The 51,987-nt window shown below is 72.8% G+C and carries 68 protein-coding genes and 1 tRNA gene (2 of these 69 cut by a window edge); 21 read left to right on the top strand and 48 right to left on the bottom strand.

Going from position 1 to position 51,987, the window contains the following annotated elements:
* The 4 genes in view from AC1UE5_RS08505 to AC1UE5_RS08490 are tightly spaced (at most 36 nt apart) and all read right to left on the bottom strand, a layout consistent with a single transcriptional unit that may run on beyond the window.
* A protein-coding gene (locus tag AC1UE5_RS08505; RefSeq protein WP_482922107.1) for a Calx-beta domain-containing protein crosses the window boundary here: on the bottom strand, window positions 1-333 show its start. It extends 570 nt beyond the left edge of the window; 333 of the gene's 903 nt are visible here — the first part of the coding sequence; the start codon lies at window positions 331-333; the stop codon falls past the left edge of the window.
* A gap of 36 nt (window positions 334-369) precedes the next feature.
* Entirely contained in the window at window positions 370-990 is a 621-nt protein-coding gene (locus tag AC1UE5_RS08500; protein WP_482922105.1) for a TetR/AcrR family transcriptional regulator, read from the bottom strand.
* 7 nt (window positions 991-997) lie between these two features.
* A complete protein-coding gene (locus tag AC1UE5_RS08495; RefSeq protein ID WP_482922103.1) occupies window positions 998-1,552 on the bottom strand; it encodes an NADPH-dependent FMN reductase in 555 nt (184 codons plus the stop codon).
* Between the two features lie 4 nt (window positions 1,553-1,556).
* The gene (locus AC1UE5_RS08490; RefSeq protein WP_482922101.1) at window positions 1,557-2,084 is read right to left on the bottom strand and encodes a YceI family protein; all 528 of its coding nucleotides are present in this window, start codon (window positions 2,082-2,084) and stop codon (window positions 1,557-1,559) included.
* Window positions 2,085-2,272: 188 nt separating this feature from the next.
* On the opposite strand from AC1UE5_RS08490, the gene AC1UE5_RS08485 reads away from it, so the two are divergent.
* Window positions 2,273-2,545 (top strand): hypothetical protein, encoded by a 273-nt coding sequence (locus AC1UE5_RS08485; protein ID WP_482922099.1) that lies wholly within the window; start codon window positions 2,273-2,275, stop codon window positions 2,543-2,545.
* Between the two features lie 27 nt (window positions 2,546-2,572).
* Window positions 2,573-2,899 carry a DUF1330 domain-containing protein gene (locus AC1UE5_RS08480; protein WP_482922097.1) on the top strand — a complete coding sequence of 109 codons (327 nt, stop codon included), beginning with the start codon at window positions 2,573-2,575 and terminating at the stop codon, window positions 2,897-2,899.
* 736 nt (window positions 2,900-3,635) lie between these two features.
* Here AC1UE5_RS08480 and AC1UE5_RS08475 read toward each other — a convergent pair.
* The 3 genes from AC1UE5_RS08475 to AC1UE5_RS08465 all read right to left on the bottom strand — a co-directional run bounded on the left by AC1UE5_RS08475 (window position 3,636) and on the right by AC1UE5_RS08465 (window position 5,485).
* On the bottom strand, window positions 3,636-3,989 hold the full coding sequence (locus AC1UE5_RS08475; protein WP_482922095.1) for a hypothetical protein: 354 nt from the start codon (window positions 3,987-3,989) through the stop codon (window positions 3,636-3,638).
* A 66-nt stretch (window positions 3,990-4,055) separates the two neighbouring features.
* Window positions 4,056-4,901 carry a deoxycytidylate deaminase gene (locus tag AC1UE5_RS08470; RefSeq protein WP_482922093.1) on the bottom strand — a complete coding sequence of 282 codons (846 nt, stop codon included), beginning with the start codon at window positions 4,899-4,901 and terminating at the stop codon, window positions 4,056-4,058.
* On the bottom strand, window positions 4,898-5,485 hold the full coding sequence (locus AC1UE5_RS08465; protein ID WP_482922091.1) for an adenylyltransferase/cytidyltransferase family protein: 588 nt from the start codon (window positions 5,483-5,485) through the stop codon (window positions 4,898-4,900). The genes AC1UE5_RS08470 and AC1UE5_RS08465 overlap by 4 nt, the downstream gene beginning before the upstream one ends.
* Window positions 5,486-5,540: 55 nt before the next feature.
* Between AC1UE5_RS08465 and thyA the strand changes: the two genes are divergently transcribed.
* Together thyA and AC1UE5_RS08455 are read left to right on the top strand one after the other, a co-directional pair.
* On the top strand, window positions 5,541-6,452 hold the full coding sequence (thyA, locus tag AC1UE5_RS08460; RefSeq protein ID WP_482922089.1) for a thymidylate synthase: 912 nt from the start codon (window positions 5,541-5,543) through the stop codon (window positions 6,450-6,452).
* A 1-nt stretch (window position 6,453) separates the two neighbouring features.
* Window positions 6,454-7,377, top strand: coding sequence for a dihydrofolate reductase (locus AC1UE5_RS08455; RefSeq protein ID WP_482922087.1), 924 nt, complete (start codon window positions 6,454-6,456; stop codon window positions 7,375-7,377).
* Here AC1UE5_RS08455 and AC1UE5_RS08450 read toward each other — a convergent pair.
* The 7 genes from AC1UE5_RS08450 to AC1UE5_RS08420 form a co-directional block, all read right to left on the bottom strand.
* Window positions 7,374-8,150: a hypothetical protein gene (locus tag AC1UE5_RS08450; protein ID WP_482922085.1), complete on the bottom strand. Its 777-nt coding sequence runs from the start codon at window positions 8,148-8,150 to the stop codon at window positions 7,374-7,376. The two genes, AC1UE5_RS08455 and AC1UE5_RS08450, sit on opposite strands and share 4 nt — an antisense overlap.
* A 45-nt stretch (window positions 8,151-8,195) precedes the next feature.
* Entirely contained in the window at window positions 8,196-9,197 is a 1,002-nt protein-coding gene (locus AC1UE5_RS08445; RefSeq protein ID WP_482922083.1) for an LLM class flavin-dependent oxidoreductase, read from the bottom strand.
* 40 nt (window positions 9,198-9,237) lie between these two features.
* On the bottom strand, window positions 9,238-9,780 hold the full coding sequence (locus AC1UE5_RS08440) for an aminoacyl-tRNA deacylase (RefSeq protein ID WP_482922081.1): 543 nt from the start codon (window positions 9,778-9,780) through the stop codon (window positions 9,238-9,240).
* Between the two features lie 49 nt (window positions 9,781-9,829).
* A complete protein-coding gene (locus AC1UE5_RS08435; RefSeq protein ID WP_482922079.1) occupies window positions 9,830-10,216 on the bottom strand; it encodes a hypothetical protein in 387 nt (128 codons plus the stop codon).
* 87 nt (window positions 10,217-10,303) lie between these two features.
* A tRNA-Pro gene (locus AC1UE5_RS08430) sits at window positions 10,304-10,377 on the bottom strand.
* Window positions 10,378-10,452: 75 nt separating this feature from the next.
* Window positions 10,453-10,689 (bottom strand): hypothetical protein, encoded by a 237-nt coding sequence (locus AC1UE5_RS08425; RefSeq protein ID WP_482922077.1) that lies wholly within the window; start codon window positions 10,687-10,689, stop codon window positions 10,453-10,455.
* Window positions 10,686-12,401 carry an RNA polymerase sigma factor gene (locus AC1UE5_RS08420; protein ID WP_482922075.1) on the bottom strand — a complete coding sequence of 572 codons (1,716 nt, stop codon included), beginning with the start codon at window positions 12,399-12,401 and terminating at the stop codon, window positions 10,686-10,688. Before AC1UE5_RS08420 ends, AC1UE5_RS08425 begins: the two co-directional genes overlap by 4 nt.
* A gap of 105 nt (window positions 12,402-12,506) precedes the next feature.
* Here AC1UE5_RS08420 and AC1UE5_RS08415 point away from each other — a divergent pair, with 105 nt between their 5' ends.
* The 3 genes from AC1UE5_RS08415 to AC1UE5_RS08405 all read left to right on the top strand — a co-directional run bounded on the left by AC1UE5_RS08415 (window position 12,507) and on the right by AC1UE5_RS08405 (window position 15,580).
* Window positions 12,507-13,256: a Nif3-like dinuclear metal center hexameric protein gene (locus AC1UE5_RS08415; RefSeq protein WP_482922073.1), complete on the top strand. Its 750-nt coding sequence runs from the start codon at window positions 12,507-12,509 to the stop codon at window positions 13,254-13,256.
* A gap of 88 nt (window positions 13,257-13,344) precedes the next feature.
* The gene (locus tag AC1UE5_RS08410; RefSeq protein ID WP_482922071.1) at window positions 13,345-13,530 is read left to right on the top strand and encodes a hypothetical protein; all 186 of its coding nucleotides are present in this window, start codon (window positions 13,345-13,347) and stop codon (window positions 13,528-13,530) included.
* A 235-nt stretch (window positions 13,531-13,765) separates the two neighbouring features.
* Window positions 13,766-15,580, top strand: coding sequence for an AMP-dependent synthetase/ligase (locus tag AC1UE5_RS08405; protein ID WP_482922069.1), 1,815 nt, complete (start codon window positions 13,766-13,768; stop codon window positions 15,578-15,580).
* Here AC1UE5_RS08405 and AC1UE5_RS08400 read toward each other — a convergent pair.
* Together AC1UE5_RS08400 and AC1UE5_RS08395 are read right to left on the bottom strand one after the other, a co-directional pair.
* On the bottom strand, window positions 15,565-17,262 hold the full coding sequence (locus AC1UE5_RS08400; RefSeq protein ID WP_482922067.1) for an FAD-binding oxidoreductase: 1,698 nt from the start codon (window positions 17,260-17,262) through the stop codon (window positions 15,565-15,567). The genes AC1UE5_RS08405 and AC1UE5_RS08400 overlap by 16 nt on opposite strands.
* Complete coding sequence (locus AC1UE5_RS08395; RefSeq protein WP_482922065.1) at window positions 17,259-18,752, bottom strand: glycerol-3-phosphate dehydrogenase/oxidase; 1,494 nt, start codon at window positions 18,750-18,752, stop codon at window positions 17,259-17,261. Before AC1UE5_RS08395 ends, AC1UE5_RS08400 begins: the two co-directional genes overlap by 4 nt.
* A 99-nt stretch (window positions 18,753-18,851) precedes the next feature.
* Here AC1UE5_RS08395 and AC1UE5_RS08390 point away from each other — a divergent pair, with 99 nt between their 5' ends.
* From AC1UE5_RS08390 to AC1UE5_RS08355, 8 genes are read left to right on the top strand one after another with little or no spacing between them, the layout of a single operon-like run.
* Window positions 18,852-19,427 carry a TetR/AcrR family transcriptional regulator gene (locus tag AC1UE5_RS08390; RefSeq protein ID WP_482922063.1) on the top strand — a complete coding sequence of 192 codons (576 nt, stop codon included), beginning with the start codon at window positions 18,852-18,854 and terminating at the stop codon, window positions 19,425-19,427.
* Window positions 19,428-19,461: 34 nt separating this feature from the next.
* Entirely contained in the window at window positions 19,462-20,778 is a 1,317-nt protein-coding gene (locus AC1UE5_RS08385; RefSeq protein ID WP_482922061.1) for an NAD(P)/FAD-dependent oxidoreductase, read from the top strand.
* A complete protein-coding gene (locus AC1UE5_RS08380) occupies window positions 20,775-21,455 on the top strand; it encodes a DUF1365 domain-containing protein (RefSeq protein WP_482922059.1) in 681 nt (226 codons plus the stop codon). Before AC1UE5_RS08385 ends, AC1UE5_RS08380 begins: the two co-directional genes overlap by 4 nt.
* Window positions 21,452-22,708, top strand: a complete 1,257-nt coding sequence (locus tag AC1UE5_RS08375; protein WP_482922057.1) for a class I SAM-dependent methyltransferase — start codon at window positions 21,452-21,454, stop codon at window positions 22,706-22,708. The genes AC1UE5_RS08380 and AC1UE5_RS08375 overlap by 4 nt, the downstream gene beginning before the upstream one ends.
* Window positions 22,689-23,165 (top strand): hypothetical protein, encoded by a 477-nt coding sequence (locus AC1UE5_RS08370; RefSeq protein ID WP_482922055.1) that lies wholly within the window; start codon window positions 22,689-22,691, stop codon window positions 23,163-23,165. The genes AC1UE5_RS08375 and AC1UE5_RS08370 overlap by 20 nt, the downstream gene beginning before the upstream one ends.
* 3 nt (window positions 23,166-23,168) lie before the next feature.
* Window positions 23,169-24,299 (top strand): pyridoxal phosphate-dependent aminotransferase, encoded by a 1,131-nt coding sequence (locus AC1UE5_RS08365; protein WP_482922053.1) that lies wholly within the window; start codon window positions 23,169-23,171, stop codon window positions 24,297-24,299.
* Complete coding sequence (locus AC1UE5_RS08360) at window positions 24,283-25,464, top strand: S1 family peptidase (protein ID WP_482922051.1); 1,182 nt, start codon at window positions 24,283-24,285, stop codon at window positions 25,462-25,464. Before AC1UE5_RS08365 ends, AC1UE5_RS08360 begins: the two co-directional genes overlap by 17 nt.
* A gap of 42 nt (window positions 25,465-25,506) precedes the next feature.
* Window positions 25,507-26,931 (top strand): carotenoid oxygenase family protein, encoded by a 1,425-nt coding sequence (locus AC1UE5_RS08355; protein WP_482922049.1) that lies wholly within the window; start codon window positions 25,507-25,509, stop codon window positions 26,929-26,931.
* An 18-nt stretch (window positions 26,932-26,949) separates the two neighbouring features.
* Here the strand turns inward: AC1UE5_RS08355 and AC1UE5_RS08350 are convergent, their stop codons facing one another.
* The 3 genes from AC1UE5_RS08350 to AC1UE5_RS08340 form a co-directional block, all read right to left on the bottom strand.
* Window positions 26,950-28,239, bottom strand: a complete 1,290-nt coding sequence (locus AC1UE5_RS08350) for a patatin-like phospholipase family protein (RefSeq protein ID WP_482922047.1) — start codon at window positions 28,237-28,239, stop codon at window positions 26,950-26,952.
* Between the two features lie 62 nt (window positions 28,240-28,301).
* A complete protein-coding gene (locus tag AC1UE5_RS08345) occupies window positions 28,302-29,744 on the bottom strand; it encodes an MFS transporter (RefSeq protein ID WP_482922045.1) in 1,443 nt (480 codons plus the stop codon).
* 34 nt (window positions 29,745-29,778) lie between these two features.
* Window positions 29,779-30,690, bottom strand: coding sequence for an NAD-dependent epimerase/dehydratase family protein (locus AC1UE5_RS08340; protein ID WP_482922043.1), 912 nt, complete (start codon window positions 30,688-30,690; stop codon window positions 29,779-29,781).
* 81 nt (window positions 30,691-30,771) lie between these two features.
* Between AC1UE5_RS08340 and dacB the strand changes: the two genes are divergently transcribed.
* Complete coding sequence (gene dacB / locus AC1UE5_RS08335) at window positions 30,772-31,965, top strand: D-alanyl-D-alanine carboxypeptidase/D-alanyl-D-alanine endopeptidase (protein ID WP_482922041.1); 1,194 nt, start codon at window positions 30,772-30,774, stop codon at window positions 31,963-31,965.
* Here dacB and AC1UE5_RS08330 read toward each other — a convergent pair.
* A complete protein-coding gene (locus tag AC1UE5_RS08330) occupies window positions 31,953-32,438 on the bottom strand; it encodes a MarR family transcriptional regulator (RefSeq protein WP_482922039.1) in 486 nt (161 codons plus the stop codon). The genes dacB and AC1UE5_RS08330 overlap by 13 nt on opposite strands.
* 86 nt (window positions 32,439-32,524) lie before the next feature.
* On the opposite strand from AC1UE5_RS08330, the gene AC1UE5_RS08325 reads away from it, so the two are divergent.
* The gene (locus tag AC1UE5_RS08325) at window positions 32,525-33,418 is read left to right on the top strand and encodes an alpha/beta fold hydrolase (RefSeq protein WP_482922037.1); all 894 of its coding nucleotides are present in this window, start codon (window positions 32,525-32,527) and stop codon (window positions 33,416-33,418) included.
* Between the two features lie 3 nt (window positions 33,419-33,421).
* Here AC1UE5_RS08325 and ligA read toward each other — a convergent pair whose 3' ends face one another.
* Both ligA and surE read right to left on the bottom strand, forming a co-directional pair.
* Complete coding sequence (gene ligA / locus AC1UE5_RS08320) at window positions 33,422-35,518, bottom strand: NAD-dependent DNA ligase LigA (RefSeq protein ID WP_482922035.1); 2,097 nt, start codon at window positions 35,516-35,518, stop codon at window positions 33,422-33,424.
* Window positions 35,515-36,336, bottom strand: a complete 822-nt coding sequence (gene surE / locus AC1UE5_RS08315) for a 5'/3'-nucleotidase SurE (RefSeq protein WP_482922033.1) — start codon at window positions 36,334-36,336, stop codon at window positions 35,515-35,517. The genes ligA and surE overlap by 4 nt, the downstream gene beginning before the upstream one ends.
* A gap of 30 nt (window positions 36,337-36,366) precedes the next feature.
* Here surE and AC1UE5_RS08310 point away from each other — a divergent pair, with 30 nt between their 5' ends.
* Window positions 36,367-36,807 carry an STAS domain-containing protein gene (locus AC1UE5_RS08310; protein ID WP_482922031.1) on the top strand — a complete coding sequence of 147 codons (441 nt, stop codon included), beginning with the start codon at window positions 36,367-36,369 and terminating at the stop codon, window positions 36,805-36,807.
* Here the strand turns inward: AC1UE5_RS08310 and truA are convergent.
* A complete protein-coding gene (gene truA / locus AC1UE5_RS08305; RefSeq protein ID WP_482922029.1) occupies window positions 36,771-37,517 on the bottom strand; it encodes a tRNA pseudouridine(38-40) synthase TruA in 747 nt (248 codons plus the stop codon). The two genes, AC1UE5_RS08310 and truA, sit on opposite strands and share 37 nt — an antisense overlap.
* 23 nt (window positions 37,518-37,540) lie before the next feature.
* On the opposite strand from truA, the gene AC1UE5_RS08300 reads away from it, so the two are divergent.
* On the top strand, window positions 37,541-38,209 hold the full coding sequence (locus AC1UE5_RS08300) for a GNAT family N-acetyltransferase (protein WP_482922027.1): 669 nt from the start codon (window positions 37,541-37,543) through the stop codon (window positions 38,207-38,209).
* On the opposite strand, the gene AC1UE5_RS08295 is transcribed toward AC1UE5_RS08300, so the two are convergent.
* Window positions 38,157-38,690 carry a GNAT family N-acetyltransferase gene (locus AC1UE5_RS08295; RefSeq protein WP_482922025.1) on the bottom strand — a complete coding sequence of 178 codons (534 nt, stop codon included), beginning with the start codon at window positions 38,688-38,690 and terminating at the stop codon, window positions 38,157-38,159. The genes AC1UE5_RS08300 and AC1UE5_RS08295 overlap by 53 nt on opposite strands.
* Window positions 38,687-39,106 (bottom strand): DUF1707 domain-containing protein, encoded by a 420-nt coding sequence (locus tag AC1UE5_RS08290; RefSeq protein WP_482922023.1) that lies wholly within the window; start codon window positions 39,104-39,106, stop codon window positions 38,687-38,689. The genes AC1UE5_RS08295 and AC1UE5_RS08290 overlap by 4 nt, the downstream gene beginning before the upstream one ends.
* Before the next feature lie 88 nt (window positions 39,107-39,194).
* On the opposite strand from AC1UE5_RS08290, the gene AC1UE5_RS08285 reads away from it, so the two are divergent.
* Both AC1UE5_RS08285 and AC1UE5_RS08280 read left to right on the top strand, forming a co-directional pair.
* On the top strand, window positions 39,195-40,133 hold the full coding sequence (locus tag AC1UE5_RS08285) for a LysR family transcriptional regulator (protein ID WP_482922021.1): 939 nt from the start codon (window positions 39,195-39,197) through the stop codon (window positions 40,131-40,133).
* 9 nt (window positions 40,134-40,142) lie between these two features.
* Entirely contained in the window at window positions 40,143-40,667 is a 525-nt protein-coding gene (locus tag AC1UE5_RS08280; protein WP_482922019.1) for a VOC family protein, read from the top strand.
* 81 nt (window positions 40,668-40,748) lie between these two features.
* On the opposite strand, the gene rplQ is transcribed toward AC1UE5_RS08280, so the two are convergent.
* The 23 genes from rplQ to rpsC all read right to left on the bottom strand — a co-directional run.
* Window positions 40,749-41,102 (bottom strand): 50S ribosomal protein L17, encoded by a 354-nt coding sequence (gene rplQ, locus AC1UE5_RS08275; protein WP_482922017.1) that lies wholly within the window; start codon window positions 41,100-41,102, stop codon window positions 40,749-40,751.
* A gap of 6 nt (window positions 41,103-41,108) precedes the next feature.
* Complete coding sequence (locus tag AC1UE5_RS08270; RefSeq protein ID WP_482922015.1) at window positions 41,109-42,086, bottom strand: DNA-directed RNA polymerase subunit alpha; 978 nt, start codon at window positions 42,084-42,086, stop codon at window positions 41,109-41,111.
* Between the two features lie 55 nt (window positions 42,087-42,141).
* Window positions 42,142-42,762 carry a 30S ribosomal protein S4 gene (gene rpsD / locus AC1UE5_RS08265; protein WP_482922013.1) on the bottom strand — a complete coding sequence of 207 codons (621 nt, stop codon included), beginning with the start codon at window positions 42,760-42,762 and terminating at the stop codon, window positions 42,142-42,144.
* Window positions 42,762-43,160, bottom strand: coding sequence for a 30S ribosomal protein S11 (gene rpsK / locus AC1UE5_RS08260; protein ID WP_482922011.1), 399 nt, complete (start codon window positions 43,158-43,160; stop codon window positions 42,762-42,764). Before rpsK ends, rpsD begins: the two co-directional genes overlap by 1 nt.
* Entirely contained in the window at window positions 43,157-43,540 is a 384-nt protein-coding gene (gene rpsM, locus AC1UE5_RS08255) for a 30S ribosomal protein S13 (protein WP_482922009.1), read from the bottom strand. Before rpsM ends, rpsK begins: the two co-directional genes overlap by 4 nt.
* Window positions 43,541-43,547: 7 nt before the next feature.
* Window positions 43,548-43,661 (bottom strand): 50S ribosomal protein L36, encoded by a 114-nt coding sequence (rpmJ, locus tag AC1UE5_RS08250; RefSeq protein ID WP_482917594.1) that lies wholly within the window; start codon window positions 43,659-43,661, stop codon window positions 43,548-43,550.
* Between the two features lie 89 nt (window positions 43,662-43,750).
* On the bottom strand, window positions 43,751-44,524 hold the full coding sequence (map, locus tag AC1UE5_RS08245) for a type I methionyl aminopeptidase (protein ID WP_482922007.1): 774 nt from the start codon (window positions 44,522-44,524) through the stop codon (window positions 43,751-43,753).
* 51 nt (window positions 44,525-44,575) lie between these two features.
* Window positions 44,576-45,241, bottom strand: coding sequence for an adenylate kinase (locus AC1UE5_RS08240; RefSeq protein ID WP_482922442.1), 666 nt, complete (start codon window positions 45,239-45,241; stop codon window positions 44,576-44,578).
* 22 nt (window positions 45,242-45,263) lie between these two features.
* Window positions 45,264-46,535: a preprotein translocase subunit SecY gene (gene secY, locus AC1UE5_RS08235; protein ID WP_482922005.1), complete on the bottom strand. Its 1,272-nt coding sequence runs from the start codon at window positions 46,533-46,535 to the stop codon at window positions 45,264-45,266.
* 47 nt (window positions 46,536-46,582) lie between these two features.
* A complete protein-coding gene (gene rplO / locus AC1UE5_RS08230; protein WP_482922003.1) occupies window positions 46,583-47,110 on the bottom strand; it encodes a 50S ribosomal protein L15 in 528 nt (175 codons plus the stop codon).
* Window positions 47,103-47,276 (bottom strand): 50S ribosomal protein L30, encoded by a 174-nt coding sequence (gene rpmD / locus AC1UE5_RS08225; protein ID WP_482922001.1) that lies wholly within the window; start codon window positions 47,274-47,276, stop codon window positions 47,103-47,105. Before rpmD ends, rplO begins: the two co-directional genes overlap by 8 nt.
* Entirely contained in the window at window positions 47,273-47,881 is a 609-nt protein-coding gene (gene rpsE, locus AC1UE5_RS08220) for a 30S ribosomal protein S5 (RefSeq protein ID WP_482921999.1), read from the bottom strand. The genes rpmD and rpsE overlap by 4 nt, the downstream gene beginning before the upstream one ends.
* On the bottom strand, window positions 47,878-48,231 hold the full coding sequence (gene rplR / locus AC1UE5_RS08215) for a 50S ribosomal protein L18 (protein WP_482921997.1): 354 nt from the start codon (window positions 48,229-48,231) through the stop codon (window positions 47,878-47,880). The genes rpsE and rplR overlap by 4 nt, the downstream gene beginning before the upstream one ends.
* The gene (rplF, locus tag AC1UE5_RS08210; RefSeq protein ID WP_482921995.1) at window positions 48,228-48,761 is read right to left on the bottom strand and encodes a 50S ribosomal protein L6; all 534 of its coding nucleotides are present in this window, start codon (window positions 48,759-48,761) and stop codon (window positions 48,228-48,230) included. The genes rplR and rplF overlap by 4 nt, the downstream gene beginning before the upstream one ends.
* Window positions 48,762-49,163, bottom strand: coding sequence for a 30S ribosomal protein S8 (gene rpsH / locus AC1UE5_RS08205; protein ID WP_482921993.1), 402 nt, complete (start codon window positions 49,161-49,163; stop codon window positions 48,762-48,764).
* 2 nt (window positions 49,164-49,165) lie between these two features.
* The gene (locus AC1UE5_RS08200) at window positions 49,166-49,351 is read right to left on the bottom strand and encodes a type Z 30S ribosomal protein S14 (protein ID WP_482917604.1); all 186 of its coding nucleotides are present in this window, start codon (window positions 49,349-49,351) and stop codon (window positions 49,166-49,168) included.
* 2 nt (window positions 49,352-49,353) lie between these two features.
* On the bottom strand, window positions 49,354-49,932 hold the full coding sequence (rplE, locus tag AC1UE5_RS08195; protein WP_482921991.1) for a 50S ribosomal protein L5: 579 nt from the start codon (window positions 49,930-49,932) through the stop codon (window positions 49,354-49,356).
* Window positions 49,932-50,255, bottom strand: coding sequence for a 50S ribosomal protein L24 (rplX, locus tag AC1UE5_RS08190; protein WP_482921989.1), 324 nt, complete (start codon window positions 50,253-50,255; stop codon window positions 49,932-49,934). Before rplX ends, rplE begins: the two co-directional genes overlap by 1 nt.
* Window positions 50,256-50,624: a 50S ribosomal protein L14 gene (gene rplN, locus AC1UE5_RS08185; protein ID WP_482921987.1), complete on the bottom strand. Its 369-nt coding sequence runs from the start codon at window positions 50,622-50,624 to the stop codon at window positions 50,256-50,258.
* Window positions 50,621-50,938, bottom strand: a complete 318-nt coding sequence (gene rpsQ, locus AC1UE5_RS08180; RefSeq protein WP_482922440.1) for a 30S ribosomal protein S17 — start codon at window positions 50,936-50,938, stop codon at window positions 50,621-50,623. Before rpsQ ends, rplN begins: the two co-directional genes overlap by 4 nt.
* Before the next feature lie 251 nt (window positions 50,939-51,189).
* Complete coding sequence (gene rpmC / locus AC1UE5_RS08175; RefSeq protein ID WP_482921985.1) at window positions 51,190-51,387, bottom strand: 50S ribosomal protein L29; 198 nt, start codon at window positions 51,385-51,387, stop codon at window positions 51,190-51,192.
* Entirely contained in the window at window positions 51,384-51,809 is a 426-nt protein-coding gene (gene rplP / locus AC1UE5_RS08170; RefSeq protein ID WP_482921983.1) for a 50S ribosomal protein L16, read from the bottom strand. The genes rpmC and rplP overlap by 4 nt, the downstream gene beginning before the upstream one ends.
* On the bottom strand, window positions 51,809-51,987 hold the 3' end of the coding sequence (gene rpsC / locus AC1UE5_RS08165; RefSeq protein ID WP_482921981.1) for a 30S ribosomal protein S3. 727 nt of this gene lie beyond the right edge of the window; 179 of the gene's 906 nt are visible here — the last part of the coding sequence; its start codon lies off the right edge, out of view; the stop codon is at window positions 51,809-51,811. The genes rplP and rpsC overlap by 1 nt, the downstream gene beginning before the upstream one ends.

Genomic DNA, 51,987 nt, shown 5'->3' with positions numbered 1-51,987 from the left:
CGCCGTCGACGCGCGCGAGGTCCTCCGGGCGGACAGGGCCCGCGCACGGCGGCCCGGGCCCAGGACGACGTCCTGCGCGCTCCGCTTGCGGTCGGCCGACAGGAGGAACGTCGTCTGGGACGCCGCGGCCCGGCGGCCGCCGCGATTGGCGGTGACGTCGGTGACGGTCAGTTGGCTGCCGACGGTGACTCGGTCGGCGCTGGCACGGACGGAGAGGACGCTCAGATCCGCGGTCCGGGCCGGAGCCGCCGCGGCGGCGGACGGCGCCGCACCTGCGGCAGCGAGGGCGAGGGCGAGGCCGGCGAGGAGTGGCCGGCGACGGGCGTGGGGCATGACCTTCCAACCGATCCTGCCCGCCGAGGTGGCGGACTAGATGCCTTCGCCGCAGAGCTGGGCGAGCAGCCCCCGCCAGCCGGCCTGCACGCGCTCCATCTCCCAGCCCCGCCCCTCGCGGAGCAGGAGGTGGAGCGTGGGGTCGAGCACCTGGTAGAGCGCCATCGCGGCGTACTCGTCGTCGAGCGCCGGCGCAGCCTCGCGCAGCAGCACCCGCAGGTGGGTGATGACGAACGCGCCGGCGCCGGTGTCGCGAACGCGCGGGTCGTTCGAGAGCGCCGCGACCATCAGCGGGCCGTGGCGGTCGAGGAGCTCGATGTACGCGTCCCCGAAGGCGAGGAGCCGGTCGAGGGCCGGGGCGCCGGGGCCGAGCGGGGGCGGCCCGAAGATGACGGCGTCCTGCAGCTCGCGCGTGTGCTCGTCGAGCAGCGCGATCGCCAGGCCGGCACGATCGCCGAAGCGGCGGTAGAGCGTTCCCATCCCCACCTGCGCCGCGTCCGCGACGTCGGCCATCGAGACGTGCTCGATGCCGCGCTCCTCGATCAGGGCGGTGGCGACGTCGAGGATGCGCTGGCGGTTGCGCGCCGCATCGGCGCGCTCCTTCAGCGGGAGGCCGGTTGCGGAAGCGGCGACAGGGAGGGATGGGAGGGACAGCACGGCACGATCATGCCGACTGCTCGACCGGGGCGCGAGCCTCGCGGACGAGGTCCTGCAGGAGGTCGCCCAGCTTCTCGGCGAGCTCCGGGCTGGTCAGCGAGCCGTCCTCCGCGAACGCGGTGTCGGCCAAGCCGACGGGCAGCTCGTCCTCGACGACGTGCGCGCCCGCGTACTTGACGCTCTTGCGCACCTCGGCCTGGGCCCAGACCGCGCCGAAGAGGCCGGTGCTCGCGCCGATGACCAGCGTGGGCTTGCCCTTCAGGACGTTGTCGGGGTACGGACGCGAGGTCCAGTCGATGAGGTTCTTCAGGCCCCCGGGGACGGAGGCGTTGTACTCCGGCGTGGCGATCAGGATCGCGTCGGCGCCCTCGATGGCGTCACGCAGCTCCTGGACGACCTCGGGCACGTCGGCCTCGAGGTCCTCGTCGAAGATGGGCAGGCCCGCGAGGCCGTCCCACTCCACCAGCTCGGTGCCGGACGGCAGCGACTGCGCCGCCGCCCGGAGGAGCTTGCGGTTGTGGGAGCCCCGGCGCAGCGAGCCCGCGATGCCGAGGATCCGCATCGGACTACGCCTGGACCAGCGAGATGTCGGCGGTGAGCGTGACCTCGTTGGCCAGCGCGTTGCCGCCGCTCGGGAGCGGGGCGTTCCAGTTCATCTCGTACTGGGAGCGGTCGACGACGGCCTCGAGCGTGAGGTGGCCGCGGGTGTTGCCGAAGGCGTCGGCGGCCGGGGCGGTGTAGGTGCCCGTGGCGGTGACCGGCTTCGTGATGCCCTTGATCGTCAGCTCGCCCTCGAGCGCGACGGTGCCGTCGGCGGCGATGTCGAGCTTGGTCGAGGAGAACTTCACCTCGGGATGGTTGGCGGCGTCGAAGAACTCCTCCGACAGGACGTGGGCGCGGAACTGCTCGGGCTGGCGGATCGAGATCGACTCGACCTTCGCGGCGCCCTCGAGCTTGCCGTCGGCGAGCGTCGCGGTGACCTCGTCGAGCGAGCCGCGGAAGACGCTGACGCCCTGGTACTGGACGGCGAAGCCGAACGACGAGTGGACGGGGTCGGCGTTGAAGGTGCCGGTGGTGGCGGTGTCGGCGGCCATGGGGGTCTCCTCGTGAAGTGCTTTGTGCTTTCCTACTGGCTAAGCGGAGTGCGTTCCGCTTACGGAGATCACTGTAGCGCATCTGATTGCAGATGCAACTACATGGGAGATTTGGCGCGCCGGCGCTCTCCCCCCAGGCGGGGGGAGCCGCTCGACAGGGGCACGCCGGTCGTGTTGGGTGATGGGGCATGGAACGAGCGACCTTCCTGCCCGACGACCCGCAGAGCCTGGTCGAGGCGTCGCTCTCGTGCCCGCTCTGCCTCCACGCCTGCGACTGGCGCGTGTCCGGCCTCGGCGCGGACGCCGTGGTCGAGTGCCGCTGCCGCGAGTGCGAGCACCGGCGCGCGGTGCACCTCACGGGCCCGCAGCTCCTGCGCCTGACCGTGCCGGACGACGAGGCCGACGGCCTCATCATCGGTCCGGGCGTCGAGGGCGCGTGGCGGCGGATGTTCTGGGACTAGACGTTCGCGTACGCGGCGGGCGCGATCATGCCCGCCGTGAAGCACTACGCCGTCGCCGAGATCGAGATCACCGACCCGAGCTGGGTCCCCGCCTACGTCGCCGAGACGACCCGCCTCGTGGAGCAGCACGGCGGGCGCTACCTCGCGCGCACGCCCCGCGTCGTGAAGCTGGAGGGCGAGCGGCCAGCGCCGCAGATCGCGCTCCTCATCGAGTGGCCGTCGCGCGAGGCCGCCGAGGCGTTCTACGCGTCACCCGAGTACGCGCCGCACCTCGCGGCGCGCAAGGCCGGCTCGCGCGGGGACTTCCTCCTCGTCGCGGGAGAGGACGTCAACGGCGTCGCGCAGGTGCCGTAGGGGCGCACGGCGCGCCGAAGGGGAGCGCGAGGATCCGCATACGCGCCCGCGGCCGGCGCGTGCGGACCTCCAGCCGCACGCACCGAGGACCGTCGAGGACCAGGCCGCCACGCAGGAACGACCGCGGACGGTCCGTGCAGGGGAGCAGACGCACCGCGGGCCGGGTCTCGGGAAGCGTGTCCGCGCGCAGGCGACCGTACGTCAGCCCGGCGCCGCTCCGGTCCCCCGGCGCGATGCGCAGCGTCGCACGCTCGCCACGGGCGAGGATCACGGGGACCTTCACTGACACGGCCCCGGTCGCGGGCCGCGGCGCGAACCACTCCGGTCCCTGCCGGGCCCACCACGCCAGCCGGATGAACGTCGCGTCACCCACACGGACGTCGTCCGCGCCGCGCGGCGTCGGAGGCACGTCGAGACGCGCATCGCACCGCACCGCCGGCGCCTGCGCGCCCGCCGCGTCCGCCGCGTCCGCGGGTGACGCGGCGGCGAGGACAGCCGCCGTCCCAGCCGCCGCCAGGACGCCCCCGCTCATCCGGCGGCGACCTCGCTCAGGACCAAGGCCGCGCGAGGAGCCCCGGGCGCGTCGGCTTCGCTGCACCTTCTGACTCCACCTGCTCGCTGACGCACACACGCGCCCTCTCCCTGTCCGGGTTGCGCAAGCAGACACGACCGCGCCATCGTCGGTCGTGAAGAAACGGTGTACCTGGAGCCTCGGGAGGTTCCTCGACCCGGCCGGTCAACGGGTGCCCGCGGCAGGGCTGACCAGCCAGAAGCACCAGCGCGCGGCGGAGCGCAGGCCGGCCGCGAGGGCCGGGTCGTCGGCGAGCTCGCGGGCCGCGCGGAGGGTCGTGACGCCGAGGGCGCCGAAGGCCGCGAGGTGCTCGCGCTCGGTGAGGATCGGGCCGTCGCCGTGGCGCAGGTCGTCGAGCCAGGGCGTGAGGACCTCCTCCCAGGCGTGGGCCTCGGCCGGCAGCGCCGCGAGCATGACGAGGTAGCCGCGCAGCGGGTCGTCCGGCGCGAGCAGGAAGGCCGCCGCGTGGATGTCGTCCGCCAGGCGCGTGAGGGGGTGGGTGTCGGCGGTGGTCCTCATCGGGGAGCCACAGCATCCCGGCGCGGCCGCCCCGAGGCATCGGGGATCCCCCGCTGTCCGGGAAGGTCAGGGGGTCGGCGCGAGCTGGAGCAGCTCCACGCCCGCCGCCTCCAGCACGTCGCGTCCGTCGAGGACCGCGTAGCCGGTGCGGAAGAAGAGCCGCGCGACGCCCGCGCCAGCGATGAGCTTCGCGCACGGCGGGCAGGGGAAGTCGGTCACGTACATCACCGCGCCCTCCGTCGCCCGGCCCTCGCGCGCCGCGCGGGCGACCAGGGCGGCCTCGGCGTGGACGGCGGTCGACAGCTCCAGGTGGACGCCCTGGAAGAAGTTCGAGCGCGGGTCGCCGACCGCGTACGGCGCGTGCGGGTGCGGGAGGTGCTCGTTCGCCGCGCTCCACACCTCGCCGTCGGCGAAGCGGATCGCCGCGCCGACCTGGCGCCACCAGTCGACCGACCGGGCCGCCGCGGCCTCGGCCTCCCCCACGAGGTCGCGCAGCGCCTCCGGCGCGTCGACCGCGCGGACGTCGCCGACCTCCAGCAGCCGCACGGTCTTCGTCTTGTCCCAGCGCAGGAACGCGCTCGCGTACGTGACCTCCGCACGCGGGAACCAGCGCTCGACGACCTGGTGCGAGACGTCCTCGTCGGGCAGCAGGAGCGAGGCGCCGCTCTCCGCCAGCTCCCGCGCGCCCGCCGCGTCGAGCACGTCCACGCTCGCCGCGATCCCCCACGCGTCCAGCGCCGCCGCGACCAGCGCGGGGTCGAGCCCGCGCACGTCCTTGGCCAGCGGCCGGTAGTCGCCGTGCAGCTCGGGTCCGATCAGCCACAGCGGAAGCCCACGCGCGTGCGCGTCGAGGAAGCGCCGGTAGCCCTCGTGGAGCACCGGGACGTACGCGACCACCGCGTCGGCGCTCACTGCCGGCGCAGGATGTCGTCGATGAGGTTCGGCAGGACCTCGGCGAGCTTGGGCCCGAGCCGATCGCCCATGTGCATGTGCATCTGGCGGATGCGCTCGGAGGTCGTCACCGACGCCTGGCGCTCCAGCACCTCGATGCGCCCGACGTGGTCGAGCAGCGCCCGCTGGTCGTCGTCGGTGTACGAGTGGTCCTCGCTCAGCACGAGCACGTCCGGCTCGACCGCCTTGATCAGGCCCCAGCGCGGCTCGCTCTCGTCCTTGAGGTAGATGAGGTCGACCGGACGCTGGTGCGCGAGCATCTCCAGCCGCTCCTGCTCGGGGACCATCGGGCGGTCCGGCCCCTTGCGCTTGCGGATCTTCGCGTCGCTGTCGACGCCGACGACCAGCACGCCGCCGAACTCCTTGGCCCGCTGGAGGTACTTGACGTGCCCGAGGTGGATGAGGTCGAACGACCCGGACGTGAGCACGATCTCGTACCCGAGGCCCCGCAGGTGGGTCACGGTGCGCGTCATCTCCTCGAGCGTCCCGATCAGGCGCTCGTCGAATCTGACGTCGGAGGTGAGGATGCCCGGGGTCGAGGCCATGGCGCGTCACCGGCGGACGATACCGTCGGATGCCGCCGTAACACTGTCGCGCCCGATGCCGAACTACCTCCCCTACGCCGAACGCCGCCCGAGCACGCAGTACCAGGACATGCTCCGGACCATCCGCGACAGCGGGGTCCGCGTGTCCTCCAAGCAGGGCGTCGACGCGATCGCGCTGGCGGGGGTGCAGATGCGGTTCGACCTGCGCCACGGCGCCGCGGTCATCACCGAGCGGTCGATCCAGGGGTTCGTCAACAAGGCGATCGGCGAGCTGTGCGCGTTCATCAACGGCGCACGGACGCTGGACGAGCTGCGGGAGTTCGGCTGCGACTGGTGGGACGCGTGGGCGACGCCGGAGAAGTCGGGCTCGCGCGGGCTGGAGGCGGGCGACCTGGGCCCGGGCTCGTACGGGCACGCGTTCCGGAACTTCACCACGAACCTCGACGACGCGGCGGATCAGGGGTTCGACCAGCTCCCCCACCTCATCAAGAAGCTGCAGGACCTGCCGCTGGACCGCACCGCGGTGATGAGCCCGTGGATCCCCAACGCCAACCACCGCGAGGCCGGCGTCAAGTCGCGCAACACGATCGCGCCGTGCCACGGCTGGATCCACGCGCTCGTGTACGGCGACAAGCTGCACGTGATCCACAACCAGCGGTCGGGCGACACGCCGATCGGGGTCCCGTCGAACATGGCCCAGTACACGGCGCTCGGGCTGATGATCGAGCACCTGACGGGCTACGAGCTCGTCGAGTACGTGCACTGGATCCAGCACGCGCACATCTACGCCAACCAGCTCGACGCGGTCGAGGAGATGCTGTCGCGCGAGCCCCGGCGCCTGCCGACGCTCCGGCTGACCGAGGCCGGCCGGCGGGTCGCCGACATCCACGACTTCCGCGCCGAGCACTTCGAGCTGACCGACTACGAGCCGCACCCGGCCATCCCGGGCATCCCGGTCCTCACCTGACGTGAGCGTCGAGCTGGTCGTCGCCTACGACGAGGGCGGCCTGATCGGCCGCGACGGCGACCTGCCGTGGCGGCTGCCGACCGACCTCGCGCGGTTCAAGGAGATCACGATGGGCGGCACGGTCGTGATGGGCCGGCGGACGTGGGAGTCGATCCCGCCGCGGTTCCGACCGCTGCCGGGGCGCCGCAACCTCGTCCTCTCGCGCGACGCGGCGTACGCGGCGGAGGGCGCCGAGGTCGTGCCCTCGCTGTCGCACGCGCTCGCGTTGTGCGGGGAGAGCGCGTGCTTCGTGATCGGGGGCGGGACGGTGTACGAGGAGGCGCTGCCGGTGGCCGACGTCGTGCACGCGACGGTCGTCGAGGGCCGGCACGAGGGCGACACGTTCTTCCCGCCGCTGCCCGACGACTTCGCGGCCACGGACGTCTCGGACGTCGTGGAGGAGAACGGCTTCCGCTACACGTTCCGCCGCTACGAGCGCCGCCGCGGCACGCTCTACGACCTGTCCGCGGCGCGCGAGGACGAGCAGCGCGAGCGGATGGAGCGGCTGGAGCGCGAGGGCGTCTGCATCTTCTGCCCCGAGCACGTCGAGCGCGAGCAGCCGACGCCGATCGAGCACCGCGGCGAGCACTGGTACGTCACGCGCAACGCGTTCCCCTACCCGGGCACGGCGGCGCACTTCCTGATCGTCCCGCTGCGCCACGTCACGTCGTTCGACGAGCTGCCGGACGAGGCGGGCGCGGAGCTGTGGGCGATCAAGCGGCGGCTGAAGGAGCGGCTCGCGCCGCGCGCCACGGCGACGGTCGAGCGCAGCGGCGACATGCGCCTCAACGGCGGCTCGATCGCCCACCTGCACGTGCACTTCGTCGCGCTCGACGAGGCGCCGAGCGCGACGGTGCGCTTCCGCGTGTCGGCCCGCGCGGACTAGCCGACGACGAACGGCGGGCTGACGACGTCGCCCGTCACCGTCGCGCGCGGGATGCGGACGCGGTACCGGCCCGCCGGCGCGCCGGGCGGGACGAAGACGGGGACGTTCACCGACGTGCCCGGCCGGACGGTGAGCAGCACCGCCGGCGCCGCCAGCCGATTGCCGGCGGCGTCGAGCTGCTGGACCTCCGCCCAGGCCCCGGGCGGGCTCTCACGCTCGAGCTTGGCGTCGAGGTGGTCGAGCGGGAAGCAGGTCTGGCCGGTGTTCGCGAGGACCAGCTGGAGCTGCGCGGGGGCCGCGAGCGGCGTCGGTGGCGGCGGGGTGAACGCGAGCGACGCGGACGTCAGCTGCCGGGCGACGACGTCGCAGTGCAGCGACGGCGGCTCGGGCACCGCGATCCAGGAGCGGTACGTGCGGCCGCCTACCGTCAGGCGCAGCGCGTACAGCGCCGGCGCGGCCTGCGGGAGCGTCGCGGTGAACGTGCCGCGGCGCAGCGTGCGCTTGGTCAGGACCCGCAGCGGGCGGCCGGCGGCGTCGACGGTGACGAGGCTCACCGCCACGCGCGCCGAGCCGCGCCGGACGCGGACGGTGAAGCGGTCGCCGGGCTGCGCCACGGTCTCCGGCTTGGTCAGCGGCCACGTGAGCTTGGCGCCGGCCGTGGCGAGGGCCTCCCGGGTCGGCGGCTCCGCGGCGGGCAGCGCCGCCGCGGCGGAGGCGGGCAGGGTCAACACCGCGGCCACCACGGCGAGGGCGAGGGTCAGGCGGCGGGGCATGCCCGTTCCAACCCCCGCCGCGCCGCGCGGTGGCGGACCTTCCTCCTAGCCCGGCTGGCCCTGGAGCGCCACGGACGCCGTCAGCTCGAGCGAGCGCAGGCGCCCCTCGATGGTGTCCGCCTGGTGGACGGTCATCAGCTCGTCGGCGCCCGTCTCCCGCTGGAAGTCCGCGAGGTACGCCGCGACCGCGTCGGGCGTGCCGAGGGCGGTGCGCGTGAGCATCTGCTCGACGTGCTGGGCCTGCGGCGACGCCAGCAGCGCCTCGACCTGCGCGTCGTCGAGGCGCTGGCCGGGGCGGCTGAAGATGCCGCGCGCGAACATCCGGCGGCGCACCTCGAACTGGCGCCGCGCCTCCTCCTCGGTGTCCGCCGCGAGGACGTTGACCGCCGCGATGAAGTACGGCTCCGCGAGCTGCTCGGACGGCTCGAAGCGCGAGCGGTACACCTCCGCCGCCTCCAGCAGCGCGGCGGGTGCGAAGTGCGACGCGAAGGCGTAGGGCAGGCCCAGCATCGCGGCGAGCTGCGCGCCGAACAGCGACGAGCCGAGGATGTACAGCGGTACGTTCGTCCCGTGGCCGGGGTTCGCGTGGATGTGCGGGATGCGCGTCTCGCCGGTCAGGTAGCCCTGCAGCTCCAGCACGTCCTGGGGGAACGCGTCGGCCGACGCCGGGTCGCGCCGCAGCGCGCGCAGCGTGTTCTGGTCGGTCCCCGGCGCGCGCCCGAGGCCGAGGTCGATCCGCCCCGGGTGCAGCTCGGCGAGCGTCCCGAACTGCTCGGCGATCACCAGCGGCGCGTGGTTGGGGAGCATCACGCCACCCGATCCCAGCCGGATCCGCTCGGTGTGCGCGGCCACGTGCGCGATGAGCACGGCCGGCGCGGACGACGCGATCGTCCGCATGTTGTGGTGCTCGGCGTACCAGACGCGCGTGAAGCCGAGCGCCTCGGCCTGCTGCGCGAAGCGCACGGAGTCGTGGAGCGCCTCGCCGACCGGCTGCCCGTCGCGGACGGCGGCGAGGTCGAGGAGCGAGAGGGGAACCGACAGGGGCATCCCCTCCGACGGTACGACGCCGATCGAACGACCCGCGGCGTCAGCGCAGGGAGACGTCGCGGAACCGCGTGCGGTGCCCCTCGTCGACCTGGACGGTGACGTCCGCGACCTCCGGCGCGCAGCACGTCGCGAACGCGGCCGCGGACATCCGGACGGCGTGCCCGTGGTCCCCAGCCGCGCACACGACGTGGTCGTGATCGAGCAGGCCCGTGTCCGCGACCACCGGCAGCCCGAGCAGCGGGCCGAACGGCGGGATCGCCCCGACGTCGAAGTCCCCGAACCGCGCGGCGATCTCGTCCTCGCTCGCGAGGCGCAGGTGCCGGCTGGCGCCGAGATGCTCGCGCAGCCGACGCAGGTCGAGCTGCCGCGCCGCGGAGATCGCGACGACCCACCAGCGCTCCCCGTCGGCGACCATCAGCGTCTTCGCGACGGCCGCCGGCGGCGCCCCGACGGCGCGCGCCTCCTCGAGCGCGCGGAACGTCGGGACGTGGTCCAGGACGTCGTGGTCGATCGCCCGATCGCTGAGGTACTGGTGGACGGCCGCGACGCCGTACCGCGGGTCGTCCTGGTCCTGCACGCGCATCACGGATCCTCCTCCTCGCCCGCGCCGTCCGGTGGCGCGGCCCTGTGGCTCAGTCGATCGGCACCTGCGCGAACGCGGGCTCGGAGCGGTGGACCTGGAAGTGCCCCGTGTTCGTGTTGCTGCACAGGAACATCCAGAACCGCGCGTCGTTGCGCAGCACCGCGATGACGTCGGCCGCGTCCGCGCCGTTCATGCCCTCGCGGAGCACGAACGGCTCCGCGTCGTTGAGCGGCCGGTCGAGCCACGCGGCCGACCCCGGCGGCAGGCGGTTGAACGTGCCCGGGTCGCCGGCGGCGCTGCGCGCCTTGCGGAACTGCACGGTGAGCGTGGTGCCGTCGTGCTTGGCGGTGACGCCTCGGCCACCGCGGACGATCAGCGGGAAGAACCCTGGAGGATCCATGTCCGCCTCCTTCGGCGGGTCGCGTCTCCGGGTCACCCCGACCCTACGCCCCCGGCTCCCCCGAACGCAAGAAGGCCCGCAGCGCGGGCCTTCGAACGTCGGGTGTACTGCGACTCTCTTCAGTCGGGGCGCCCGGATTTGAACCGGGGACCTCACCGACCCGAACGGTGCGCGCTACCAGGCTGCGCCACGCCCCGAAGAGGACCAGCAGCATAGCGAGCGCGTGGCCGCGCGCGGGAACGTGACGCGCGGGGGTGCGAGCGGTGCGGGCGTCAGCGTGCGACGGCGCGGTAGTAGCGCACCGCGAGGCCCGTGACGAGCGTCTGGAAGGTCGTCTCGAGCGAGATGCCCTCCTCCGCCGCGTAGCGCTCGATCCCCGCCTCCTCGATGTCGGCCGCCTGGGCGATCACGTCGTCGAGGAGATCGGGGTGCCGATCGGCGAAGTACGCGCCGATGGAGTAGAGGCTGGTGTCGGTGAGGCCCTCGAGGAACGCGTCGGCGGTGCTCACTGACCGCCCAGTATGCCGCCCAGCCCGTTCGTCACGCCCTCGACGGTCCTGTTGACCCCGTCGAGGACCCCGCCGACCGCGCCCGCGGCGCCCTCGACGACCTCGCCCACCGGGCCGGAGCCCGTGGTGCCGCCGCTGGGCGGCGGCGGGCTCGGCAGCTCGGGCAGGCGGATCGTCGGCTGCGTCTGCGTGGGCGTCTGCGTCGTCCCGCCGGTCGTGCCGCCGCCCGACGTCGTGCCCGAGCCGGACGTTCCCGTGGCGCCGGACACCGCGCCGGTCACGCCCGAGACGGCCTCGGTGACCGGGTCCTTCTTCGCGACCGTCTGCTCCTTCGTGCCGGAGCCCGAGCTCGACGTGCCCGAGTCCGACGAGGACGACTTGGGCGACGATGACGAGCCGTCGGCCGCCGGCGCGCCGCCCGGCGCGAGCGTGCCCGGCCCACGGGTGCCGCTGCCACCGCCGGACGTGCTCGACGCCGACCCGCCGCCGCCGGCGACGGCCTTGGTGCCGCTCGACCGGGTCGCGACGGTCCGCTTCCCGCCGCTCCCGCTCTTGCCGGACGAGGACGACGAGCCCGCGCCGCTCCCGCTCCCTGCGGCGGCCGGCAGCGTGATCGGCGCGGCCTGCACCGCGGCCGCGGAGGTGCCGCCGCCGTCGTCGGAGCCGCCGCGCACCCGCTCGATCAGCGAGCCGTGGTCGGCGCCCGCGCGCGCGGAGTCCGGCGGCGACGTCGCGACGCCCGCGCCGACCCCCGCCAACGCGATCGTCGCCGCGCCCATGGCAGCCTTGCCCCAGCCGGTGACGACGCCCGGGTCGACCTGCGACGCGTGCGCCGACCAGACGGCCATCGACGAGACGTCCGGCGCCGGCGCGCCCGGCCCGGACGCGGCCTCGACCCCGAAGAGCTTGCGCTTGAGGAACGCCGGCAGCGGCAGCAGCGCGGCGATCTTCGTGCGGACCGGCGTGTGCGTGAGGTCGCGCGCGTCGAGCCCGCTCAACCGCGCGTGGCGCAGGCACGGCTGGCAGTACGAGACGTGGCGCGCCAGCCGCTTGCGGTCGCGCGCGCCGAGCAGGCCGGCCTCGGAGGCGGCCATCGCGATGATGCCCTGCACCCGCTGGCAGCGCTCGCCGGTGACGAGGTCCTCGTACTCCTCGGTCAGGCGCCGCCGCGCGCGGAAGAGCGTCGACTCCACCGCCGGGCGCGTCATGCCGAGGCGCTCGCCGATCTCGCGGTACGACAGGCCCTCCAGCTCGCGCATGACGAGGATCTGGTGGTGGGTCTCCGACAGGCCCCCGAAGGCGCCGCGCAGGTGGTCGAGCTGCTGCTTGTTCTCGAACGCGCGCTCGGGCGCCGGGTCCTTCGTGACGAGCTTGCCGTAGTCGGCGCTCGCCAGCCCGTCCTCGGCGTCGTACGAGACCTCCTCGGCCCGCTTGGAGCGGCGGAACTGGTCGATGCACGCGTTCTTGGCGATCTCGTAGATCCACGGCTTGAAGGCGATCGGGCGGTCGGTCTCGCGCATCCGCCGCAGCGCGGACATGAACACGTCCTGGGTGACGTCCTCGGCGCGCGCGTGGTCGTGGACCATGCCCTGCACGTACGCGGCGATGCGCCGGTGGTAGCGCGTGTAGAGCAGCTCGAACGCACGGTCGTCTCCCGCGCGCACGCGGGCGACCAGCTCGTGGTCTGTGATCTCGTCTCCGTCCCGCCTCAATGGCGCGACAGCCGAAGCAGTGCTGATAGCCGTTCCCCCCTGAGCGCCGCTCGTCCGCCGGGCGCTGGCCCGTTGGCCACGGAACTGTAGCGTTCAAGCGAGAACATGGCCTCACTTGCAACGATCACTGGCGCGCTGGACGCTCTCCTCACTCCACAGTCCTTCCGTGACTACGGCCCCAACGGGCTTCAGGTACCCGGAAGTCGCGATGTCGACACCATCGTCACAGGCGTCTCGGCGTCCGCGCGCCTGTTCGAGGCGGCGGCGGAACGTGGCGCGCAGGCGGTGCTGGTGCACCACGGCCTCTTCTGGCGCGGGATGCCGCAGGAGATCACGCCCGCGCTGCACCGCCGCCTGGTCCCGCTCTACCGGCACGACCTCGCGCTGCTCGCCTACCACCTGCCGCTCGACGCGCACGAGACGCATGGCAACAACGCGCTGCTCGCCGACGCGCTGCAGGCCGACGAGAAGGAGCGGTTCGGGGAGATCGGCTTCACCGCGCACTTCTCGGGCGACGGCATCCCCGCGGCCGAGCTGCTCGACCGGGTCGGCACCGCGACCGGCGGCCGCGTCCCGCTCCACCTCGACTTCGGCCCCGAGCGCGTGCGCAAGCTCGCGATCGTGAGCGGCGGCGCGGCGGACTTCGTGGGCGACGCGATCGACACCGGCCACGACGCGTTCCTCACCGGCGAGCCTGCCGAGCGCGTCATGACGCTGTCCCGCGAGGGCGGCATCCACTTCATCGCCGCCGGCCACTACGCGACCGAGACGTTCGGCGTCCGCGCGCTGGGCGACCACCTCGCCGAGCACCTCGGGATCACGCACGTCTGGGTCGACGACCCGAATCCCATCTGACAATCGGCCGATCGGTCCCTTGTATCCGTCTGCGGCGTCCGCTACTAAGTGCGGTACGTCGCAAACGGACCCTTGGAGGTCAACACCGATGGCGAATCACCTCACCCCGACGGAGCTCGCTCGCGAGAACGGCATGGAGCGCCGGGACGTGATCGCGAAGTGCATGGAACTCGGGGTGCCGATCTTCCAGGGGAAGATCGACAAGACGCTCTTCCTCGCGAGCCTGCGGGAGCTCGAGTCCACCGAGGTCGAGCAGGAGGCGATCAAGGTCTGAGGGACCGTCAAGACGTGCGCCGCCTGCGAGGGACGCCTCGCGGCCGTGGATCGCCACCCGGTTCCTCACCGATCCAAGCAGGATCGGCTTCGAAACCGCGCGGCGCCCACGACCACGATGCGGGCCTCGCAGACGACACGCCGGTTCTTGACAGCCCCTCTCGCGGACGGCACGGCCTCCACTAAGCTCCGCCCAGGGAAGAGGGCGCGGGCCCTCTGAGGAGGAGAGGAGACTCATGGAGGCCACCACCGCACCGGCGTCCGAGCCACGGACGACCGGTTCGACGACCATCGCCGACCTGCTGCCGAAGGCCGCGGAGCTGTTCGCGGACCAGACGGCGGTCACGTTCAAGGACCGGTCGAGCGGGGAGTGGCAGGAAGTCACGTTCCGCCAGGTCGGCGACATCGTCAGCGAGATCGGCCGCGGGCTGATCGACCTGGGCATCGCGCCCGGCGACCGCGTGTCGCTGCTGTGCACCACGCGGCCGGAGTGGACGTACGCGGACTTCGCGATCTCGACGGCCGGCGGCGTCGTCGTGCCGATCTACCCGACCAACGCGCCCGAGGAGTGCGAGTGGGTCGCGGGCAACTCGGAGTCCGTCGCGATCGTGTGCGAGAACGCCGAGCAGCTCGCGAAGATCGTCCAGGTCCGCGGCAACCTGCCGCACCTGGAGCACCTCATCGTCATCGACGCCGACGGCGACGTGGCGGACGCCGTGACGCTCGACCAGCTGCGCGAGCGCGGCCGCGGGCGGTCCGAGGACGAGCTGCGCGCGCGGGCCGCAGCCGTCTCGCCGGAGGACCCGTACACCTTCATCTACACGTCTGGGACGACCGGGCCGCCGAAGGGCTGCGTCCTCAGCCACGCCAACTACCGCGCGATCATCGACGCGACGACGCAGAACGGCGCGCTGGGCCAGGGGCCGGACGAGGTCACGTACCTGTTCCTCCCGCTCGCCCACGCGTTCGCGCTGCTGATCCAGCTCGCGTCCGTCGACCTCGGCACGCCGATCGCGTACTGGGGCGGCGACCCGCAGAAGATCATCGTCGAGCTGAGCGAGGTCAAGCCGACCTACCTGCCGTCGGTCCCGCGCATCTTCGAGAAGCTCTACGCGCTGGTGGCGGCGAACGTCGACCCCGACACGCTCGCGAAGGCCAAGGAGGTCGGCGGCAAGGTCGAGGACCTGCGCATCGCCGGCCAGCCGGTCCCGGCCGAGCTGCAGGCCGCGTACGACCAGTTCGACGAGAAGCTGTTCAAGAACGTCCGCGCCGCGTTCGGCGGACGGCTCCGCGAGGCGGTCACGGGCGCGGCCCCGATCGCGCCCGAGATCCTCGAGTTCTTCTGGGCGTCCGGGGTGCCGGTGATGGAGGGCTACGGCATGACCGAGACCTCCACCGCCGCGACGTCGTCCCGGCCGGAGGCGCACCGGTTCGGCTCGGTCGGGCGAGCGCTGCCGGGCGTGGAGATCAAGATCGCCGAGGACGGCGAGGTCCTGCTCAAGGGCCCGAACATCTTCACGGGCTACTACAAGAACGCGGACGCGTCGTTCGGCTCGATCGTCGACGGTTGGCTCCACACGGGCGACCTCGGCTCGCTCGACGAGGACGGCTACCTGTTCATCACCGGCCGCAAGAAGGACATCATCATCACCGCGGGCGGCAAGAACCTGACGCCGGCGAACTTCGAGAACGACCTGCGCCAGTCGCCGCTCATCTCGCAGTGCGTGATGCACGGCGACCGCCGCCCCTACCCCGTCGCGCTGATCACGCTCGACGAGGAGGCGATCGTCCCGTGGGCGCAGGCGCAGGGCATCGAGGACACCTCGATCGCGGCGCTCGCGCAGGACGAGAAGGTCCACGCGATGGTGCAGGCCGAGGTCGACAAGGCCAACGAGCGCCTCGCGCAGGTCGAGCAGGTCAAGAAGTTCGTGATCCTCGACCACGACCTGTCGCAGGAGACCGGTGAGCTGACGCCGACGCTGAAGGTCAAGCGCAACGTCGTCAACGAGCTGTACCTGCCGCTGTTCGACGAGCTCTACGCCGGGAGCTGATCCCGCGCCGCTGACGACGGCGCGCTCGTGCCGGGCGCGCCGTCGAGCAGCTTGCCGGGGTTCATGATCCCGGCCGGGTCGAGGCTCGCCTTGGCCGCGCGCAGGGCCGCGAGGCCGAGCGGCCCGGCCTCCTGCGCCAGCCACGGCGCGTGGTCGCGGCCGACGCCGTGGTGGTGGGTGATCGTCCCGCCGCCGGCGATGATCGCGTCGCTGGCGGCGGTCTTGACCGCGCGCCACTGCTCCAGCTCGGCGTCCTGCTCCTGCCGGGCGGCGAAGGTGAAGTAGAGCGAGGCGCCGGTCTCGTAGACGTGCGAGACGTGGCAGGCGACGAACGCCGGCGTGCCGCGCGCCGCGAGGCTGGCGTGGATCGCATCGCCGACCGCCGCCTTGAGCGCCTCGAGGTTCGACCACGTCGTCGCGGTCTCCAGCGTGTCGACGAGGATGCGGCGGTCGAGCAGGACGTCGCGCAGGTACGGGCCGTGGAACCGACCGGCGCGCCACGCCTTGCCCGCCGGCGTGCCGAGCTGGAGCGCCTCGTGGCGGCGGAGGATCGCCTGGGCCGCGCGCCGGCGGCGCTTGATCTCCGCAGGCTCGCCCTCCCACCCGGCGATGATCACGCAGCCACCCGCGTGGCCGCGCGCGCGGAGGTAGCGCGCGAAGAGCGCCTGGGCGGGGCCGCTGCCGGCCATCGCGAGCGAGAGCTGCGTCTCGGCCTCGTCGGAGAGCCGCAGCACGTCCGGCGCGGCGTCGTGCTGGCGCAGCGCACGCAGCAGCTCGGCGCCGGCGTGGAACGAGCGGACGCTGTACGCCTCGTAGCGGCGCGCGGCCGGCGCGGGGCGCACCTGCAGCGTCGCCTCGGTGATCACGCCCATCGTGCCCTCGGAGCCGACGAGGAGCTGGCGCAGGTCCGGCCCGGCGGCGCTGGCGGGGAGCGTGCGCGCGACGACCTCGCCCTGCGGCGTCGCGGCGCGCAGCCCGAGGACGAGCTCGTCGATGCGGCCGGTGCCGGTCGACGCCTGGCCGGCGCTGCGCGTCGCGACCCAGCCGCCGACGGTGGAGAACTCGAACGACTGCGGGAAGTGGCCGAGCGTCAGGCCGTGCTTGCCCAGCTCGCGCTCGGCCTGCGGGCCTGTCAGGCCGGCCTGGAGGGTCGCGGTGAGCGAGCGCGGGTCGGCCGCGACGAGCGCGTCCAGCCGGCGCGTGTCGAGCGCGATGACGTGCTCGTGGCCGCCGCGCAGGGCCTCCACGCCGCCGACGACGCTCGTGCCCCCGCCGAACGGGACGACCGCGACGCCGTCGGCCGCGCACGCGGCGAGCACGTCCGCGACCTCCTCGGGCGTGGCGGGCAGGACGACGGCGTCAGGCGCGCCGCTGCCGTCGCCCGCGCGCAGGCGGACGAGGTCGGGGTACGACTTGCCGGCCGCGCGCGTGAGGCGCGTGGGGTGGTCGGTGCGGACGTGCTCGTCACCGACGATCGCGGCGAGGCGCGCGCGGGCACCGGGCGCGAGGTCGTGGTCGGGGAGCCGGACGTCCTGGGCCGCGACCGGCTTGCGCAGCCCGCCGCCGCGGCCCGGGCCGAGCGTGGCCTCCAGCATCGCCTCGACGCCGGGCGGCAGGACCGGGTCGTGGCCGTCGGTCCCCCACCCCCACCAGCGCATCTCGTTCGGGTCGGTGAAGGTCATGCGGGCACCTCCGTGTCGAGCAGCTCACGCCACCCGGGGATGAGATCGGCGCGCACACGGCGCGCGACGTCCTCGTCGGTGAGCGCGCCCTCGGCGGCGCGCGCCCACAGCAGCTCGACGCCGAGCACCGGGACGCCCGGCGCGATCGGCCGCAGGAGCGCGTCGTCGCCCTCCGCGAGCGCCGCGACCGCGGCGGCCTCCGCGCCGAAGCGGCGGACGAGGCGGGGCGGCAGGCCGGCGGCGCCCGCTCCCACGCCGACGAGCGCCAGCCGCGCGGTCCTCGCTCCCCCGACCGCCCCCTCCTCGCGCGCGGCGATCACGTCGACGGCGTCCTCCGCCATCCGGCGGTAGGTCGTCAGCTTGCCGCCGACGACGCTGATCACGCCGTCGTGTTCGAGCACCGCGTGGCGGCGCGACAGGTCGGCGGTGGCACCGTCGCCGCCGAGCAGCGGCCGCAGGCCGGCGAACCGCCCGACGACGTCCTCGGCGGTCAGGTCGCTCTCCAGCACGGTGTTGACCGTCTGCAGGAGGAACGCCTCCTCCTGCGCGTCGACCGGCGGGGCGTCGCTCGGCGCGCCGTCGTACGGGTCGTCGGTGAGGCCGATCAGGACGTGCCCGTCGTGGCGGGGGAGCGCGAAGACGAAGCGGCCGACGGTGCCGGGGACGGGCACGCTGATCGCGGCGCGCGGGTCGCCGAGCCGGGCGGCGTCGACGAGCAGGTGCGCGCCCTTGCTCGGCCGCAGCTCGATGTCGGGGACGAGCTGCGCCGCCCACACGCCGGTCGCGTTGACGACGTGCCGCGCGCGGACGCCGAACGTGGCGCCGGTGAGGTCGTCGCGCGCGGTCGCGCCCTCGGCGTGCAGCTCCGTGACGGGCGCGTGCGTGAGGACCTTCGCCCCGTGCGCGGCGGCGGTGCGGGCGAGCGCGACGACGAGCCGCGCGTCGTCCTCGAGCTGGCCGTCCCAGTGCAGCAGCGCGCCGCGCAGGCCGTCGTGGCTGAGCGCGGGCGCCCACCGGCGCGCCTCCTCGGCGCTGACGCGGCGGGCGGGCGGGAGCCTGCGAGCGCGCGTCCCGGACATGCGGCGCAGCACGTCGCCGCCGCGGATGCCGGTCGCCACCAGCCGGTCCGCCCCGCGGCCGACGCTCGGCCCGAACGGGACGAGGAACGGCAGGGCGCGGATGAGGTGCGGCGCGATGTGCCGCATGAGCAGCGCCCGCTCGCGCGCCGACTCCCACGCCATCGGCACGTCGCCCTTGGCGAGGTACCGCAGCCCGCCGTGCACGAGCTTCGAGCTCCACCGGCTCGTGCCCGTCGCGAGGTCCGCGCGCTCCAGCAGCGCGACCGACAGCCCGCGCGACGCGGCGTCCAGCGCCACCCCGGCACCGGTCACGCCACCTCCGACGACGAGCACGTCCACGACCTCCCCACCCGCCAGGGCGTCGAGATCGGCGGCGCGCCGGGCCGCGGTGAGATGGGACGAGGCGACCATGTGTGACACCCTAACAGCGAGTGTCACACCGTCGCAACCCCGTCGGTCGCGACCCGCGGCCGCCACGCGCCGCACGGGAGGAGTCACCATGTAGGCGACGTGTCCGCGATCACGACCGACGACCCGATCCTCGACGCCGCCCGGGCGACCGTGCTCGACTTCGGCATCAGCCGGATGACGGTGAGCGAGGTCGCGCGGCGGGCGGGCGTCTCGCGCATGACCGTGTACCGGCGGTACCCGGACGGCGAGGCGCTGCTGAAGGCGGTGATGGCGCGCGAGTTCACGCAGACCATCGCGCTCGGGCAGGAGGCCAGCGCGGCCGAGCCGAACGCGCGCCTGCGGCTCGTGGCGGAGGTGATGCAGGCGCTCGTGCTGCTGCTCGACCACCCGGTGATGCGGCGGCTGATCGAGGTCGACGTCGACCAGCTCGTGCCGTACTTCGCCGACCACATGGGGCGCTTCCAGCAGGCGGTCGTCGCGCAGCTCACGCACGAGATCGCCGCCGGGCAGCAGGCCGGGGAGATCCGCCCCGGCGACGCGGCGACGATGGCGCAGACGATCGAGCTGGCGCTGCGCGGGCCCGTGCTCGCCACGCGCACCCTCGAGGGCGAGGAGCGCGAGCGCGTCCTGCACGAGCTCGAGCAGCTCCTCACGCGCTTCCTGGCGCCCGAGTGATCCGCCCGCCCGCGTCGCCCGAACAGTCGGTGCGATGTCGGAAGCCAACCACCTGCCGCGGCGGATCGCGGTCGTCGGCGCCGGGGTCTCGGGCCTCGTCGCCGCCCATCTCCTCGCCCAGGACGGGCATGCGGTCGTCGTCTTCGAGGCGGCGCCGTACGCCGGGGGCCACACGAACACGATCGACGTCGCGACGCCCCGCGGCGGCACGCTCGCGGTGGACACCGGCTTCATCGTCTTCAACGACCGCAACTACCCGCAGTTCGAGGCGCTGCTGGCCGAGCTCGGCGTCGCGTCGCGACCGTCCGACATGTCGTTCGGCGTCAGCGACGCCGCCGGCACGTTCGCGTACGCCAGCTCCTCGCCGCGCGCGCTCTTCGCGACCCCGCGCCACCTCGCCGACCGCCGCTTCCACGCGATGCTGCGGGACGTCCGGCGCTTCCAGCGCGACGCCCGCGCGCTCCTCGCCACGCCGGCCGCCGACCACGACCCGCCGCTCCGCGCGTGGCTGGAGGAGCGCGGGTACGGCGAGTGGTTCGTCGAGCGCCTGATCGTCCCCCAGGCGACCGCCGTGTGGTCCGCCGACCCGGCGCAGATGTCGAGCTTCCCGGCGCGCTTCCTCGCGCAGTTCTTCGCCAACCACGGGATGCTCGAGCTTCGGAAGCGCCCGCAGTGGCGCACGATCGCCGGCGGCTCGCGGACCTACGTCGACGCGCTGCTGCGGCGGCTCGACGCGGACGTGCGACTCGCCACGCCGGTCGTGCGGGTCGAGCGCAGCCCCGGCCACGTGACGATCACGCCCGAGCGCGGCGCGCCAGAGCGCTTCGACGACGTCGTCCTCGCCACCCACGCCGACACGACCCTCGCGCTGCTCGGCCCGGACGCCACGCCGCTGGAGCGCGAGCTGCTCGGCGCCTTCCCGTACCAGCCGTCCGAGGCCGTGCTCCACACCGACACGCGCCTGCTCCCCCGGCGCCGCGCGGCGTGGGCGAGCTGGAACGCCCACCTGCTCGACCCCGCGCCCCCGCTCCCGACCGTCACGTACGACATGAACCGGCTCCAGGGCCTCGACGCACCCGAGCGGTACCTGGTCACGCTCAACCGCACCGATGCGATCGACCCGGCCACGGTCATCCGCCGCATCGCCTACGCGCACCCGGCCTTCACGCGCGCGGGCGTGCGCGCGCAGCAGCGCCACCACGAGATCAGCGGCCATCGCCGCACCCACTACGCCGGGGCGTACTGGGGCTGGGGGTTCCACGAGGACGGCGTCGCCAGCGCCCACCGCGCCGTCGCGACCCTGCGCGCGGCCACGGGCCACGCCGCGCCACGGGAGCGGCTCGCCGCATGACCCAGAGCGCCCTGTACCGCGGGACGATCCGCCACCGCCGCCACGCGGTGCGCGGGCACGCGTTCACCCACCGCATCGCGCTCGCCTACGTCGACCTCGACGAGATCGACGAGCTCCCGCCGCACCTGCAGCCCCGCCGCACCGACCACCTGGGCGGCGACCCCGCCACCCCGCTCGCGGACGCCGCCCGCGCGGTCGTGGAGGAGCACACCGGCGCGCCCTCCCCGCAGGGCCCCGTCCGGCTCCTCACCCAGCCGCGCGGCTTCACGCCGGTCTCGTTCTTCTACCTCTTCGACGGCCCGGACGAGACGCTGCGCGCGGTCGTCGCCGACGTCACGAGCACGCCGTGGAAGGAGCGCCGCCAGTACGTCGTGACCGGCGCCGGCGCGGTGCTGCGCGGCGCCCACGACAAGCAGATGCACGTCTCGCCGTTCCTCGGCATGGAGCACCGCTACCGCTGGCGCGCCACGGCGCCCGGCCCGACGCTCTCCGTCCACATCGCCGTCGACGACGCGTTCGACGCGACGCTGAACCTCACCCGCGCGCCGCTCACCGCCGCCGCGCGCGCCACCCCCAACGCCAGGACGCTCGCGCTCATCTACGGCCACGCGGCCGCGCTGAAGCTCCGCGGCGTTCCCGTCCACGCCCACCCCGGCCCGCAGCCCGCCGCCCGATGACCACGAGCCTCGCCCGCGCCATCGCCCTCCGCCTCCTCGCGCGCATGCGCGAGGGCCGCCTGATGATCGTCGAGGACGGCGAGTGCCGCCAGCTCGGCCCGGGAGGCGACCCGACCGCGGTCGTCGAGATCGCCGACGCCCGCACGTGGCCCGCGCTCCTGCTCCAGGGCAGCCGCGGCCTGGCGACCTCGTACGCCGCCGGCCACTGGACGACGCCCGACCTCGTCGACGTCGTCCGCCTCGCCGCCCGTAACGCCACGCTGCTCGACGACGTCCGGCGCCGCGCCACGCCGGTCCGCGAGCCCTACCAGCGCGCCCGCGCGGCGCTCACACGCAACACGCCGGCCCGCAGCCGCCGCGACATCGCCGCCCACTACGACCTGGGGAACGCGCTGTTCGAGCTGATGCTCGACCCGACGATGATGTACTCGGCGGCGCTCTTCACCGACGACGACCAGCCGCTGGAGCAGGCCCAGCGCACGAAGCTCGACGTGCTCACGGACAAGCTCGACCTGCGGCCCGAGCACCACCTGCTGGAGATCGGCACCGGCTGGGGCGCGCTCGCCGTCCACGTCGCGCAGCGCACGGGCTGCCGCGTCACGACCACCACGCTCTCGCGCGAGCAGTTCGACGTCGCGCAGGCGCGCGTCAAGGGCGCCGGCCTGGAGGACCGCGTCACCGTCCTCCTGCAGGACTACCGCCACCTCACCGGCACGTACGACCGCCTGGTCAGCGTCGAGATGATCGAGGCCGTCGGCTGGAAGGATCTCGGCACCTTCTTCCGCCGCTGCAGCGACCTGCTCGCCCCGGACGGCCGGATGGTCCTGCAGGCGATCACGATGGACGACCGCGCCTATGCGGTCGAGCGCGCGTCCAAGAGCTTCATCCGCACGCTCGTCTTCCCCAACGGCTGCCTGCCCTCGCAGCAGGTGATGGCGAACGCGATCGCCACCGAGACGGACCTGCGGCTCACCCAGCTCGAGGATCTCACGGGCGACTACGCGCGCACGCTGCGGCACTGGCGGGCGAACCTGGACGCCGCCACCGGGGAGCTCGATCAGCTCGGCTACGACCAGCGGTTCCGGCGCCTGTGGCGCCTGTACCTCGCCTACTGCGAGGCCGGGTTCGCCGAGCGCCGCATCGGCCTGGTCCAGTCCGTCTACGCCAAGCCACGGCACCACGCGCGTGTGCAGGGCTCGGCGGACGCGGCGCGCGCAGGTACGCTACGTGCCGGTGCGCACGGACCCCACTGACAACGGCGGGCTCTTCGTCGGCCGCCGCCCGGGGACGCGACCGGTCCGGTATCGCGAGATCCCCGAGGAGACGGTCGGCCGGCGGCGGCGCGTGGACGCGGCGATCGCCCACGCGATCCTCGTCGTGATGGTCGTGATCGCCGCCACGTTCTGGGGCCCGATCCCCATGGCGTGGCTGTGGATCGGCGCCCAGCTCCAGTACCACACGGACTCCGTGATGCTCGGCATCTGCGTCGCCTTCATCGGGATGCTGCTGACGATCATGGGCGGCCTCGTCCTGGTCAAGCGACTCGACGGCTTCTGGATCCTCGCCCGCCGCGCCGCCGGCCACGACCAGCGCAGCGGGATCATCGGCCCGGTCTTCGCCGTCGCCGCCATCATCGGCGTGACGCTGTTCACCATCTGGCTGATCTTCATCGCCGGACTCAGCCCGACGATGGCGCCATCCGATCAGTAACGAGTGGGTCTCCTCGATCACTACCGCCAGTTCCAGGGCCTCAGCGACGAGGAGGTGAGCGCCGACCTGCGCGCGAAGGCCGACGCGCGCAAGGCCGAGGCGCTCGAGCGGGTCGAGCCGATCGACCTCTCCCGCACGACCTGGCCGGGGCTGCCGCACCACCAGGTCGTCAACGCGATCACGTACGCCGCGCGCAAGGGCCTGAACCGCTACGTCGACCCGCGCGCCGGCACGCTGCGCTCCGAGATCGCCCACCACCACGGCATCGACGCGTCGCAGGTCGTGGTGGGGAACGGCGCGGCGCAGCTGCTCGCGTCGGCTGCCGCGGCGCTGCTGGAGCCGGGTGACGAGCTCGTCACGCCGTGGCCGTCGTACCCGCAGTACCCGCAGCTCGCGCGCCGCTCGCACGCGCGCGCCGTCCCGGTCCCCGGGTTCGCGGTCGACCAGCTCCTGGCCGCGGTCACCGACCGCACGCGCGTCATCACGATCTGCAACCCGAACGACCCGACCGGCGAGCTGCTCGACGCGGACGCGCTGGACGGGCTGCTCCGATCGCTCCCCGAGCGTGTTGTCACGTTCGTGGACGAAGCGCTCGTGGACTACGTGGACGCCCAGGCGGTCGACGCGAACCTGCCGCTCCTGGAGGCGCACCCGCGCCTGCTCGTCTTCCGCTCGTTCTCCAAGGCGTGGGGCCTGGCGGGCCTGCGCTGCGGCTACGCGCTCGGCGCGCCGGACGCGACGACGCTCCTGGAGCAGCTCGAGCCCGACCTCGGCGTCAACGACCTCGCCCAGGAGGGCGCGCTGGAGGCGCTGCGCTCCACCGAGGGCCGGGTCCGCAAGCGCGCGCAGACCGTCGCGACGCAGCGCACGCACGTGCTGGAGGCGCTGCGCGACACGCCGTACGACGTCGCGCCGTCGCAGGCCAACGTCCTGTGGCTGCGCCTCCCGGGCGTCGACGGGGCGGAGCTGGCCGCGCGGCTGGAGCGCCAGGGCGTGATGGTGCAGCCCGGCGCCCCGATCGGCCAGCCCGACCGCGTCCGCGCGTCCGTCCACCTGCCCGAGCACGCGGTGCGGCTGGTGCGCGCGCTGGAGCTGGCGCTGGAGGAGGAGCCGGACCGTGCCGCGCGGAGCTGAGCCGCGGCGCCACGACGCGGTCCCGGCCGTCGCCTTCGCCGCCCTCGTCGCGCTGATCCTCTTCGCCGCCTGCGTCGGGTCGGCCGCCGCGGCCGGTCCGGCCGCGCGCGCCGCGGTCGTCGGCGGCGAGGACGCCCCGAAGGGCGCCTACCCGTGGATCGTCGCGCTCTCGCGCGGGTGCGGCGGGACGCTGATCGCGCCCGACCGCGTGCTCACGGCCGGCCACTGCGTCGAGGACCTGCGCGTGAGCGAGCTGAAGCTCTTCGTCGGCGCCTACGACCGCGAGCTGGGCGGCTACGACTACGACGGCCTCCCCGTCAAGGCGATCGAGGTCGCCAGCCACCCGCGCTACCGCTCGCTGGAGAACGGCGGCCCGTCCAACGACGCCGCGATCCTCAAGCTCAGCGCGCCGGTCCCCGACGTCCCGCTCGTCCGGCTCGCGACGGCCGCCGAGGCGCCGCTGTTCGCCGGCGGCGAGGAGGCGATGGTGATCGGGTGGGGCGTCACGCGCACCGACCTGCAGCGCGCGCCGCTCGCGACCGGCCTGCAGCAGGGCGCGCTGCGGATCCTCCCCGACGACAGCTGCGACCGCGTCTACGGCCAGGACGGCTCCTACCGCCGCAGCGTGATGCTCTGCGCGCGCAGCCGCAACCGGTTCCGCACCCCGAACACCTCGCCCTGCGTCGGCGACAGCGGCGGCCCGCTGGTCGTCGGGGACACGCAGGTCGGCATCGTGAGCTTCGGCATCTCGTGCGGCGCGCTGCACGAGCCCACGGTCTTCTCGCGCGTCGCGAGCCTGCGCGCGTTCATCGACGCCCCCGAGCCGCTGTGGTCGCCGCAGCCGCTGGGCCGGGCGCAGGTGAGCGGCACGCTCGTGCCGGGCCGCATCGCCACCTGCGTCGCCCCCGAGTGGCGCAACCGCGTCGACCGCGTCCGCTACCGCTGGGGCATCAACGGCGTGCTCGTCGCGACCGGCCGGCGCGTGCGGGTGACCGAGAGCGCGCGCGGCAAGGTGCTCCAGTGCCGTGCGGTGGCCGAGAACGACGGCGGCTCGACCCCGAGCGCGGCGTCGCCGGAGCTGCGCGTCCCGCGCGCGGGCGCCACCAAGGGCACCTCGGGCCCGAAGGCGCAGCCGCTGCGCGACGCGACGCGCGAGCCGTTCTGAACGGCCTATCCACGAGGACCGCCAGCCGGTACGGTCCGAAGCGTGTCTGCCACGCACCCCACCGCCCGGAGAGCGCGGCTCGGGTTCACCGACGCGGCGCACGACGAGGTCGTCCTCGACGACCTGGAGCAGACGGGCGAGCTGCCCGCCTGGCTCACCGGGAGCCTCCTGCGCACCGGCCCGGCGCGCTGGGACCTCCCCGCCGGCTCCGTCAACCACTGGTTCGACGGGCTCGCCCAGCTGCACCGGTTCAGCTTCCGCGACGGAGCCGTCTCGTACGGCTCGCGGTTCCTGCGCTCGAAGGCGTGGCGCCACGTCGAGGAGACCGGCGCGCTCGGCTTCCGCGAGTTCGCGACCGACCCGTGCCGGAGCGCGTTCCGGCGCGTCGCGTCGCTCTTCGCGAGCGACCTGACCGACAACGGCGCGGTGAACGTCACGCGGCTCGGCGACCGCTACCTGGCGCTGACCGAGACGCCGCTGCCGGTCGCGTTCGACCCGCAGACGCTCGAGACGTTCGGGATCGAGGGCCGGCCGCCGGTCGACGTCGCGAGCGCCCACCCGCACCACGACCCCGAGCGCGGGCTGCTCGTCAGCCACGGGACGTACCTCAAGGGCCCGAAGCCCGGCTACGCGCTGTTCGCCCAGCGGGACGGCGCGGACAAGGGCGAGGTCTTCGCGCGGTTCGGGGCCCGGCACCCGGCCTACCACCACGCGTTCGGCCTCACGCACGACCACGCGGTGCTCGCCGAGGCGCCCTTCACGATGGGCAACCCGATCGCGATGGGGCTCGGCTCCAAGCCGTTCATCGAGTACTTCACGTGGCATCCGGAGCGCCCGGCGCGCTTCCTCGTCGCCGAGCGCGCGACCGGCCGGCGGTACGAGCCGTGGACCGCCGACGCGTTCTTCTGCTTCCACCACGTCAACGCGTTCGAGGAGGAGGGCGACCTCGTCGTCGACCTGCTCGCGTTCGAGGACCCGTCGATCATCGACGCGCTGGCGCTCGGGCGCCTGCGCGAGGGCGCGCCGATCCCGCTGCCGCAGCTGCGGCGCTACCGCCTGCCGCTCGACCGCCCCGGCACGCACGTCGCCTCCGAGGTGCTCAGCGACGAGGCGTTCGAGCTGCCGCGGATCGACTACCGCCGCGTCAACGGCAAGCCGTACCGCTACGTCTTCGGCGCGGGCGCGGAGGAGTGGTTCGACCGGATCGTGCGCGTCGACGTCACCACCGGGACGAGCATCCGCTGGCAGGAGCCCGGCACCTACCCGGGCGAGCCCGTCTTCGTCGGCCGTCCCGGCGCCGAGACCGAGGGCGACGGCGTGTTGCTCAGCGTCCTTCTCGAGCCTGACCGCGCGGCGTCGAGCCTGCTGGTGCTCGACGCGGGGACCCTGACCGAGCTGGCTCGCGCGCGCGTGCCGCACCACATCCCGTTCGGGTTCCACGGCCAGCACTTCGCGAGCGCGCCCTAGCGGCGCCCGCGGTGCGGCCTACGACTCGCCGGCGCTCTGCCGCAGCAGGGCGCCGGTGGTCTGCTCGAGGATCTTGCGCCAGGCGCGCGTCTTCTCGCGCTCGACCGCGAAGTGCTTGACGACCTTCCGCACCCGCGTGGCGGAGATCTCGATGCCGTGCCGCTCGCACACCGCGTGGAAGTCCTCGTAGTCGGAGGCGAGCTTGAGCGTCACCGACTGGAACCCGTGCTTGGCGATCTGGACGCGCTTGGCGTAGTTCATGATCGACGTCTGGAACATCAGCTCGTCGTTCGGCTCGGGCTCGATCAGCACGATGTCGACGCCCGGGTACCGCTGCTCCCACTGGCGCGCCTGCTCGTGCAGCCGCTGGTAGGCCATCAGCTTGAAGGTCTGGTAGCCGATCTGCGGGAGCCCCATGTCGCTGACGCGCTGCGGCCGCGAGCCGAACAGGCCGCCGACGCGCTTGGAGAAGTCGTTGACGAACGGGACGAGCGGGTTGACGACGACGATGAACTTCGCGCCCGCGTCGACGGCGATGTCGAGGTTCGTGGTCGAGACGATGCCGCCGTCGATCAGCTCACGGCCCTTGACCTCGACCGGCGCGTACACCATCGGCAGCGCGGTGGAGGCCCGCACCGCGGTGGAGATCGGCACGTCGTCCCAGCCCTCCGTGCCGAACACGATCCGCTCGCACGTGTCGAGGTCGGTCGCGGCGAGGTACAGCTCGCTGTCGATGTCGCGGAAGTCGTCGGAGCGGTCCGGGTCGGAGAGGACCTCGTTGATGTACCGCTCGATCCCACGGCCTGAGTACATGCCCGAGGGCAGCGCCTCGGCGAGGCCCAGCGCGGCGTCCATGACCGCGCCGCGCAGGAGCTGCGGCGCCATCTCGCGCGCCAGCCCGGCTGCGCGGAACGGCAGCTGCAGGCCCTTCTTGGCGAACTCGACGTAGTTCGGCCGCAGCAGCGTCCCGAGGTCGATGTCGCGGAACGGCGTCGGCACCTGCTGGTTGACGACCCGCATCATCTCCTCGGGCGTCACGCCGTTCGCGCACATGGAGGCGACGAACGAGCCCGCGGAGGTGCCGACGTACACGTCGAACTGGTTGACCGTGCGGTTGACGCTCAGCAGGTCGAGCGCCCTGAGCGCGCCGATCTCGTACACCGCGCCGGTGAACCCGCCCCCGCCCAGGACGAGCGCGGACTTGGACTTGCGCGGCCGGCGACGGGTCGTCGTGGCCTTGGCGCGCTTGCGCCCGCGACCCTCCTCGATGCCGACGACCTTGCCCATGTCGCGATCGTACCCGCTCATACGACCGTCATCGGCACCCGCGGCGCGGCGCGACAGGCCCGCGCCGCGGATTCATCCGGACTTCACACGGCGCGCTCGACGGCCGGCCTGGAGGCGCCGGCCGGTGCGGCCTGGGCGCCTGTCCCGGCACGCCGCGGCAGCGCGGCTGCGGCGAGCACGCCGGCGAGCGTGAGCCCGCCGACGACGAGCAGGGCGGACACCAGGCCGTCCGCCACCGCGACGCGCAGGGGCTCCCCGGTCAGCCCGTCCGGCACGCCGGCGACGCCGACGAGCACCGCCAGGCCGGCACCCGAGCCGATCTGCAGCGACGTCGACGCGATCCCCGACGCGGTGCCCTGGACGCCGGGCGCCACGCCTTCAGTGGCGGCGAGGAACATCGCCGGGTAGACGAGCCCCATCCCCAGGCCGGTCACGACGACGCCCGCGAGCGTGGTCGCGTACGTCGCGCCGGGGCCGATCTGCGCCGCCAGCAGTGCCGCGCCGGCGCCGCCGACGAGCATGCCGGCGACGAGCGTGAGCCGCGTGCCGAGGTGGGCGACGAGTCGGTCGGACAGCGCGTTGCCGGCGGTGATCGCCAGCGTGGGGCCGAGGAACGCGAGGCCGCCCTCGAGGGCCGAGTAGCCGAGGACGTCCTGGAAGTGGAGGGTCAGGAAGTACGGGACGGCCTGCAGGCTCATCCCGAACACGAAGATGACGGCGACCGCCGCCCGCAGGCGCCGGGCGCCGAGCATCCCCAGCGGCAGCAGCGGGTCGTCGCTGCGCGCCTCGATCGCGACGAACGCCGCCAGCAGCAGCGCCGCGCCGCCGGCAGCCCCGAGCACCAGGCCGTCGCCGATGCCCTCCTCGGGCGCCTGGGCGATCGCCAGCACGAGGAGCGTGACGCCGGCGGTGCCGGTGAGCGCTCCGGGCGCGTCGAGGCGGCCGCGGCGCGACGCCGCCGCGTCGGGCTCGACCAGCGCCAGCGCGCCGGCCGCGCCCAGCAGCGCGATCGGCACGTTCACGAGGAAGACCCCCTGCCACCCGGCCAGGTCGGTCAGGACGCCGCCCAGCAGGGCGCCGAGCGTCAGGCCCGCCGCCCCGGCGACCGCCCAGATCGAGAGCGCGCGGTTGCGCTCCGGCCCCTCGGCGAACATGGTCGTGACGAGCGACAGCGTGGCCGGGAACAGCGTGGCCGCGCTCACGCCCTGCAGGACGCGCGCGGCGATCAGCGCCTCGGGGCCGGTGGCCACGCCTCCGAGCAGCGACGCGGCGCCGAACCCGGCCATGCCGGCGACGAACATCCGGCGCCGCCCGACGAGGTCGGCCAGCCGCCCGCCGAGCAGGAGGAAGCCGCCGAACGTGATGCCGTACGCGGTGACGACCCACTGCAGGGCATGCGGGGAGAACCCGACCTCGCGGCCGATCTCGGGCAGCGCGACGTAGACGATCGTGTAGTCGAGAGCGATCAGCAGCTGGCCCACCGCGAAGAGCGCGAGGGCCAGCCGTGGACGTGCAGAACGGGACATGGACCCGAGTCTGCACCTTCAAGCGCGCTTGAAGTCAAGCGGGCGCGACGCCCGGCGCCACGATGAGCTGCCACCCCTCCGTGCCCGCGCGGACGCGCGGCGTCCAGCCGGTCGCCTCGGTCAGCCGGCGGCTCGAGAGGCGCTGCGAGCGCGCGAGCGGCGCCAGCGGCGGCGGCACGGCGTCGTCCGGGATGGGGGGCTCGAGCGTCTCGCGCCCGACGACGGCCGCGAGCGCCGCGTCGCCCTCGCCGCGCGTCGGCGGGTCCGCGTCGGCGACGTTGTAGATCCCGGCCGGCGCGCCGAGCGCGGCCACGACGGCGGTGGCCGCGTCGTCGAGCCAGACGGTGGGCCGGTACGCGTCCCGGGGCCCGATGCTGGGCGACACGCCCGCGCGGGCGTTCATCACGTCGGTCAGCGTCAGGTCGCTGTCGGGCCCGACGAAGAGTCCGAACCGCAGGACGACCGTGTCGCCGCCGAACAGCTCGGTCGCGTTCCGCTCGGCGACGAGCGCCGTGTCGGTGGTGCCGCCGCCCGCAACCGGGGCGTCCTCGTCGAGCCAGGCGTCGCCGCCGTCCGCGTAGACGAAGGCCAGCGACTCCTGGACGAGGCGCGGCACGCCGGCCGCCTGCGCGGCCGCGGCGATCGCCGCGGACGCCTCGGTCCGCAGCCGGTCGTTCTCGTCCCAGGCGCCGGGCTCGCCCATCCGGGCTGCCGGCGGGATGCGGGTCAGCAGGTTGACGACGGCGTCCGCGCCCGCGAAGACGGGGGTCAGCGCGTCGCGGTCGTACACGTCGGCCACCACGGCCCGCGCGCCGCGCTCGCGCACCTTGCGCGCGCTGGTCTCCGACCGCACGACGGCCGTCACGCCGCGGCCGGCGCGGACGAGCTGCTCGACGACGCGGCGGCCGATGACGCCGGTGGCTCCGGTGATCACGATCTCGTTCATGTCACCCCTGACGGATGCGGTCGGCACGGTGTGACAGCGAGCGACCGCGACTTCCAGCGCCGTCTGGTGTCATGGGGTCCGATGCGCCTCCGCTCCCTGCTCGCGGCCGCCGTCGCGCTCGTGCTCGCCGCCGTGGCCGCCCCGCCCGCTCTCGCCCTCGACGCCGCGACCCTCCGCACCAGCCTGACGAAGGCGATCGGTGGAGCGGGCGGCTCCTCCGGCGCGTACGCCCGCGACCTGCAGACGGGCGCGGAGCTCGTGGACGTCCGGTCGGACGCGGCCCGCATCCCGGCGTCGGTGGAGAAGCTGTTCGTGACGTCGACCGCGCTCATGCGCTTCGGCCCGACGACCGAGCTGACCACGCGTGCGGTGACGGACGCCGAGGTCGACGCCGACGGCGTGCTGCGCGGCGACCTGTGGCTCGTCGGCGGCGGCGACCCGGGGCTCACCGAGGAGGACCTCGCCCGGATGGCGTCCGCCGTCGCCCAGGGCGGCGTCCAGCGCATCGAGGGCGGCGTCGTCGCCGACGACACGCGGTTCGACCGCCTGCGCGGCTCGTCGCGCACCGGCGGCGCGGCCGACGGCGACATGGGCGGCCGGCTCGGCGCGCTCCTGCTCCGCCGCGGCTTCCAGTCCTCGCCCGCGACCTACGTCGCCCAGCGCTTCATGGCGAAGCTGAAGGCCGAGGGGATCGAGCTCGGCCGCAAGCCGCGCGTGGGCGTCGCGCCGACCGAGGCGACCGAGCTGGCCACCGACGCGTCCGCGCCCATCGGCGACCTGATCCGCCAGACCAACGTGCCCTCCGACAACTTCATCGCCGAGATGCTGCTCAAGAACCTCGGCGCCGAGTACGGCGAGGGCGGCACGACGAGCGCGGGCGCGGCGGTCGTCCGCTCCACCCTCGACGACTTCGGCGTGCGCCCGCGCATCTCCGACGGCTCGGGCCTCTCGCGCGCCAACCGCACGACGCCGCGCCAGGTCGTCCGGCTGCTGGAGCGGATGGAGGGCCAGGAGACCGCGCAGACCTGGCGCTCCTCGCTGGCCGTCGCCGGCCGCACCGGCACGGTCAAGCTCCGCATGCGCGGCAGCGCCGCCGCCGGCCGCTGTCGCGTCAAGACGGGCACGATCCGCGGCGTCTCCAACCTCGCCGGCATCTGCACCACCACCGGCGGGCGCCTCGTCGGCTTCGCGTGGCTGATGAACGGCGTCTCGACCTGGACCGGGCACCGGGTGCAGGACCGGATGACGGCCCTGCTCGCGCGCTACTCGGGCTGAGCCTCCGCAGGGTCGCGCGCGACCCACCCCGGCGCGTCGAGGCGGATCGCTCCGCCTCCGACGAGCTGCCGGAGCGTCTCCTCCAGCGCGGCGACGGATGCCGCACCGACCTCGCGCTCCCATTCGGTGCGCAGCTCCTCGAAGACCGCCTCGCCCTCCTGCAGCAGCGTCAGCCCGCGGTCGGTGACGCGCACGCGCGTGCGACGCCCATCGACCGGGTCGGCCTCGCGCACGACGTAGCGGCGCTCCTCCAGCACCGCGATCGTCTTGGCCGCCGCCTGCTTGGTCACCGACATCGCCCGGCCGAGGTCCGACGCGCTGTCGGCCCCCGCCAGGATCGCGCGCAGGGCGAACTCGTGCACCGGGCGGACGTCCTCGTAGCCGCGCTCGGCGAGCGCCGCGGTCGCCCGGTCCGCCAGCGCGCGGAAGCCGCCGAGCAGGAGGAGCGCGAGGTCGGCACCGGAGCGGGACACCGACGCAGCGTACGCGCGCTTGATATCGACAACCTCGTTGTCTATCATCTCGACAACCCGGTTGTCTACTTTTGAGAGCGTGCACGATGCCCACCGTTCCCCCCGCAGGCGCCACCGTCCGGGAGGTCACCCACCACCTCGCCGACCTCAACGGCACGCGGCTGCACTACGTCGCGGCCGGAGTCGCCGGCACGCCGATCGTGCTCGTCCACGGCTGGCCCGAGACCTGGTGGGCGTTCCGCAAGCTGATCCCGCTGCTCGCCCAGGCGCACCGCGTCTACGCGCTCGACCTCCGGGGCTTCGGCGACTCGGACAACGGCGACACCGAGTACGGCGAGGCGGTCGCGGCCGAGGACCTGCACCAGCTCGTCGAGCACCTGGGTGCCGGCCCGGTGCACCTGCTCTGCCAGGACATCAGCGGCGGCGTCGGCTTCCGGTTCGCGGCGACCCACCCCGAGGACGTCCGCAGCTTCACGGCGGTCGAGTCGGCGCTCGCCGGGTTCGGGCTCGAGCGCCTCGCCGACGTGCGCGACGGCGGGTCGTGGCACCTCGGGTTCCTCGGCACCCCGGGGATCCCGTCGATGCTGCTCCCCGGCCACGAGCGCGACCTCCTGGCCGGGTGGGCCTACCCGATGATGAACGGCACCGAGGGCGCCGTCACCGAGGACGACATCGCCGAGCTCGTGCGCACGTACGCCCGTCCGAACGCGTGGCGGGGCACCGAAGGCCTCTACGCCGACGTCCTCGCGAACGGCGGCGCGACCCGCGCGCTGGCCCAGGAGCGGCCGCTGACGGTGCCGGTGCTCGCCGTCGACGGCGTCAACCATCCGATGACGGCGACCACGTTCCGCCAGGTCGCGGCAGGCGAGGTCACCGCCGTGCACGTGGAGGGGGTCGGCCACCTGGTCGCCCAGGAGGCGCCCGCTGAGCTCTCCGTCGCGCTCCTCGACTTCACCGAGCGCGTGGACCGCTCGGCCTAGCCGTCAAGACTCCGCGGCGTCGGCGACGTCGAGCTCGGGCTGCTCGGGCTCGGGCGGCGGGCCGTGCTCCAGCAGCTCCAGCAGGCCGGGCTCGTCGAGGACCGGCACCTTCAGCCGCTCCGCCTTCTCGAGCTTCGAGCCCGCGGCCTCGCCCGCGACGACGTAGGACGTCTTCTTCGAGACGGAGGACGTGACGCGGCCGCCGGCGGCGAGGATGCGCTCGGTCGCCTGCTCGCGGGTGAGGTCGGGGAGCGTCCCGGTGAGCACGAACGTCAGGCCGTTCAGCAGGCCCTCGCCGGGCGCGGGGCCCTCGACCTCGAACTGCAGGCCGGCGGCGCGCAGCCGCGCGATCAGGCCCTGCATCTGCTCGCGCTGCAGCTGCTCCCGGATGATCGCGGCGCTCTTGGGGCCGATGCCGGGCGTGGCCTGGATGGCCTCCTCGTCGGCGGCGAGCAGGTTGTCGATGGTGCGGAACTGCTGGGCGAGGTTGCGGCCGGTGACCTCGCCGACCTCCTCCAGCCCGATGCCGAACAGCACGCGGCCGAACGGGCGCTCCTTGGAGCGCTGCAGGCCGTCGAGCAGCTTCTGCGCGGACATCTCCGCGAACCGCTCGAGCGAGACGAGCTGCTCCAACGTCAGGTCGTAGAGGTCCGCCGCGTCCTTGACGCCGAGGCCGTCACGGAGCTGGAGCACCCGCTCCTCCCCCAGCCCGTCGATGTCCAGCGCCCCGCGCGAGGCGAAGTGCTTGAGGAGCTGGAACTGCTGCCCCTTGCACCCGCCGCGGTTCGGGCACTTGGTGAAGACGCGATCCTCGGGCTTGAACGTCGGCGTCCCGCACTCCGGGCACTTCGCCGGCGGCTGCGGCGCCTCTGCGCGGTCGTCGCGCTCCACCGCGTGCGGCGCGGGCGAGACGATCTGCGGGATGACGTCGCCGGCGCGCAGGACGATCACCTCGTCGCCCTCGCGGACGTCCTTGCGGTGCAGGTCCTCCTCGTTGTGGAGCGTCGCCATCTTCACGGTGACGCCGCCGACCACGACGGGCTCGAGCTCCCCGAACGGGTGCAGGTCGCCGAACTTGCCGACGCTCCAGTGCACCTTGACGAGCTTCGTGACCTTCGTCGTCGGCGGGAACTTCCACGCCACCGCCCAGCGCGGGTCGCGGCCGACCGCGCCGAGCCGCCGCTGCAGCTCCAGGTCGTCGACCTTGATGACCACTCCGTCGATCTCGAACTCCAGCGCGCCGCGCCGGTCGTGCCAGGCCAGGCACTGCTTGACGACCTCGTCGGCGTCGTCGAGCACGACGATGTCGTCGTTGACCGGGAAGCCCCAGGCCTTCAGCGCCTCCAGCCCCTCGTGGTGGCCGGTGAAGCGCCGTGCGCCGTCGCCCTCGACGCGCCCGATCGCGTACGCCCAGAACGACAGCGGCCGCTCCGCCGCCAGCTTGGGGTCGAGCTGCCGGATCGTCCCCGCCGCCGAGTTGCGCGGGTTCATGAACGTCGACAGGCCCGCCTCCGCGCGCCGCTCGTTGAGCGCCGCGAAGTCCGGCAGCGACATGTACACCTCGCCGCGCACCTCCAGCAGCGGCGGAGCGTCCGCGATCTCGTGCGGGATCGCCTTGATCGTGCGCAGGTTGTGCGTGACGTCCTCGCCGACCTCGCCGTTGCCGCGCGTCACCCCGCGGACGAACTTGCCGTCCTCGTAGAGCAGCGACATCGCCAGGCCGTCGATCTTCGGCTCGCAGACGTAGCGGAACCGCGGCTCCTCGATCCCCTCGCGCGCCAGGTGCGTGCGCATGCGCTGGACCCACGCGAGCAGCTCCTCGGCCGACCGCACGTTCGCCAGCGAGAGCATCGGCAGCGCGTGGGTGACCTTCTGCAGCTCGGAGACCGGCTCGCCGCCGACCTTCTGCGTCGGCGAGTCGGGCGTGACGAGCTCGGGCCACTGCTCCTCCAGCTCGAGCAGCTCGCGGTAGAGCGCGTCGTACTCGTCGTCCCCGATCTCGGGGTCGTCCTGCTCGTAGTAGCGGCGCGAGTGGTAGCGGACCTGCTCACGCAGCTCCTCCGCCCGCGCGCGGGCCTCGTCTGGGACCGGCGCGCTCACTGCACGTCTTCGACGGCAGGCGCGAGCAGCCGCGACAGGTCGTGCAGCTCCAGCGAGTCCAGGCCGTCGGTGTCGGTCAGGTTCAGGTGCAAGGGCGTCACCGCGATGGTGCCAGCCGCGACGGCGGCAACGTCGGTGCCGGGCTCGTCCTCGTGCGACGGGGCGTCCCCGTAGATCCAGTAGCGCGTGCGGTCGGCGCCGTCCTGCTCGGCCACGTGGAGGCGGTCGTTGTAGATCCGCTTGCCCATCCGCGCGACGACGACGCCGTTCGGCTCGCCCGCGGGGACGTTGACGTTGAGCACCGTGCCCGGGCGGAGCGGGACGTCGTCGAGCTCCCCCACGATGTCGGCGACGAACCGCGCGGCGAGGTCGAACTCGAACGTGTGCCCGGCGCGGAAGTCGGCGTCGCGCTGCTGCGACTGCTGGGAGACCGCGATCCCCGGGATGCCCATCAGCGCGCCCTCGAACGCCGCCGCGACCGTGCCCGAGTACGTGATGTCGTCGCCGATGTTCACGCCGTGGTTGATCCCCGACACGACGACGTCGGGCTGGAAGCCCTCGACCAGGCCGAGCGCCGCGAGCCGGACGCAGTCGACCGGCGTGCCGTCCGTCGCGTAGCCGTGCGTGCCGTCGCCGAAGTCGATCTGCTCCACCCAGAGCGGGCGGCGGGTGGTGATGGAGCGCGCCATGGCCGATCGGTTGCCGTCGGGCGCGACGACGACGACCTCGGTGACGTCGGGCACGGTGAGGAGCGCACGCCGCAGCGTCTGCAGCCCCTCCGCCTCGATGCCGTCGTCGTTGGTGAGCAGGACCCTCATGGTTCCGGTTCAGGAGGGTAGTGTCACCGCATGCCCGGGCCGCTGGCGCTCATCGAGGACGGGCCCGCCGCCTCTGAGCGCGTCGTCGCGTTGCGCGGGGAGCTGGACGTCGGCACGACGCCCGCGCTGCGGGAGTGGCTCGCGCGGGCGAGCGAGGGCGGGCGCCGCTCGCTCGTCGTCGACCTCACGCACGTCGACTTCATGGCCGTCAGCGGGCTCTACGTCCTGTGCGACGAGCAGGCGCGGATGGCCCGCCGCCACGCACGGCTGACGATCGTGTGCTCCAGCGGGCGGATCCTGCAGCTCTTCGACGTCTGCCGGCTCACCGGCATCCTCGACGTCGTCCCGACGCGCAGCCACCTCACCAACGGCGACGGCCCATGGGGCCTGGCCGACGAGGAGCGCGCCGGGCGGCTCGCGACGTGGCTCGAGCGCTACACCTCGGGCGCGCGGCGGCCCGACGACGCGTAGTCCACGCGCGCGAAGTACAGCCCGTGCGGCGGCGCGGTCGGGCCGGCGGCCTTGCGTGGCGCGCCCTCCAGGAGCCGCGCGAAGTCGTCGAGCGTGCGCCCGCCCCGTGCGACCTGGAGCATCGTCCCCATCAGCACCCGGTTCATGTGGCGCATGAACGCGTCGGCGGTGATCCAGAACTCGAGCAGCTCGCCGCGCTCCTCCCACCGGGCGTCGAGCACGATGCGGTGGAAGTGGACGTGGTCGGTCTCGGTGGGGGTGAACGCGGTGAAGTCGTGCTGGCCGACCAGCAGGCGCGCGCACTCGTGCAGGAGGGAGCGGTCGAGCGGACGCGGCTCGTGCAGCGCGCGGCCGCGCTCGAACGCGGACGGCGGGCGCCGGGCGAGCACGCGGAAGCAGTACGTGCGCGAGCGGGCGTCGAACCGGGCGTTGAAGCCCTCGGGCGCCTCAGCCACGTCGAGGATCGCCACGTCCGGCGGCGTCAGCGCGTTCAGCGCGCGTAGGCTCACCAGCGGGCCGGGATAGGACGCGACCTGGCCCCACGCGTGGACGCCGGCGTCGGTGCGGCCGGCGACGGTCAGCTCGGGCCGGTGCTGGGGGAGGAGCGTCGCGAGCGCCTGCTCGATCGCGCCCTGCACCGTCCGCCGCCCCGGCTGACGCGCCCAGCCGGCGAAGTCCGTCCCGTCGTACTCGATGAGGAGCCGTGTCACCACGGCGCGTCATCCTGACACCCGTGACGCTCACGGAAGACCTCGACGCCCTCGCCGCCCGCGCCTTCACGGCGGCCGAGACCGAGCGGCGCGGCGGCTGGCTGCTGCGCGCGACGCCGGGCGCGACGCGCCGGCGGATCACCTCCGCGCTGCCGATCGGCGACCCGCCGCTCGACGTCGGGCTGGTGACCGCCTGGTACGCCGAGCGCGCCGCGACGCCGCTGGTCATGGTCTCGCCGAACGACGCCGGCGGGCGCTACGCCGAGCTCGACGCGCAGCTCGCGGACGCCGGCTGGACGGCCGAGGGCGCGACCGCGGTGCTCACCGGCTCGCCGGACGCGGTGCTCGCCGAGCTCGACGGTCCCGCGCACGCCGTCGTCCCCGGCGAGCTGTCAGGCGACGACGCGCTCGACCCGATCGTGCCGCTCGTCGCCGCCACGGGGAAGGGCCGCGCGACGGTCGTCCTGCACGAGCGCTGGTCGCTGCTGCGCGGGCTGGAGGTCGATCCGGACGTGCGCCGCCAGGGCGTCGCGGCCGCGCTCGTCCGCGCGTGGGCGCGGGTGGCGGACGGCCGCGCGCTCTACCTGCAGGTCGAGGAGGACAACGCGCCCGCGCTCGCGCTGTACGAGCGGGCGGGCTTCACGCGGTCGCACGGGTACCACTACCGGCGAGCGCCCGCCGGTACTCGATGAGCACCAGCCCGAGCGAGTCCTCCTCGAACGGCACGCCGTCGGTGCGCCACCCCTCGCGCTCGTAGAACCGGCGCGCGCGCACGTGGTCGCGGGGCGTGCCGAGCCGGATGGCCGTGTAGCCCGACGCGGCCGCGTCGGCGACGCAGATCGCCATCAGGCGGCTCGCCAGGCCGGTGCCGAACTGCGACGGGCGGATGAAGAGCTGCTCGAGGTGCGCGAGCGCCGGGTCGTCCGACCCGATCCGCGAGTGCGTCGCGGGCACGTACGTGACGTGGCCGACGATCTCGCCCCCGTCCTCGGCGACCCAGCCCTTCAGCGTCTGCTCGCGCAGCCGCACGACGATGCCCAGCCCCAGCTCGATCCGGTCCGGCGGCTCCCACCCCTCGGGCGCGAACGCGCGGTAGGTCTCGAACCCGGCCGCGACGGTCGTGGCGATCGCCTCCGCGTCGGCCGGCGTCGCACGGCGGATGCTCGCGCTCACGCGTGCCGCGACTGCGCCGCGGCGCCACGCCGCTTGAGCGCCCGCCGGATCGTGATGGAGCCGCCGGTGTGCCACGCGAGCACCGCCGTCCACGGGACGAGGACCCACGCGGGCCAGAACTCGCCCTGCCCGGTCAGCGCCCAGATGCCCGCGAGGCTGCCGTTGGCGGTCGCGAACGTGGCGGCGTGGCCCTTGAGCAGCACGCGGTCGGTCTTGTCGACGGCGCGGACCCACGTCGGCGGCTGCGTCCGCGGCAGGTCGCGGGTGAGGGCCCACAGCTCGGCTCGGGTGCTCGCGGTGGCGGCCCGTCCGGCCCGGCGCTCGAGCTGGCGCTCGTCCAGGCGGCCGCTCGCGTAGGCGCTGCGCAGCTCGCGCATGCACCGCTCACGCTCGGTATCTGACGCTCTCGTGATCATGGCCTGCGTCCCAGTATCGCGGAAGCTGATCGGTCCCAACAGAAAGTCGTCTTCGACTTCTTGATCGGGGCCTGGGAGGATGGTTCCCATGGAGCTCAGGCACCTTCGCACCCTCGACGCGATCGCCCGCCATGGCTCCTTCACCCGTGCGGCGGAGGAGCTTCACCTCGCCCAGTCCGCCCTCTCCCAGCAGGTCCGCCGGCTCGAGGCCGAGCTGGGCGTCGACCTGCTGCGCAGGACGTCCCGCAGCGTCGCGGTGACGGAGGCGGGCGAGGTCGTCCTCGACTACGCCCGCCGTGTCCTGTCGGAGGTCGACGGGCTGCAGGCCGAGCTGGACGAGATCACCGGCGTGCTGCGCGGGAAGGTCTCGATCGGTGCGATGTGGCCGACCGGGACGTACGACCTGCCGGGGGTGCTCGGGGAGTTCCACGGCCGCCACGAGGGCGTCGACATCCACCTCATGGAGGACACGGCCGACCACCTCCTCGACCTGCTGCGCAAGGACGAGCTGGACTGCGCCTTCGCCTCGGTCGACCCGGATCGGCTGGGCGACGAGTTCGCGGCGACCAAGCTCTTCGAGGAGGAGCTCGTCGTGATCGCCGAGCCGGGCCACAAGTTCGGCGAGCAGGAGCACGTGACCCTGCACGAGCTGGCCGAGGAGACGCTCATCGCGTACCGCGAGGGCTCCGAGCTGCGGCGCCGCATCGAGGAGCTCATGGCGCGCGAGTCGCTGACCCCGCGCAACGCCTTCTACTGCACGGAGATGACCGCGGTCCGCGCGTTGGCCACCCGCGGGTTGGGCGTCGCCGTCCTCCCGCGCTCCATCGCCGCGCTGCCCGGCCCGCCCGTCGTGACGGCGCCCGTCGGGCCGTCGCAGTTCACGTGGCCGATCTCGCTCGTGTGGCGCGGCCGGCGCCGCCAGCCGCCCGCGGCCAAGGCGTTCCTCCAGATCGCGTTGGAGGCGGCCAAGTCGCTGAACGAGACGCCGGTGGCCGCCGCGGATCTCCCGCATCTGCGCGCCGCGTAGCGCCGACCGATGAGTTTCGTCGTGCCCGTCGTCTTGACGGGCATGACGAACACCATCACCCCCAACCTCTGGTTCGACGGCAACGCGCTCGAGGCCGCCGAGTTCTACTGCGCGATCTTCCCGAACGCGCGCATCACCGCCACCACCCGCTACCCCGAGGCCGCAGCCGAGCCGGGCAAGGTCATGACGGTCGAGTGGGAGCTCGACGGCGACCACTTCGTCGGGATCAACGGCGGCCCGCAGTTCGCGTTCACCGAGGCCGTCTCCTTCTCGGTCGCCTGCGCCGACCAGGCGGAGATCGACCGCTACTGGGAGGCTCTCGCCGCCGACGGCGGCGAGCACGGCCCGTGCGGCTGGCTGCGTGACCGCTTCGGCCTCTCCTGGCAGGTCGTCCCCGCCGGCATGGACCGCTACTTCAGCTCCGACGACCCCGCGCGCTCCGCCCGCGTCTTCGCGGCCATGCAGCAGATGTCGAAGCTCGACATCGCGGCCCTCGAGGCCGCGGCCGCGGGCGAGCCCGCCCCGACCGCCTGACCGACCGCGATCCCCCCCGAGAACGACGAAGGGCGCCCCGTGGGGGCGCCCTTCGTGCGAATCAGGTGTGGTCGCCTGAGCTCAGACGAGCTCGAGGTAGACCATCTCGGTCGAGTCGGAGCGACGCGGGCCGAGCTTGAGGATGCGGGTGTAGCCGCCGGGGCGCTCGCTGTAGCGGGGCGCCACCTCCTCGAACAGCTTGTGGACGGTGAACTTGTCCTGGCCGAGGGCCGCGAGGGCCTGACGGCGCGCGTGGAGGTCGCCGCGGCGCGCGAGCGTGATCAGCTTCTCGACCTCGGGCTTGACGGCCTTGGCCTTCGCCTCGCTGGTCTTGATGCGCTCGTGCTGGATGACCTCCTTGCAGAGGTTGGCCAGCAGGGCCTTGCGGTGCGCGGCGTCGCGCGAGAGCTTGTGGCGGTTCTTCTGGTGACGCATCGGTCTCTAGTCCTCGCGGAGGTTCAGGCCGCGGGCGTGGAGGGTCTCGACGACCTCGTCGATCGACTTCTTGCCGAAGTTCGGGATCGCCGCGAGCTCGCTCTCCGACTTGGAGATGAGGTCGCCGACGGTCTGGATGCCCGCACGCTTGAGGCAGTTGTAGGACCGGACGCCGAGCTCGAGCTCCTCGATGAGGATGTCGTGCATCGGGCCCGGAGCCGCGCCGGCACCGACCGCCGCGGGGCCGCCCGGGGCCGCGCCGTCGAGCGCGCCGGCCGGGCCCTGGCGAAGCTCCTCGACGCGGTCCGCGTCGGTGAAGATCGCCAGCTGGGAGATGAGGATCTCAGCCGCCTCGCGCAGCGCGGCGACCGGCTCGATGGAGCCGTCCGTCTCGATGTCGAGGGTGAGCTTGTCGTAGTCGGTCCGCTGACCGACACGCGCGCCCTCGACCGAGTACGCCACGCGGCGGACCGGCGAGAAGATCGAGTCGATCGGGATGACGCCGATCGGCTGGTCGGGGGACTTGTTGTCCTCCGCCGGGCGGTAGCCGCGGCCCCGGCCGATCGTCATGTACATCTCGAGCTTCGTCTTCTTCTCGAGCGTCGCGATGTGCACGTCCGGGTTCAGGATCTCGACGCCCGCGGGCAGGTCGATGTCCTTGGCCGTGACCTCGCCCGGGCCGGTGACGACGAGCGGCGCCTCGACCTCGGTCGCGTCGGAGTGCATGCGGCAGACGATGCCCTTGAGGTTCAGGACGATGTCAGTGACGTCCTCGGTGACACCGGTGATCGTCGAGAACTCGTGCGCGACGCCCTCGATCCGCACGCTGGTCACAGCGGCACCGGCGAGGGACGACAGCAGAACGCGGCGCAGGGAGTTGCCGAACGTGTAACCGAAGCCGCGATCAAGCGGCTCGATCACGAACGAGCCGCGATTGTCCTCGACGGATTCGCTGGTGATGCGAGGGATCTGGAAGTCGAGCATCAGGGAGGGGGCGTCCTAGTTGTCAGGGCGCGCCGCGTCAGGGCGGCGCGCGCGATTACTTCGAGTAGAGCTCGACGATGAGCTGCTCCTGCACGGGCGCGGCGATCTCCCGCCGCTCCGGCTTGCGCAGCACCTTCGCCGTGAGCGAATCGTGGTCGGCCTGCAGCCACGCGGGCACCTGAGCGGTGAGCTCGGTGGCATCGCGGACGAGGCTCTCAGCCGGGCTGCCAGCCTTGAAGGCGATGACGTCGCCCTCCTTGACCTGGTAGCTCGGGATGTCGACCCGACGACCGTTGATCGTCCAGTGCCCATGGCGGACCAGCTGGCGCGCCTGGCGGCGCGACCCGGCGAACCCGAGGCGCACGAGCACGTTGTCGAAGCGGCTCTCGAGGATCGTCAGGAGGTTCTCGCCCGTGATGCCCGGCTGGCGCGTGGCCTTCTCGTAGTACGAGGAGAACTGCTTCTCCAGCACGCCGTAGTAGCGGCGGGCCTTCTGCTTCTCACGGAGCTGCACGCGGTACTCCGACTGCTTCTGGCGGCCACGACCGTGGTCACCAGGCGGGTACGCGCGGCGCTCGATGCCGCACTTGTCCGTGAGGCAGCGCTCCCCCTTGAGGAAGAGCTTCTGGCCTTCACGACGGCACTGCTTGCACTGGGCGGAAGTATCTCGAGCCATCAGACGCGCCGCCGCTTGCGGGGACGGCACCCGTTGTGGGCCTGCGGAGTCACGTCGCGGACGCTCGTCACCTCGAGGCCGGCGGCCTGGAGCGAGCGGATCGCCGTCTCACGCCCGGAGCCCGGGCCCTTGACGAAGACCTCGACCTTCTGGAGGCCCTGCTCGATGCCCTTGCGGGCCGCGGCGTCGGCGGTCACCTGCGCGGCGAACGGCGTCGACTTGCGGGAGCCCTTGAACCCGGCACCGCCGGCGGACTCCCAGGCGATGACGTTGCCCTCGCGATCGGTGAGCGACACGATCGTGTTGTTGAACGAAGTCTTGATGTGCGCCTGGCCGACCGGGATGTTCTTCTTCGGCTTGCGGCGACCGCGCTGCGGGCGGCGGGGAGCGGGGCTCACTTCTTGCCTGCCTTCTTCTTGCCGGCCATGGCCATGCGCTTCGGGCCCTTGCGCGTGCGGGCGTTGGTCTTCGTGTTCTGCCCGCGGACCGGAAGGCCGCGACGGTGACGCAGGCCGCGGTAGCAGCCGATCTCCATCAGGCGCTTGATGTTCTGGTTGCGCTCGCGGCGCAGGTCGCCCTCGACGATGACGTCGCGGTCGATCACATCGCGCAGACGACCGATCTCGTCCTCGGTCAGGTCGCGGACGTAGGTGTCCGGCGAGACGTTGGCCTTGACGAGGATCTCGTTCGCGGTGGAGCGGCCGATGCCGTAGATGTACGTCAGGCCGATCTCAGAGCGCTTGTTCAGCGGGATGTTGATGCCAGCGATGCGCGCCATGGAAGTGCTACCCCTGCCGCTGCTTGTGACGCGGGTTGCTGCAGATCACCAGGATCGCCCCATGGCGACGGATGATCTTGCACTTCTCGCACATCGGCTTGACCGACGGTCGGACCTTCACTGCTTCCTTTCGAAGACTGCCAAAAGAGGGGACGCGGGCGCACGCAAGGGACGGCGCTCAGGCGCGACCGCTCAGGTTAGCACGCAGGATCAGGCAGCCGCCTGATCCCGGCCCTCGTGCCACGGGGTGAGGATTCGAGGCCCGTCCGCCGTGATGGCGATGGTGAACTCGAAGTGGGCCGCGAGCGACCCGTCCTGGCTGTAGATGGCCCAATGATCGTCCCCCATCCGGACGGCATGCCGCCCGGCGGTGACCATCGGCTCCACCGCGAGGACCATCCCCTCCTCCAGCTTGGGCCCGCGACCGGGCTCGCCGTAGTTGGGGATCTGCGGATCCTCGTGCATGTCCCGGCCGATGCCGTGGCCGACGAGCGAGCGCACGACGCTCAGCCCGTTGCCCTCGACGTGCGCCTGGACGGCGTGCGAGACGTCGCCGAGGCGGTTGCCCACCTGGCACTGCTCGACCGCCTTGAAGAGCGACTCCTCGGTGACCTTCAGGAGCTTCTCGGCCACCGGGGTGATCGGGCCGACGCCGTACGTGCGCGCCGCGTCCGCGACCCACCCGTCGAGCGTCACGCCGATGTCGATCGACAGGACGTCGCCCTTCTGGACCTTGTACGGCCCCGGAATCCCGTGCACGACCATGTGGTTCGGCGACGCGCAGATCGAGCCGGTGAAGCCGCGGTAGCCCTTGAACGACGGCACGGCGCCCTGGGAGCGGATGAACTTCTCCGCCGCCTCGTCGAGCTCCTTCGTCGTGATGCCGGGCCGGACCTTGGACTCGAGGAGCTTGTGGCAGCGGACGAGGATCTCCCCCGCCGCGGCCATCTTCTCGATCTCCGCCGGTGACTTCTTGATGATCATGCGGCGTTTGAGGCTATCGCGGGCGCGCTGGCGAGCCCGGGATCGGCCCACTCAGATCTCGTCCTCGAGCCGCAGCGTCGCGATCGTGGCCCGCAGGTGGTCGTGGACCTCCGTCGGGTTGCGCGTGCCGTCGAAGCGGCGCAGGACGCCCTGCTCCTGGTAGTAGTCGACGAGCGGCTCGGTGTTGTCGTGGTAGACGCGCAGGCGCTTCTCCACGGTCTCCGGCTTGTCGTCGTCGCGCTGGATCAGCTTCGAGCCGTCGATGTCGCAGACGCCGTCGTGCTTCGGGGGGTTCGTGTCCACGTGGTAGACGTGGCCCTCCTTCTTGCACGTGCGGCGGCCCGAGAGCCGGCGGACGATCGCCTCGTCCGGCACGTCGATCAGCAGCGTCGCCGTGATCTTGCGGCCGAGCTTGGTGAGCGCCTCGTCCAGCGACTTGGCCTGCTGCACGTTGCGCGGGAAGCCGTCGAGCAGGAAGCCGTCGTTGCAGCGCTCCTCGCCGACGCACTCGAGGATGAGGTCGATGATCAGCTCGTCGGGGACGAGGTCGCCGGCCTTCATGAACGCCTCGGCCTTCTTCCCCAGCTCCGTCTGCTCCTCCACCGCGGCGCGCAGCATGTTGCCCGTCGCGATGTAGGGGAGGTGGAAGTCGTTCTCGAGGCGTTCGGCCTGCGTACCCTTGCCGGCCCCCGGAGGGCCCAGCAAGATCAGATTCAGCTCCGGCATTCTGGGGTGCGGCCTACTTGAGGAAGCCCTCGTAGTTGCGCATCATGAGCTGCGCCTCGAGCTGCTTCATGGTGTCGAGTGCGACACCGACCACGATCAGCAGGGACGTGCCGCCGAAGTAGAAGTTCGCCGACGTCTGGTTGATCAGGATCGTCGGCAGCGCGGCGACCGCGGCGAGGTACAGCGCGCCGGGGAACGTCAGGCGCGCGAGCACGCGATCGAGGAACTCCGCCGTCGGGCGGCCCGGGCGCACGCCCGGGATGAAGCCGCCGTACTTCTTCAGGTTGTCCGCCTGGTCGACCGGGTTGAAGGTGACCGCGGTGTAGAAGTACGTGAAGAGGATGATGAAGATCGTCTCGCCGACGATGTAGCCCCAGTTCTGCGGGGCGAAGAACGTCGCGAAGCCGGTGTTCGGGTCGCCGGTGAAGATCTGCGCGATCGTCGGCGGGAACGCCATGATCGACGCGGCGAAGATGACCGGGATGACGCCGGCCATGTTCACGCGCAGCGGCAGGTAGGTCTGGCCGCCGCCGGACATGCGGCGCCCGATGACGCGCTTGGCGTACTGGATCGGGATGCGGCGCTGGCCCTCCTGGATGAAGACCACGGCCGCGATCACCGCGAGCGCCACGAACGGCATCATCACGACGAACACCTGATCGGAGTTGTTCCACCAGGCGGAGATGCCGTTGGGCAGGCCGCTGATGATGGACGCGAAGATCATCAGCGAGATGCCGTTGCCGATCCCGCGCTGCGTGATGAGCTCGCCGAGCCACATCACGACGACGCAGCCGGCGGTGAGGCACATGACGATCAGGAAGACCGACGGCGCGCCGAAGTCGTCGAACAGCGGCTCGCCGGCCGACGCGGTCATCGACCGGAAGAGGAAGACGTAGCCGATGGCCTGGCCGAACGCCAGGCCGACGGTCAGGTAGCGCGTGTACTGCGTGATGCGCTGCTGGCCGACCTCGCCCTCCTTGGACAGCTTCTCCAGCGACGGCACGACGACCGTGAGGAGCTGCAGGATGATCGAGGCCGTGATGTACGGCATGATCCCGAGCGCGAAGAGCGCGACTCGGGACAGGCCGCCGCCGCCGAGGGTGTTGATCAGGCCGAGGACACCCGCGCCCCCGAACTGCTCCTGGACGGACTCCAGGGCATCGGCGTTGACGCCGGGAACGGGGATGTGGGCCCCGAAGCGGTAGATCGCGAGGAGCAGCGCGGTGAACGCGAGCTTCTTGCGGATGTCCGCAACGGTGAAGGCCTTGAGGATCGTCGACAGCATCGGCGGCGGCCCAGACTAGTGAACTTGTCGGAAGGTCGAGTTGCGGATTACGACTCGACGACGACGACCGTGCCACCGGCCGCCTCGATCTTCTCGCGGGCAGCCCCGGAGAACTTGTGCGCGTTGACGGTCAGGGCGATCGTGAGCTCGCCTTTCGCCAGCACCTTGACCGGGATGTCGCGGTCCTTCGCCAGGCCCTTCTCGCGCAGCGCCTCCAGCGTCACCTCGTCGCCCTTCGAGAAGTGCTTCTCGAGGTCGGAGATGTTCACCGGCTGCGTGTGCGTCCGGAACGGCTCGAACGGCATCGACATCTTCTTCGTCGGCCCGCGCAGCTTGCCCATCCGCATGTGGATCGGCATCTGGCCGCCCTCGAACCGCGTGCGGTCCTTGGAGCCAGAGCGCGCGCCGGCGCCCTTGTGGCCGCGACCGGAGGTCTTGCCCGTGCCCGAGCCGTGACCGCGCCCGACGCGCTTGCGCGACTTGCGCGCGCCCGCGTTCGGACGGAGGTCGTGCAGGCCGAAGTACGAGGCCTTGCCCTGCGTCTCGGTCTTGTCGTCCTTCTCGGTATCAGCCATCGATCTTCACCAGGTGTCGAACGCGATGCAGCATCCCGCGGGTCTGCTCGTTCTCCTTCACCTCGACCGTGTGGCCGATCTTCCGGAGGCCCAGCGAACGGAGCGTCTCACGCTGAGCGTGGTTCGCGCCGTTCTTGGACTTGATCTGCGTGACCTTGATGCTCATGCGGGCGTGGGCTGCTCGGCCTCGGCGGACTCGCCGTCGCCCTCCGCGTCGGCGGGCGGGGCGTCGTCCGGCGCCGCGACCAGGCCGAGGACCTGGTTGACCGAGACGCCGCGCAGCTGCGCGACCTCCTCGGGCTTGCGCAGCTCCTGGAGCGCGGCCACCGTCGCCTTGACGAGGTTGATCGGGTTCTGCGACCCGAGGCTCTTGGACAGGATGTCGTGGATGCCGGCGAGCTCGAGCACCGCGCGGACGCCGCCGCCGGCGATGACGCCGGTACCGGGCGAGGCCGGCTTCAGGAGGACGCGGCCGGAGCCGTAGATCCCCAGCGACGGGTGCGTGATGGTCGAGCCGTGCTTCGGCACGCGGAACAGGTTCTTCTTGGCCTGCTCGACGCCCTTCTGGATCGCGAGCGGGACCTCGCGGGCCTTGCCGTAGCCGACGCCGACGACGTCACGCTCGTCCCCCACCACGACCAGCGCGGTGAAGGAGAAGCGCCGGCCGCCCTTGACGACCTTCGCGACGCGGTTGATCTCGACGACCCGCTCCTGCAGGTCGAGGCCGACCGCGCTGACGGAGCGGTCGATGCCCTGGAACTTCTGGCTCATACGGCGAGGCCTCCCTCGCGGACGCCCTCGGCGAAGGCCTTCACGCGCCCGTGGTACTGGTAGCCGCCCCGGTCGAACACGGCCCGCTCGATGCCCGCATCCTTCGCGCGCTGCGCGAGGAGCTTGCCGAGCTCGGTGGCCTGCTCGCTCTTCTTGAGATCGCGGACAGAGGACTCGGTCCACTGCACCGCGGCGAGCGTGACGCCACGCTCGTCGTCGATGAGCTGAGCCATGATCCCGCGGTTGGAGCGGAAGACGGAGATGCGGGGACGGGCAGCGGTGCCGGTGATCTTCGCGCGCACACGGCGGCGGCGCTTGAGGCGGCGCTGCTCTGCGGTCTTGACGCTCATGCGCGCTTGCCGACCTTCCTGGCGACGTACTCGCCCTCGTAGCGGATGCCCTTGCCCTTGTAGGGCTCCGGCGGCCGCTGCTTGCGGATGATGGCGGCGATCTCGCCGACCACCTGCTTGTCGTTGCCCTTGACGATCACGCGGGTCGGCTGCGGCACCTCGAACTCGATGCCCGTGGGGGCGTCGATGTTGATGGGGTGCGAGTAGCCGAGCGCGAGCTCCAGGCCCTTGCCCTTCAGCGTCGCGCGGTAGCCGACGCCGTTGATCTCGAGGGTCTTCTGGAAGCCCGTCGTCACGCCCTCGACCATGTTGGCCACGAGCGAGCGCGTCAGCCCGTGCAGGGCCCGGTGCTCACCGCGGTCGGTGGGGCGGGTGACGATGATCTGGCCGTCCTGCTCCTCGACGCCGATGTCCTTGCTCTTGCGCTCGGACAGGGCGCCGCGCGGGCCGGTCACGTGGACCACCTCGGGCTCGACCTTGATCGTGACCCCGGCAGGAACCGGGATCGGCTTGCGACCGATGCGGCTCATCTACCAGACCTCCGCCACGACTTCGCCGCCGACCTTCTGCTGGCGAGCCTGGTGGCCGGTCATGACACCGCGGGACGTGGAGACGATGGCCGTGCCGAGGCCGCCCTGGACCTTCGGGACCTTCGCCGCCGGCGCGTAGTGACGCTGGCCCGGACGCGAGACGCGCCGCAGGCCGGAGATCGCGCTGCGACGCTCCGCGGTGTACTTGAGCTTGATCCGGATGGACTCGCCCGGCTTGCCCTCGGCGGGCGGCACGATCTCGAACGAGTCGATGTAGCCCTGCTCACGCAGGATGCGGGCCATCTCCTTCTTCAGCTTCGAAGAGGGGATCTCGACCGTCTCATGCGCCGCCGTGATGGCGTTGCGGATGCGGGTGAGGAAATCGGCGATGGGATCCGTCATGGCTACCAGCTCGACTTCGTCATGCCGGGGATGAACCCCTGGTGGGCGAGCTCGCGCAGGCAGATCCGGCACAGGCCGAACTTGCGGTAGACGGCGCGCGGCCGGCCACAGCGGCGGCAGCGCGTGTACTCGCGCGTCTTGAACTTGGAGCCGCGTGCCTGGCGCACGCGCTGTGACGTCTTGGCCATGGTCAGGCAGCCTCAGCGGTCGTAGCGAATGCGGGACGGCCCTCGCGTGCGAAGGGCATGCCCAGGAGCTCGAGGAGGGCGAACGCCTCGCCGTCCGTCTTCGCGGTCGTCACGACGGTGATGTCGAGGCCGCGCAGCTGGTCGATGGCGTCGTAGTCGATCTCCGGGAAGATGATCTGCTCGCGCACGCCGACCGAGTAGTTGCCCCGGCCGTCGAACGACCGCGGGTTCAGGCCCCGGAAGTCACGGATGCGCGGCACGGCGACGGACATGAAGCGGTCCAGGAACTCGTACGCGCGCTCGTTGCGGAGCGTCACCGAGATGCCGACCGGCATGCCCTCGCGCAGCTTGAACTGCGCGATCGACTTGCGCGCGCGGCGGATGTTCGGCTTCTGGCCGGCGATCGTCGCGAGCTGCTCCAGCGCCTGGTCCAGCTGCTTCGAGTCCTGCTTGGCCTCGCCGACGCCCATGTTCAGGACGACCTTCTCGACCTTCGGCGCCTGCATGACGGTCTTGTAGCCGAAGCGCTTCATGAGCTCCGGCTTGATCTCGTCGTTGTACTTGGTCTTCAGGCGGGCCATCAGTCGAGCTTCTTCCCGGTCTTCCGGCTCACGCGGGCGCGCTTCCCGTCCTCACGGGAGATGGCGACGCGCGTGGGCTTGTTGTCCTGGGGGTCGAGCAGCATGACGTTCGAGACGTGGATCGGCCCCTCGCTCTCGACGATCCCGCCGGGATCGGTCGAGCCGGGGCGCGGCTTGGTGTGCCGCTTGACGATGTTCAGGCCCTCGACGTAGACCCGCTCGTTCTTCGGGTCGACGCGCAGGATGCGGCCGGTCTTGCCGCGGTCCTTGCCGCTGATCACGAGGACCTGGTCGTCGCGACGCACACGGAGTCTAGAAGCCATCTAGAGCACCTCCGGGGCGAGCGAGACGATCTTCATGAAGTTGCGCTCGCGCAGCTCGCGGGCCACCGGCCCGAAGATGCGCGTCCCGCGCGGGTTGTTCTGCGTGTCGATGATGACGGCGGCGTTCTCGTCGAAGCCGATGTACGTACCGTCCTCGCGACCGAAGGGCTTCTTCGTGCGCACCACGACCGCGCGCACGACGTCGCCCTTCTTGACCGAGCCCTGCGGCGTGGCCTGCTTGACCGTCGCGGTGATGATGTCGCCGACGCCGGCGTAGCGGCGCTTGTGGCCACCGACGACGCGGATGCAGAGGATCTCGCGCGCGCCGGTGTTGTCGGCGACCCGGAGGCGGGTCTCGTTCTGGATCATCGCGCGCGCTCCAGGACCTCGTCGAGGCGCCAGCGCTTGGTCTTGCTCAGCGGGCGGCTCTCGATGACGCGGACGGTGTCGCCCTCGTTGGCGTCGTTCGCCTCGTCATGCGCGTGCAGCGTCGTCGACGAGCGCACGATCTTCTCGTAGCGCGGGTGACGGCGGGCGGAGTCGATCCGGACCGTGATCGTCTTGTCGGGCTTGGCCGACACGACGATGCCCTGGCGGACCTTCTTGCGGCCGTGCTCGTGCTCGACCGGCGGAGTCGGGGCAACCTCTTCGCGGTTGGCCTTGTGCTTCTCGCGCTCCTGCAGGCGGCGTCGACGACGAGCGGCGGCCTTCGCCTTGCGGGCGGCCGTGCGCTCCTCCTGACGCTCCTGGGGTGAGCGGGAGGGACGGGAGGAGGCCTCCTTGTGACGAGCAGCAGCACGCTGCTCGGCCTTGGAGAGAGCCGGAGCCGCCGGGGCCTCGGCCGTCTCAGCGGCCTCCGCCTCGCCGGTGGTCTCGGCCTCGGTGGCCTCGACCTCCTCCACGTTCTCGTTGTTCTCAGTCTCTGACATCAGTCCTAGTCAACCTTCACTCCGCGCTGGCGCGCGATGGTGAGCGCCCGCGCGAGATCGCGCTTGTTGGTCCGGAGGCCGGCCGTGTTCTCCAGCTCGCCGGTGGCGTGGGAGAAGCGCAGGCCGAACAGCTCCTTGCGCTGGGTGCGGATGTGCTCGACGAGCTGGTTGTCGTCGAGCTCGTTCAGCTCACGGGGCTTCATGCTGCGGCCTCCGTCTCCTCACGGGTCACGAACTTCGCCTTGATCGGCAGCTTCTGGATCGCGAGCCGCATCGCCTCGCGGGCGAGGGGCTCGGGCACGCCGGCCAGCTCGAACATGACGCGGCCCGGCTTGACGACGGCGACCCAGCCCTCGGGCGAGCCCTTGCCGGAGCCCATGCGGGTCTCAGCCGGCTTCTTGGTGTAGCTCTTGTCCGGGAAGACGTTGATCCACACCTTGCCGCCACGCTTGATCTTGCGGGTCATGGCGATACGGGCGGCCTCGATCTGGCGGTTGGTGATCCAGCCGGCCTCGAGGGCCTTGATGCCGTACTCACCGAACTGCACCTTGGTCTGGCCGCGCGACATCCCGGGCTTGCGCCCGCGGTGCTGCTTGCGGTGCTTGACGCGCTTGGGAGCGAGCATTACCGGCCCCCTCCGCGGTAGCCGCCGCCACCGCCGCCGCCGAAGCCACCGCCGCCACGGCCACCGCCGCCACCGCCGCGGCCGCCGAAGCCACCGCCACCGCGACCGCCACGGCCACCCGGGCCGCCGGGGCCACCCGGACCGCCACGGCCACGGCCGCGGCCGCCGCCCTCACCGT

This window comes from Parviterribacter multiflagellatus, from assembly GCF_056863265.1.
Note: the sequence above shows the minus strand (reverse complement) of the source record. Positions and strands in the feature narration are given on the sequence as shown.

What these genes read in the sequence shown, in the direction of transcription:
- dacB (WP_482922041.1), top strand. Translation starts at nt 30,772, where the DNA reads ATGCGCCTCCGCTCCCTGCTCGCGGCCGCCGTCGCGCTCGTGCTCGCC.
- AC1UE5_RS08445 (WP_482922083.1), bottom strand. Translation starts at nt 9,197, where the DNA reads ATGCCCCTGTCGGTTCCCCTCTCGCTCCTCGACCTCGCCGCCGTCCGC.
- AC1UE5_RS08285 (WP_482922021.1), top strand. Translation starts at nt 39,195, where the DNA reads ATGGAGCTCAGGCACCTTCGCACCCTCGACGCGATCGCCCGCCATGGC.
- AC1UE5_RS08490 (WP_482922101.1), bottom strand. Translation starts at nt 2,084, where the DNA reads ATGGCCGCCGACACCGCCACCACCGGCACCTTCAACGCCGACCCCGTC.
- AC1UE5_RS08290 (WP_482922023.1), bottom strand. Translation starts at nt 39,106, where the DNA reads ATGATCACGAGAGCGTCAGATACCGAGCGTGAGCGGTGCATGCGCGAG.
- rpsM (WP_482922009.1), bottom strand. Translation starts at nt 43,540, where the DNA reads ATGGCGCGCATCGCTGGCATCAACATCCCGCTGAACAAGCGCTCTGAG.
- thyA (WP_482922089.1), top strand. Translation starts at nt 5,541, where the DNA reads ATGCCGAACTACCTCCCCTACGCCGAACGCCGCCCGAGCACGCAGTAC.
- AC1UE5_RS08350 (WP_482922047.1), bottom strand. Translation starts at nt 28,239, where the DNA reads ATGAGCGGGTACGATCGCGACATGGGCAAGGTCGTCGGCATCGAGGAG.
- AC1UE5_RS08485 (WP_482922099.1), top strand. Translation starts at nt 2,273, where the DNA reads ATGGAACGAGCGACCTTCCTGCCCGACGACCCGCAGAGCCTGGTCGAG.
- AC1UE5_RS08400 (WP_482922067.1), bottom strand. Translation starts at nt 17,262, where the DNA reads ATGACCTTCACCGACCCGAACGAGATGCGCTGGTGGGGGTGGGGGACC.
- AC1UE5_RS08465 (WP_482922091.1), bottom strand. Translation starts at nt 5,485, where the DNA reads ATGGCCTCGACCCCGGGCATCCTCACCTCCGACGTCAGATTCGACGAG.
- surE (WP_482922033.1), bottom strand. Translation starts at nt 36,336, where the DNA reads ATGAGGGTCCTGCTCACCAACGACGACGGCATCGAGGCGGAGGGGCTG.
- AC1UE5_RS08200 (WP_482917604.1), bottom strand. Translation starts at nt 49,351, where the DNA reads ATGGCCAAGACGTCACAGCGCGTGCGCCAGGCACGCGGCTCCAAGTTC.
- AC1UE5_RS08310 (WP_482922031.1), top strand. Translation starts at nt 36,367, where the DNA reads ATGCCCGGGCCGCTGGCGCTCATCGAGGACGGGCCCGCCGCCTCTGAG.
- rplN (WP_482921987.1), bottom strand. Translation starts at nt 50,624, where the DNA reads ATGATCCAGAACGAGACCCGCCTCCGGGTCGCCGACAACACCGGCGCG.
- AC1UE5_RS08440 (WP_482922081.1), bottom strand. Translation starts at nt 9,780, where the DNA reads ATGCGCGTGCAGGACCAGGACGACCCGCGGTACGGCGTCGCGGCCGTC.
- rplX (WP_482921989.1), bottom strand. Translation starts at nt 50,255, where the DNA reads ATGGCTTCTAGACTCCGTGTGCGTCGCGACGACCAGGTCCTCGTGATC.
- AC1UE5_RS08345 (WP_482922045.1), bottom strand. Translation starts at nt 29,744, where the DNA reads ATGTCCCGTTCTGCACGTCCACGGCTGGCCCTCGCGCTCTTCGCGGTG.
- secY (WP_482922005.1), bottom strand. Translation starts at nt 46,535, where the DNA reads ATGCTGTCGACGATCCTCAAGGCCTTCACCGTTGCGGACATCCGCAAG.
- AC1UE5_RS08405 (WP_482922069.1), top strand. Translation starts at nt 13,766, where the DNA reads ATGGAGGCCACCACCGCACCGGCGTCCGAGCCACGGACGACCGGTTCG.
- rplR (WP_482921997.1), bottom strand. Translation starts at nt 48,231, where the DNA reads ATGAGCGTCAAGACCGCAGAGCAGCGCCGCCTCAAGCGCCGCCGCCGT.
- rplQ (WP_482922017.1), bottom strand. Translation starts at nt 41,102, where the DNA reads ATGCGTCACCAGAAGAACCGCCACAAGCTCTCGCGCGACGCCGCGCAC.
- rpmD (WP_482922001.1), bottom strand. Translation starts at nt 47,276, where the DNA reads ATGAGCATCAAGGTCACGCAGATCAAGTCCAAGAACGGCGCGAACCAC.
- rpsD (WP_482922013.1), bottom strand. Translation starts at nt 42,762, where the DNA reads ATGGCTCGAGATACTTCCGCCCAGTGCAAGCAGTGCCGTCGTGAAGGC.
- AC1UE5_RS08410 (WP_482922071.1), top strand. Translation starts at nt 13,345, where the DNA reads ATGGCGAATCACCTCACCCCGACGGAGCTCGCTCGCGAGAACGGCATG.
- AC1UE5_RS08450 (WP_482922085.1), bottom strand. Translation starts at nt 8,150, where the DNA reads ATGCCCCGCCGCCTGACCCTCGCCCTCGCCGTGGTGGCCGCGGTGTTG.
- AC1UE5_RS08340 (WP_482922043.1), bottom strand. Translation starts at nt 30,690, where the DNA reads ATGAACGAGATCGTGATCACCGGAGCCACCGGCGTCATCGGCCGCCGC.
- rplF (WP_482921995.1), bottom strand. Translation starts at nt 48,761, where the DNA reads ATGAGCCGCATCGGTCGCAAGCCGATCCCGGTTCCTGCCGGGGTCACG.
- AC1UE5_RS08395 (WP_482922065.1), bottom strand. Translation starts at nt 18,752, where the DNA reads ATGGTCGCCTCGTCCCATCTCACCGCGGCCCGGCGCGCCGCCGATCTC.
- AC1UE5_RS08325 (WP_482922037.1), top strand. Translation starts at nt 32,525, where the DNA reads ATGCCCACCGTTCCCCCCGCAGGCGCCACCGTCCGGGAGGTCACCCAC.
- AC1UE5_RS08280 (WP_482922019.1), top strand. Translation starts at nt 40,143, where the DNA reads ATGAGTTTCGTCGTGCCCGTCGTCTTGACGGGCATGACGAACACCATC.
- AC1UE5_RS08375 (WP_482922057.1), top strand. Translation starts at nt 21,452, where the DNA reads ATGACCACGAGCCTCGCCCGCGCCATCGCCCTCCGCCTCCTCGCGCGC.
- rpsH (WP_482921993.1), bottom strand. Translation starts at nt 49,163, where the DNA reads ATGACGGATCCCATCGCCGATTTCCTCACCCGCATCCGCAACGCCATC.
- rpmC (WP_482921985.1), bottom strand. Translation starts at nt 51,387, where the DNA reads ATGAAGCCCCGTGAGCTGAACGAGCTCGACGACAACCAGCTCGTCGAG.
- AC1UE5_RS08385 (WP_482922061.1), top strand. Translation starts at nt 19,462, where the DNA reads ATGTCGGAAGCCAACCACCTGCCGCGGCGGATCGCGGTCGTCGGCGCC.
- AC1UE5_RS08480 (WP_482922097.1), top strand. Translation starts at nt 2,573, where the DNA reads ATGCCCGCCGTGAAGCACTACGCCGTCGCCGAGATCGAGATCACCGAC.
- rplO (WP_482922003.1), bottom strand. Translation starts at nt 47,110, where the DNA reads ATGGCTGATACCGAGAAGGACGACAAGACCGAGACGCAGGGCAAGGCC.
- AC1UE5_RS08495 (WP_482922103.1), bottom strand. Translation starts at nt 1,552, where the DNA reads ATGCGGATCCTCGGCATCGCGGGCTCGCTGCGCCGGGGCTCCCACAAC.
- AC1UE5_RS08380 (WP_482922059.1), top strand. Translation starts at nt 20,775, where the DNA reads ATGACCCAGAGCGCCCTGTACCGCGGGACGATCCGCCACCGCCGCCAC.
- AC1UE5_RS08475 (WP_482922095.1), bottom strand. Translation starts at nt 3,989, where the DNA reads ATGAGGACCACCGCCGACACCCACCCCCTCACGCGCCTGGCGGACGAC.
- rpsE (WP_482921999.1), bottom strand. Translation starts at nt 47,881, where the DNA reads ATGAGCCAGAAGTTCCAGGGCATCGACCGCTCCGTCAGCGCGGTCGGC.
- rplE (WP_482921991.1), bottom strand. Translation starts at nt 49,932, where the DNA reads ATGGCCCGCCTGAAGACCAAGTACAACGACGAGATCAAGCCGGAGCTC.
- map (WP_482922007.1), bottom strand. Translation starts at nt 44,524, where the DNA reads ATGATCATCAAGAAGTCACCGGCGGAGATCGAGAAGATGGCCGCGGCG.
- rplP (WP_482921983.1), bottom strand. Translation starts at nt 51,809, where the DNA reads ATGCTCGCTCCCAAGCGCGTCAAGCACCGCAAGCAGCACCGCGGGCGC.
- AC1UE5_RS08415 (WP_482922073.1), top strand. Translation starts at nt 12,507, where the DNA reads ATGGCCTCACTTGCAACGATCACTGGCGCGCTGGACGCTCTCCTCACT.
- AC1UE5_RS08270 (WP_482922015.1), bottom strand. Translation starts at nt 42,086, where the DNA reads ATGCTCGACTTCCAGATCCCTCGCATCACCAGCGAATCCGTCGAGGAC.